Annotated in this window: 54 protein-coding genes, 1 rRNA gene and 1 other RNA gene (1 of these 56 running past the window's edge); 33 read left to right on the top strand and 23 right to left on the bottom strand. The window is 52.8% G+C overall.

Annotated features, from left to right (window positions below):
* The 6 genes from lepB to rpoE all read right to left on the bottom strand — a co-directional run.
* A protein-coding gene (lepB, locus tag ACPUC7_RS17985; RefSeq protein ID WP_494923930.1) for a signal peptidase I crosses the window boundary here: on the bottom strand, positions 1-461 show its start. It extends 511 nt beyond the left edge of the window; only the first 461 of its 972 coding nucleotides appear in the window; it begins with the start codon at positions 459-461; its stop codon lies beyond the left edge, outside the window.
* A 9-nt stretch (positions 462-470) separates the two neighbouring features.
* Entirely contained in the window at positions 471-2,270 is a 1,800-nt protein-coding gene (lepA, locus tag ACPUC7_RS17980; RefSeq protein WP_007886170.1) for a translation elongation factor 4, read from the bottom strand.
* 217 nt (positions 2,271-2,487) lie between these two features.
* A complete protein-coding gene (gene rseC / locus ACPUC7_RS17975) occupies positions 2,488-2,952 on the bottom strand; it encodes a SoxR-reducing system protein RseC (protein WP_494923929.1) in 465 nt (154 codons plus the stop codon).
* Complete coding sequence (gene rseB / locus ACPUC7_RS17970) at positions 2,949-3,905, bottom strand: sigma-E factor regulatory protein RseB (protein ID WP_494923928.1); 957 nt, start codon at positions 3,903-3,905, stop codon at positions 2,949-2,951. The genes rseC and rseB overlap by 4 nt, the downstream gene beginning before the upstream one ends.
* The gene (gene rseA, locus ACPUC7_RS17965) at positions 3,905-4,561 is read right to left on the bottom strand and encodes an anti-sigma-E factor RseA (RefSeq protein WP_494923927.1); all 657 of its coding nucleotides are present in this window, start codon (positions 4,559-4,561) and stop codon (positions 3,905-3,907) included. Before rseA ends, rseB begins: the two co-directional genes overlap by 1 nt.
* 27 nt (positions 4,562-4,588) lie before the next feature.
* Complete coding sequence (rpoE, locus tag ACPUC7_RS17960) at positions 4,589-5,167, bottom strand: RNA polymerase sigma factor RpoE (protein ID WP_007886161.1); 579 nt, start codon at positions 5,165-5,167, stop codon at positions 4,589-4,591.
* A gap of 441 nt (positions 5,168-5,608) precedes the next feature.
* On the opposite strand from rpoE, the gene nadB reads away from it, so the two are divergent.
* The gene (gene nadB, locus ACPUC7_RS17955; protein WP_494923926.1) at positions 5,609-7,228 is read left to right on the top strand and encodes an L-aspartate oxidase; all 1,620 of its coding nucleotides are present in this window, start codon (positions 5,609-5,611) and stop codon (positions 7,226-7,228) included.
* On the opposite strand, the gene trmN is transcribed toward nadB, so the two are convergent.
* Positions 7,213-7,962 (bottom strand): tRNA(1)(Val) (adenine(37)-N(6))-methyltransferase TrmN, encoded by a 750-nt coding sequence (gene trmN / locus ACPUC7_RS17950; RefSeq protein ID WP_494923925.1) that lies wholly within the window; start codon positions 7,960-7,962, stop codon positions 7,213-7,215. The genes nadB and trmN overlap by 16 nt on opposite strands.
* Before the next feature lie 141 nt (positions 7,963-8,103).
* Here trmN and srmB point away from each other — a divergent pair, with 141 nt between their 5' ends.
* On the top strand, positions 8,104-9,432 hold the full coding sequence (gene srmB / locus ACPUC7_RS17945; protein ID WP_343554780.1) for an ATP-dependent RNA helicase SrmB: 1,329 nt from the start codon (positions 8,104-8,106) through the stop codon (positions 9,430-9,432).
* A gap of 198 nt (positions 9,433-9,630) precedes the next feature.
* Here srmB and grcA read toward each other — a convergent pair whose 3' ends face one another.
* Complete coding sequence (grcA, locus tag ACPUC7_RS17940) at positions 9,631-10,014, bottom strand: autonomous glycyl radical cofactor GrcA (protein ID WP_343554779.1); 384 nt, start codon at positions 10,012-10,014, stop codon at positions 9,631-9,633.
* Between the two features lie 264 nt (positions 10,015-10,278).
* On the opposite strand from grcA, the gene ung reads away from it, so the two are divergent.
* The gene (ung, locus tag ACPUC7_RS17935; RefSeq protein ID WP_494923924.1) at positions 10,279-10,956 is read left to right on the top strand and encodes a uracil-DNA glycosylase; all 678 of its coding nucleotides are present in this window, start codon (positions 10,279-10,281) and stop codon (positions 10,954-10,956) included.
* Positions 10,957-11,001: 45 nt separating this feature from the next.
* Here the strand turns inward: ung and grpE are convergent, their stop codons facing one another.
* Entirely contained in the window at positions 11,002-11,580 is a 579-nt protein-coding gene (gene grpE / locus ACPUC7_RS17930) for a nucleotide exchange factor GrpE (RefSeq protein ID WP_494923923.1), read from the bottom strand.
* A gap of 122 nt (positions 11,581-11,702) precedes the next feature.
* On the opposite strand from grpE, the gene nadK reads away from it, so the two are divergent.
* The 3 genes from nadK to bamE all read left to right on the top strand — a co-directional run bounded on the left by nadK (position 11,703) and on the right by bamE (position 14,863).
* Positions 11,703-12,581, top strand: coding sequence for an NAD(+) kinase (nadK, locus tag ACPUC7_RS17925; protein WP_343554776.1), 879 nt, complete (start codon positions 11,703-11,705; stop codon positions 12,579-12,581).
* An 85-nt stretch (positions 12,582-12,666) separates the two neighbouring features.
* The gene (gene recN, locus ACPUC7_RS17920; protein ID WP_494923922.1) at positions 12,667-14,328 is read left to right on the top strand and encodes a DNA repair protein RecN; all 1,662 of its coding nucleotides are present in this window, start codon (positions 12,667-12,669) and stop codon (positions 14,326-14,328) included.
* A 187-nt stretch (positions 14,329-14,515) separates the two neighbouring features.
* A complete protein-coding gene (gene bamE / locus ACPUC7_RS17915; protein WP_494923921.1) occupies positions 14,516-14,863 on the top strand; it encodes an outer membrane protein assembly factor BamE in 348 nt (115 codons plus the stop codon).
* A gap of 51 nt (positions 14,864-14,914) precedes the next feature.
* Here bamE and ACPUC7_RS17910 read toward each other — a convergent pair whose 3' ends face one another.
* Both ACPUC7_RS17910 and ACPUC7_RS17905 read right to left on the bottom strand, forming a co-directional pair.
* On the bottom strand, positions 14,915-15,205 hold the full coding sequence (locus ACPUC7_RS17910) for an RnfH family protein (RefSeq protein ID WP_494923920.1): 291 nt from the start codon (positions 15,203-15,205) through the stop codon (positions 14,915-14,917).
* Entirely contained in the window at positions 15,198-15,632 is a 435-nt protein-coding gene (locus ACPUC7_RS17905; RefSeq protein ID WP_494923919.1) for a type II toxin-antitoxin system RatA family toxin, read from the bottom strand. Before ACPUC7_RS17905 ends, ACPUC7_RS17910 begins: the two co-directional genes overlap by 8 nt.
* Positions 15,633-15,791: 159 nt before the next feature.
* Here ACPUC7_RS17905 and smpB point away from each other — a divergent pair, with 159 nt between their 5' ends.
* The 3 genes from smpB to ACPUC7_RS17890 all read left to right on the top strand — a co-directional run bounded on the left by smpB (position 15,792) and on the right by ACPUC7_RS17890 (position 17,703).
* Entirely contained in the window at positions 15,792-16,274 is a 483-nt protein-coding gene (gene smpB, locus ACPUC7_RS17900; RefSeq protein ID WP_494923918.1) for an SsrA-binding protein SmpB, read from the top strand.
* Positions 16,275-16,318: 44 nt separating this feature from the next.
* Positions 16,319-16,681, top strand: a transfer-messenger RNA (tmRNA) gene (ssrA, locus tag ACPUC7_RS17895).
* A 167-nt stretch (positions 16,682-16,848) separates the two neighbouring features.
* Positions 16,849-17,703 carry a PA4780 family RIO1-like protein kinase gene (locus tag ACPUC7_RS17890; protein WP_494923917.1) on the top strand — a complete coding sequence of 285 codons (855 nt, stop codon included), beginning with the start codon at positions 16,849-16,851 and terminating at the stop codon, positions 17,701-17,703.
* Here ACPUC7_RS17890 and ACPUC7_RS17885 read toward each other — a convergent pair.
* Positions 17,670-18,587 carry a LysR family transcriptional regulator gene (locus tag ACPUC7_RS17885; protein WP_494923916.1) on the bottom strand — a complete coding sequence of 306 codons (918 nt, stop codon included), beginning with the start codon at positions 18,585-18,587 and terminating at the stop codon, positions 17,670-17,672. The two genes, ACPUC7_RS17890 and ACPUC7_RS17885, sit on opposite strands and share 34 nt — an antisense overlap.
* A 108-nt stretch (positions 18,588-18,695) precedes the next feature.
* On the opposite strand from ACPUC7_RS17885, the gene ACPUC7_RS17880 reads away from it, so the two are divergent.
* On the top strand, positions 18,696-20,009 hold the full coding sequence (locus ACPUC7_RS17880; RefSeq protein ID WP_494923915.1) for a serine hydrolase domain-containing protein: 1,314 nt from the start codon (positions 18,696-18,698) through the stop codon (positions 20,007-20,009).
* A 180-nt stretch (positions 20,010-20,189) separates the two neighbouring features.
* Entirely contained in the window at positions 20,190-20,546 is a 357-nt protein-coding gene (locus tag ACPUC7_RS17875) for a KPN_00521 family repetitive protein (protein ID WP_494923914.1), read from the top strand.
* Between the two features lie 168 nt (positions 20,547-20,714).
* Here ACPUC7_RS17875 and mgtA read toward each other — a convergent pair whose 3' ends face one another.
* Positions 20,715-23,438 (bottom strand): magnesium-translocating P-type ATPase, encoded by a 2,724-nt coding sequence (gene mgtA / locus ACPUC7_RS17870; protein ID WP_494923913.1) that lies wholly within the window; start codon positions 23,436-23,438, stop codon positions 20,715-20,717.
* Positions 23,439-24,175: 737 nt separating this feature from the next.
* On the opposite strand from mgtA, the gene ACPUC7_RS17865 reads away from it, so the two are divergent.
* The 5 genes from ACPUC7_RS17865 to ACPUC7_RS17845 are packed head-to-tail and all read left to right on the top strand — an operon-like array spanning position 24,176 to position 29,131.
* Entirely contained in the window at positions 24,176-25,744 is a 1,569-nt protein-coding gene (locus ACPUC7_RS17865; protein ID WP_494923912.1) for an ABC transporter substrate-binding protein, read from the top strand.
* A complete protein-coding gene (locus tag ACPUC7_RS17860; RefSeq protein ID WP_494923911.1) occupies positions 25,744-26,796 on the top strand; it encodes an ABC transporter permease in 1,053 nt (350 codons plus the stop codon). Before ACPUC7_RS17865 ends, ACPUC7_RS17860 begins: the two co-directional genes overlap by 1 nt.
* Entirely contained in the window at positions 26,793-27,650 is an 858-nt protein-coding gene (locus ACPUC7_RS17855; protein WP_343553860.1) for an ABC transporter permease, read from the top strand. Before ACPUC7_RS17860 ends, ACPUC7_RS17855 begins: the two co-directional genes overlap by 4 nt.
* Positions 27,640-28,473 carry an ABC transporter ATP-binding protein gene (locus tag ACPUC7_RS17850; protein ID WP_494923910.1) on the top strand — a complete coding sequence of 278 codons (834 nt, stop codon included), beginning with the start codon at positions 27,640-27,642 and terminating at the stop codon, positions 28,471-28,473. The genes ACPUC7_RS17855 and ACPUC7_RS17850 overlap by 11 nt, the downstream gene beginning before the upstream one ends.
* On the top strand, positions 28,466-29,131 hold the full coding sequence (locus ACPUC7_RS17845) for an ABC transporter ATP-binding protein (protein WP_494923909.1): 666 nt from the start codon (positions 28,466-28,468) through the stop codon (positions 29,129-29,131). Before ACPUC7_RS17850 ends, ACPUC7_RS17845 begins: the two co-directional genes overlap by 8 nt.
* 55 nt (positions 29,132-29,186) lie before the next feature.
* Here the strand turns inward: ACPUC7_RS17845 and ACPUC7_RS17840 are convergent, their stop codons facing one another.
* The 3 genes from ACPUC7_RS17840 to ACPUC7_RS17830 are packed head-to-tail and all read right to left on the bottom strand — an operon-like array spanning position 29,187 to position 31,785.
* Entirely contained in the window at positions 29,187-29,972 is a 786-nt protein-coding gene (locus tag ACPUC7_RS17840) for an ABC transporter ATP-binding protein (protein ID WP_494923981.1), read from the bottom strand.
* Complete coding sequence (locus ACPUC7_RS17835) at positions 29,972-30,817, bottom strand: ABC transporter permease (protein ID WP_494923908.1); 846 nt, start codon at positions 30,815-30,817, stop codon at positions 29,972-29,974. Before ACPUC7_RS17835 ends, ACPUC7_RS17840 begins: the two co-directional genes overlap by 1 nt.
* Positions 30,818-30,837: 20 nt before the next feature.
* A complete protein-coding gene (locus ACPUC7_RS17830) occupies positions 30,838-31,785 on the bottom strand; it encodes an ABC transporter substrate-binding protein (protein WP_494923980.1) in 948 nt (315 codons plus the stop codon).
* A gap of 242 nt (positions 31,786-32,027) precedes the next feature.
* Here ACPUC7_RS17830 and speG point away from each other — a divergent pair, with 242 nt between their 5' ends.
* On the top strand, positions 32,028-32,573 hold the full coding sequence (gene speG, locus ACPUC7_RS17825) for a spermidine N1-acetyltransferase (protein WP_494923907.1): 546 nt from the start codon (positions 32,028-32,030) through the stop codon (positions 32,571-32,573).
* A 34-nt stretch (positions 32,574-32,607) separates the two neighbouring features.
* On the opposite strand, the gene ACPUC7_RS17820 is transcribed toward speG, so the two are convergent.
* The 4 genes from ACPUC7_RS17820 to ACPUC7_RS17805 all read right to left on the bottom strand — a co-directional run bounded on the left by ACPUC7_RS17820 (position 32,608) and on the right by ACPUC7_RS17805 (position 35,925).
* Positions 32,608-33,027 carry a hypothetical protein gene (locus ACPUC7_RS17820; protein WP_343553866.1) on the bottom strand — a complete coding sequence of 140 codons (420 nt, stop codon included), beginning with the start codon at positions 33,025-33,027 and terminating at the stop codon, positions 32,608-32,610.
* A gap of 85 nt (positions 33,028-33,112) precedes the next feature.
* Entirely contained in the window at positions 33,113-34,048 is a 936-nt protein-coding gene (mmuM, locus tag ACPUC7_RS17815; protein ID WP_494923979.1) for a homocysteine S-methyltransferase, read from the bottom strand.
* Entirely contained in the window at positions 34,038-35,453 is a 1,416-nt protein-coding gene (gene mmuP, locus ACPUC7_RS17810; protein ID WP_494923906.1) for an S-methylmethionine permease, read from the bottom strand. Before mmuP ends, mmuM begins: the two co-directional genes overlap by 11 nt.
* Positions 35,454-35,586: 133 nt before the next feature.
* Entirely contained in the window at positions 35,587-35,925 is a 339-nt protein-coding gene (locus ACPUC7_RS17805; RefSeq protein ID WP_343553869.1) for a DUF2002 family protein, read from the bottom strand.
* A 150-nt stretch (positions 35,926-36,075) separates the two neighbouring features.
* On the opposite strand from ACPUC7_RS17805, the gene ACPUC7_RS17800 reads away from it, so the two are divergent.
* The 11 genes from ACPUC7_RS17800 (at position 36,076) to emrB (ending at position 48,655) form a co-directional block, all read left to right on the top strand.
* Positions 36,076-36,396, top strand: a complete 321-nt coding sequence (locus ACPUC7_RS17800) for a DUF883 family protein (protein ID WP_343553870.1) — start codon at positions 36,076-36,078, stop codon at positions 36,394-36,396.
* Positions 36,397-36,856: 460 nt separating this feature from the next.
* Positions 36,857-37,099, top strand: coding sequence for a glutaredoxin-like protein NrdH (gene nrdH, locus ACPUC7_RS17795; protein WP_343553871.1), 243 nt, complete (start codon positions 36,857-36,859; stop codon positions 37,097-37,099).
* A gap of 4 nt (positions 37,100-37,103) precedes the next feature.
* Entirely contained in the window at positions 37,104-37,508 is a 405-nt protein-coding gene (gene nrdI, locus ACPUC7_RS17790; RefSeq protein ID WP_494923905.1) for a class Ib ribonucleoside-diphosphate reductase assembly flavoprotein NrdI, read from the top strand.
* Positions 37,487-39,625 (top strand): class 1b ribonucleoside-diphosphate reductase subunit alpha, encoded by a 2,139-nt coding sequence (gene nrdE, locus ACPUC7_RS17785; RefSeq protein WP_494923904.1) that lies wholly within the window; start codon positions 37,487-37,489, stop codon positions 39,623-39,625. Before nrdI ends, nrdE begins: the two co-directional genes overlap by 22 nt.
* A gap of 8 nt (positions 39,626-39,633) precedes the next feature.
* Entirely contained in the window at positions 39,634-40,593 is a 960-nt protein-coding gene (gene nrdF, locus ACPUC7_RS17780) for a class 1b ribonucleoside-diphosphate reductase subunit beta (protein WP_494923903.1), read from the top strand.
* Between the two features lie 493 nt (positions 40,594-41,086).
* The gene (gene proV / locus ACPUC7_RS17775; protein ID WP_343553875.1) at positions 41,087-42,277 is read left to right on the top strand and encodes a glycine betaine/L-proline ABC transporter ATP-binding protein ProV; all 1,191 of its coding nucleotides are present in this window, start codon (positions 41,087-41,089) and stop codon (positions 42,275-42,277) included.
* Between the two features lie 2 nt (positions 42,278-42,279).
* A complete protein-coding gene (proW, locus tag ACPUC7_RS17770) occupies positions 42,280-43,464 on the top strand; it encodes a glycine betaine/L-proline ABC transporter permease ProW (protein ID WP_494923902.1) in 1,185 nt (394 codons plus the stop codon).
* 56 nt (positions 43,465-43,520) lie between these two features.
* Entirely contained in the window at positions 43,521-44,522 is a 1,002-nt protein-coding gene (gene proX, locus ACPUC7_RS17765; protein WP_494923901.1) for a glycine betaine/L-proline ABC transporter substrate-binding protein ProX, read from the top strand.
* A gap of 727 nt (positions 44,523-45,249) precedes the next feature.
* Positions 45,250-45,780 (top strand): transcriptional repressor MprA, encoded by a 531-nt coding sequence (gene mprA, locus ACPUC7_RS17760; protein WP_343553878.1) that lies wholly within the window; start codon positions 45,250-45,252, stop codon positions 45,778-45,780.
* A 149-nt stretch (positions 45,781-45,929) separates the two neighbouring features.
* The gene (gene emrA, locus ACPUC7_RS17755) at positions 45,930-47,102 is read left to right on the top strand and encodes a multidrug efflux MFS transporter periplasmic adaptor subunit EmrA (protein WP_494923900.1); all 1,173 of its coding nucleotides are present in this window, start codon (positions 45,930-45,932) and stop codon (positions 47,100-47,102) included.
* 14 nt (positions 47,103-47,116) lie between these two features.
* A complete protein-coding gene (gene emrB, locus ACPUC7_RS17750; protein ID WP_343553880.1) occupies positions 47,117-48,655 on the top strand; it encodes a multidrug efflux MFS transporter permease subunit EmrB in 1,539 nt (512 codons plus the stop codon).
* Positions 48,656-48,692: 37 nt separating this feature from the next.
* Here the strand turns inward: emrB and ACPUC7_RS17745 are convergent, their stop codons facing one another.
* A complete protein-coding gene (locus tag ACPUC7_RS17745; protein ID WP_494923899.1) occupies positions 48,693-49,838 on the bottom strand; it encodes a tRNA/rRNA methyltransferase in 1,146 nt (381 codons plus the stop codon).
* A gap of 156 nt (positions 49,839-49,994) precedes the next feature.
* Between ACPUC7_RS17745 and trxC the strand changes: the two genes are divergently transcribed.
* The 5 genes from trxC to ACPUC7_RS17720 all read left to right on the top strand — a co-directional run bounded on the left by trxC (position 49,995) and on the right by ACPUC7_RS17720 (position 55,749).
* Positions 49,995-50,414 carry a thioredoxin TrxC gene (trxC, locus tag ACPUC7_RS17740; protein WP_343553882.1) on the top strand — a complete coding sequence of 140 codons (420 nt, stop codon included), beginning with the start codon at positions 49,995-49,997 and terminating at the stop codon, positions 50,412-50,414.
* A gap of 88 nt (positions 50,415-50,502) precedes the next feature.
* A complete protein-coding gene (locus tag ACPUC7_RS17735; RefSeq protein ID WP_494923898.1) occupies positions 50,503-51,207 on the top strand; it encodes a tRNA-uridine aminocarboxypropyltransferase in 705 nt (234 codons plus the stop codon).
* 87 nt (positions 51,208-51,294) lie between these two features.
* Positions 51,295-53,952: a bifunctional acetate--CoA ligase family protein/GNAT family N-acetyltransferase gene (locus tag ACPUC7_RS17730; protein WP_494923978.1), complete on the top strand. Its 2,658-nt coding sequence runs from the start codon at positions 51,295-51,297 to the stop codon at positions 53,950-53,952.
* 116 nt (positions 53,953-54,068) lie between these two features.
* Complete coding sequence (gene pssA, locus ACPUC7_RS17725; RefSeq protein ID WP_494923897.1) at positions 54,069-55,424, top strand: CDP-diacylglycerol--serine O-phosphatidyltransferase; 1,356 nt, start codon at positions 54,069-54,071, stop codon at positions 55,422-55,424.
* Between the two features lie 4 nt (positions 55,425-55,428).
* Entirely contained in the window at positions 55,429-55,749 is a 321-nt protein-coding gene (locus ACPUC7_RS17720) for a YfiM family lipoprotein (protein ID WP_494923896.1), read from the top strand.
* On the opposite strand, the gene ACPUC7_RS17715 is transcribed toward ACPUC7_RS17720, so the two are convergent.
* Complete coding sequence (locus ACPUC7_RS17715; RefSeq protein WP_494923895.1) at positions 55,750-57,054, bottom strand: MFS family transporter; 1,305 nt, start codon at positions 57,052-57,054, stop codon at positions 55,750-55,752.
* Positions 57,055-57,329: 275 nt separating this feature from the next.
* Positions 57,330-57,443 (bottom strand): 5S ribosomal RNA (gene rrf / locus ACPUC7_RS17710); the annotation flags it as partial.

Raw genomic sequence — 57,443 nt, 5'->3', positions numbered from 1 at the left:
TCACCCGGTAAGCCAATCACACGTTTGATGTAATCAACGCTCGGATCTTTCGGGTATTTGAATACCGCAACATCGCCGCGCTGCGGATGCCCAGTTGGGATCAGCGTGGTTTGGGTAATCGGATCTTTAATGCCATAGGCAAACTTCTCAACCAGGATGAAGTCACCGATCAGCAGCGTTGGCATCATTGAACCCGATGGAATCTGGAACGGTTCAAAGATGAATGAACGCACAATCAACACCACCGCCAGCACCGGGAATACCGATGCCGTGGTTTCTACCCAACCCGGTTGTGCAGCCACTTTCGCCAGCGTTTTGCTGTCGAGAGAATTACCTGCCTGCGCTTGTGCTGCTGCCTGCTTAGCACGGCGCGCCGGAGCCCATTTAAAGCGATCAATACACCAGATAACACCGGTTACCAGCGTTGCAATCACTAAAACCAGGGCGAACATGTTAGCCATTAAAATTCCTTATTTGCTGTCTTTACCGACATGCAGAATGGCAAGGAATGCTTCCTGCGGCAGCTCAACGTTGCCGACCTGCTTCATTCGCTTCTTACCGTCTTTCTGCTTCTGCAACAGTTTCTTCTTACGGCTAACGTCACCGCCATAGCATTTCGCCAGGACGTTTTTACGCAGCTGTTTTACCGTTGAGCGAGCGATAATGTGGTTGCCGATTGCCGCCTGAATCGCAATATCAAACTGCTGACGTGGGATCAGATCTTTCATCTTCTCCACTAAGTCGCGGCCACGATATTGCGAGTTGTCACGGTGAGTAATCAGCGCCAGCGCATCAACACGTTCTGAGTTAATCATCACGTCGACACGCACCATGTCAGAGGTTTGGAAACGCTTGAAGTTATAATCCAGCGAAGCATAACCGCGTGAAGTCGATTTCAAACGGTCAAAGAAGTCGAGTACCACTTCTGCCATCGGAATTTCATACGTCAGCGCAACCTGCTTGCCGTGGTAAACCATATTGGTCTGCACACCACGTTTTTCGATACACAGCGTGATCACGTTGCCGAGGAACTCTTGCGGCAGCAGCATGTGACACTCAGCGATCGGTTCGCGCAGTTCGGCAATGTTATTCAGCGGTGGCAGTTTCGACGGGCTATCGACATAAATCGTTTCGCCATCGGTGGTTTCCACTTCATACACTACGGTTGGCGCAGTGGTGATCAAATCGAGATCGTATTCACGCTCCAGACGTTCCTGGATGATTTCCATGTGCAGCAGACCAAGGAAGCCGATGCGGAAACCAAAGCCCAGCGCCGTCGAGCTCTCTGGCTCATAGAACAGCGAGGCATCGTTAAGGCTCAATTTGCCCAGCGCATCACGGAACGCTTCATAGTCGTCGGAGCTGATCGGGAACAGACCGGCGTAAACCTGTGGCTTCACTTTCTTAAAGCCCGGCAGCACTTTCTCTGCAGGATTACGCTGCAAGGTCAGCGTATCGCCCACTGGCGCGCCAAGGATGTCTTTGATTGCGCACACCAACCAGCCTACTTCACCGCAGTTCAATTCGTTGCGATCGACACGCTTCGGCGTGAAGATGCCCAGGCGGTCAGCGTTATAGCTTTGGCCGGAGCTCATGACTTTAACTTTGTCGCCTTTGCGCAGCGTGCCGTTCTTAATACGGATCAGTGACACGACGCCAAGGTAGTTATCGAACCATGAATCGATGATCAGCGCTTGCAGCGGGCCTTCTGGATCGCCTTCTGGCGGCGGGATATCACGCACCAGGCGCTCCAGCACGTCAGGCACGCCAACACCGGTTTTCGCCGAGCAACGCACTGCGTCAGTGGCGTCGATGCCCACGATATCTTCAATCTCTTCCGCCACGCGTTCCGGATCGGCCGCTGGCAAGTCGATTTTGTTCAGTACCGGTACCACTTCCAGATCCATTTCCATTGCGGTGTAGCAGTTAGCCAGCGTCTGTGCTTCTACGCCCTGACCTGCATCGACCACCAGCAATGCTCCTTCACACGCCGCTAAAGAGCGGGATACTTCATAGGAGAAGTCAACGTGACCGGGAGTATCGATAAAATTGAGCTGGTAAGTTTCACCGTCCAGCGCTTTGTAATCGAGCGTTACACTCTGCGCTTTGATGGTAATGCCGCGCTCACGTTCCAGATCCATTGAGTCCAGAACTTGCGCCGCCATCTCACGATCGCTCAGGCCACCACAAATTTGAATCAAACGGTCAGAGAGCGTTGATTTGCCGTGGTCAATGTGAGCGATGATGGAGAAATTTCGTATGTGCTTCATTTATATGAATATCTTCACGTAGAAAATCAGTGGGAAACTTGAGCACAGACACATTCAGGCAAGTGAGATTTACCCGGAACCTTGTCGGCCTCATTAATGACGACGCATATTACACTGTTAACGCCGCGCGTTAAAGAATGGAACTGTGGGGAATCGCAACAGATTTCAGCAGTTAAGCCGATTTGAAAAGGCCGCACTCAATGCGGCCCTGAGGGGATCAAACTTCGTTTTCCACACGCAGCGCATCGGGAGGTAACGCCACGCTGAGAATCACCGGCTGAAAAGCCTCGCGATCGCCGAATAAGTTAGACACACCTTTCGCCACAATAAAGCCACCAATGCCGCCCAACAGCGCGCCACATGCGGCTGCAAGGTCGCTGTTAAATAGCATCTGGAAAATACCCGCAACGAGGAATAGACCAAACAGTGGCGTCATATACACTAACAACGCGGAGCCAAGCAGGCTGCTTTCACGGATACCTAATTCAATACGCTGGCCCGGTTGCAACGGCTCCGGGCTGGCGATAGTCATCACGTGGGCGTTTTTCGGCCCAAGTTGATTGAGCGCGTGGCTGCCGCAGCCTTTACGCGCCGAACAACTGTTGCAGGAAGTTTTTGCTTCGGAGTGCAGCGTCGCTACGCCTTCCTTCCACGCCACCACGGTGGCCCATTCTCTCATCATTTGGCTGAACCTGAATCTATGCTGTCCGCGATACGTTTGGCAGTGGCTGGCGGCAATTCGCCCACCACGGTGATTTCTCTATTATCGCGCACTTCGGTCTGCACCGTACGACGTCCAGTGCGCAATGCTTGCACGCTGCTGCTTTTGTCGGCGGCCGTCATGTTGATGGCAAAGCTAAACAAGCCATCGCTGTAGAGACGAGATTCAACCGTTTTGTTCATTGAGGGAATGTCGCGGCGGCTCTGTGAAATCAGCTTCATTCCTGCCGGAAGCCAACCTGGCTGCCAGCTAAGCTCGACTTTATCACCGGCTGGCAATGACAGCGACGGTGGCAAATTCGCCTTTTCCAAACCTTGCATCAGATTGCGTACGCCTTCATCGACGGCAAAACTGATCACGCGGAATTGTTCCAACGTTTCGCCGTCACGATCGAGTAGATCAATGCGCAGCGGCAGTTTGGTATCGACATCCAGCCACACCACATAGCTGTAGCGCGTACCATCGCGTGACACGATGCGCACCACTTCGCACATTTGATCGGCCATGCGCGAACGCCCCACCGGGATGAAATCGTAAGCCTCACCCAAACGTGAGAAGTCAGCGAACATCAAGCCTGGCAGCGCATCGATAATGTGGTTGCCCGGCAGCGAGAACGGATCTAATCCCGGCTCAAAATAGCTGATGTCATTGCCGCGCTGAATCACTTCACGACGCGGCCCATCCATTTGCAACAGTTGGGCGAAGATACGATTGTCGATGACCGCGTGACGATAACGCAGAGATTCAATGCCAAGACGCGAGACATTGATGTAGGCAAATTCGTAGTTGAGATTCTGGCTTGCCTGCTCCATCTGTTGTAACAACGCCCCGGACGCAGATGTCTGCGCCGAGGCGGTAGATGACCAAAACAGGCTGCCTGCCAGCAGGCTAACGGCACACCAAAGTTGCTTCATTACTGCTGCTGAGTTCCTAACGACTGATTTCCCGGAACGTTAGCCTGAGCCTGTTGCGGATCGTTCTTTTCAAACTGAACCTGATCGGCATGCAGACGACGTTGCAGTTCATAATCTTGCAGCATGGCATTCACGCGACGACGCTGTTCCTGCACCTGCTGATTAGAGCTGTTGGTATCAAACGCTTCCGAAGGAACACCTAAGCTGACCGGCGACGCTTTGCCCATCATCGGCAACGTATTAAACGCTGGCGAATCGGAGGCTTCTGTCGCACTGCCGGTTGGTGAACTGTTGTAGTGCTGAACGCCAACAATTACCGCCAGCGATACACAAGCAGCGACACCCACCTGCGTCAATTGTGCAGCCCAGCTGCCACCGCGACGCCAGAATGGCATTTTCTGCCAGCGCGACGGTTCAGGCTGTGCTTCAGGAATCAGCGTAGAAACTTTGCGCGCCGGCTCGTTTTCGAGGGCTGCAGCCACACGTGCGGAGATATCAAAATGCAGCACTTCACCGACATCACCTCGTAAGGTGTCGCGGATGAGATGGTAGTTTTCCCAGCTTTGCTGAAGATCCGCATCCTTAGACAACGACGCCAACAGCTCGTTATCCAGTGTTTCACCATCCATTAAAGCGGAAAGTTTTTCTTTCTGCATGCGTTGGTACCCTTCCAGTAGCCGTTATCACTGACGTTGGATAAGCGGTTGAACTTTATTATCAATAGCCTCTCGTGCTCGGAAGATACGCGAACGTACGGTACCGACCGGGCAATCCATGATGACGGCAATCTCTTCGTAACTCAGTCCATCCAATTCCCTGAGGGTGATGGCCATACGAAGATCTTCGGGAAGCGCCTCAATGGTGCGAAAGACGATTTGTTTCAGTTCCTCAGACAACATTAAGTTCTCAGGGTTCGAAATTTCTTTCAGTGCACCTGCACTTTCGAAGTTTTCCGCATCAATCGCATCCACATCGCTGGATGGCGGACGACGCCCCTGAGCAACCAGATAATTTTTTGCTGTATTGACCGCAATGCGGTACAGCCATGTATAAAAGGCGCTGTCGCCACGGAATGACTCCAGTGCGCGATACGCTTTAATAAAGGATTCCTGAACCACATCAGGCACATCGCCTGAGGGAACATAGCGTGAAACCAGGCTCGCCACTTTATGCTGGTATCGAATCACCAGTAAATTAAAGGACTTTTGATCTCCCTTCTGAACCCGCTCAACGAGAACCTGATCCGTTAACTGCTCGCTCATCCGAGGTAATATCTCCCCAAAACTTTTTTATGCGTAAGTGAACTGCCAGCACATCTCATTGTTCTGAGCAAGCATGCGCTTAGAGTGATCTGTTGGCCTGAAGTTCACTACGACCAGAATTTTTCCGTATCGGAACCACGACATCATTGTTGTTGATTGTCTTTCAGTGTAGCGACTTGCCACGCTGGTGGTGTCTTTTGCGGCACCGATAATCGCTGGCAGAGTACCTTATGACGCGGTCATTTTCACCTTTATTACCTGAATTTTCAGAGTGTTTGATATAAAAAACACATTCTGCTTCTTTTAAGCGTTAACTGACTGATATCACGTCACAAACTGTTTGTGGTGCGCTTTTTTTCTGCACTCTTTGTTCAAAATACTTCACAGCATCCCCATCCGGGCTTATGCTCAAGTCACCTTTTGTTTAGTAAATTAAACATCATGACTTCTCTTCCTGACTATCAGTGTGATGTACTCATCGTCGGCAGCGGCGCGGCCGGTTTATCGTTAGCGCTGCGCTTAGCGCCGCATTATCAGGTTACCGTGCTGAGTAAAGCGCAGGTGAATGAAGGCTCAACGCTGTATGCGCAGGGCGGAATTGCGGCGGTGTTTGACGAAACTGACAGCATCGAATCACACGTAGAAGACACGCTGATTGCCGGTGCAGGCTTATGCGATCGTGAAACCGTGAACTTTATCGCCAGCAATGCGCGCCATTGTGTGCAATGGCTGATTGATAATGGCGTGGCATTTGATAAAGAAACTCACAGCGATGGTGAAGCGCGCTATCACCTCACGCGTGAAGGCGGCCACAGCCATCGCCGCATTCTGCACAGCGCTGATGCCACCGGGCGCGCGGTTGAAACGACCTTAGTCAGCCAGGCGCTGAGTCATCCTAATATCCGCATCATCGAACGCACCAACGCGGTGGATTTGATTCTCTCCGACAAACTCGGCTTGCCCGGTAAACGTCGCGTGGTCGGCGCGTGGATATGGAACCGCAACCGCGAGCAGGTTGAAACCTGCCGTGCACGCGCGGTGGTGCTGGCGACCGGCGGCGCGGCGAAAGTTTACCAATACACCACCAATCCTGACGTAGCCTCGGGCGATGGCATTGCCATGGCGTGGCGCGCGGGTTGTCGCGTGGCCAACCTGGAATTCAACCAATTTCATCCAACCTGCTTGTTCCATCCGCAGGCGCAAAACTTCCTGCTAACCGAAGCACTGCGCGGTGAAGGCGCGTGGCTGCTACGCCCCGATGGCACACGCTTTATGCCCGATTTCGATCCGCGTGCCGAACTTGCCCCGCGTGACATCGTGGCGCGCGCTATCGACCATGAGATGAAACGTTTGGGCGTCGATTGTATGTATCTCGACATCAGCCATCAGCCGGAAAGTTTTATCCGCAGCCACTTCCCGATGATTTACGAAAAGCTGCTGACCTTTGGCCTCGATCTCACCAAAGAACCGATTCCGATTGTGCCCGCCGCGCATTACACCTGCGGCGGCGTGATGGTGGATCAGCAAGGGCGTACCGACGTTGATGGGCTTTATGCCATCGGTGAAGTGAGTTATACCGGCCTGCACGGTGCCAACCGCATGGCATCCAACTCACTGCTGGAATGCCTGGTTTACGGTTGGTCTGCGGCAGAAGACATGATTGCACGCCTGCCGGAAGTGGCCGCAGTCGAACATCTTCCTGCCTGGGATGAAAGCCGCGTCGATGACGCCGATGAACGTGTGGTAATTCAGCATAACTGGCACGAGTTGCGCCTGTTTATGTGGGATTACGTAGGCATTGTGCGCACCACCAAACGGTTGGAACGTGCGCTGCGCCGCATCAATTTACTTCAGCAAGAAATCGATGAGTATTACGCGCATTTCCGCCTCTCTAATAATTTGCTGGAGCTGCGCAATCTGGTGCAGGTTGCGGAGTTGATGGTGCGCTGTGCACTGGAGCGTAAAGAGAGCCGCGGCTTGCACTTTACGCTCGACAATCCTGATCTGCTCGCCGAAGCCTTGCCAACCATCCTGCAACCAGAAGGTTATCTGAATAAGTAGAACTCTTTCACCAGACTGAGCCAGTCAGCCGAATAGCTTTTGTCTTCATCGCGAATGGCGAGACGTTCCTGCAACGTTTCGCCTGCTGTTGGTGAAAAGCCCAACACCAAACGATTTGGCGGACGTTGCGCATACGCGGCGACATCATAGCGATAACGCAAGTGCCAGCCATCTGCTTGCGCCAGTGAAATCAATGCTTCTCCCGCTTCTGCTGGCAGCACCACGCAAAAAATCCCCTCTTCTTCAATGAGCTGTGCGGCACAACGCAGTAAGGTTTGATGATCAAGCGTTGCGGTGCTGCGTGCGGTATCGCGTTCGGCGCTGCTGGAAGCCATGCCCGGCGCGAAGAAAGGGGGATTACTGACGATTAAAGAAAAGCGCTTGTCGCACTGCTCGCTCCAACTGACGATATCGTGATGATGCACCGTGATACGATTGGCCCAAGGCGAAGCGTGAATATTTTCCGCCGCCTGTTGCGCCGCGCTGGCTTCCAGTTCAACGGCATCAATGCTGACTTGCTCTGGCGTGCGTTGCGCCAACATCAACGCAATCAAGCCGCTCCCGCAGCCGATATCGAGGATGCGCCGCGTGTTGGCAACCGGCGCCCAAGCCCCTAGCAACACGCCATCAGTGCCGACTTTCATCGCACAGCGATCGTGCGCCACGAAAAATTGCTTAAAGGTAAAACCATCTTTTCTTAACATCGCCCGCGTTGGCGGTTGGTCCTGAGACATACTTCACTACCATTGAATTTTTTACTGCCGGAAGTGTAACGTGGTGCGGATGGGAATTCACCTGCGCCTGTAATACCTACACAAACAGATGAAGATTATATTCGTTCTGTCTATAATCAGCGCCCCAAACTGAGGTAGACCATGACCGTAACCACATTCTCCGAACTCGAACTTGACGAAAGCCTGCTACAAGCGCTGCAGGAAAAAGGCTTTACTCGCCCGACAGTTATTCAGGCCGAGACCATTCCTGCTGCATTAGAAGGCCGTGACGTTCTGGGTTCGGCACCAACCGGGACGGGGAAAACTGCAGCGTTTTTGCTGCCCGCTTTACAACATTTGCTCGATTTCCCGCGTAAAAAATCAGGTCCGCCGCGTATCCTGATTTTAACGCCAACCCGTGAATTGGCGATGCAGGTTGCCGATCATGCGCGTGAACTGGCAAAACACACCCATCTGGATATCGCCACCATCACCGGCGGCGTGGCGTATATGAACCATGCCGAAGTATTCAGTGAAAACCAAGACATCGTGGTTGCCACCACTGGTCGTCTGCTGCAATACATCAAAGAAGAGAACTTCGACTGTCGCGCGGTTGAAACGCTGATTCTGGATGAAGCCGATCGCATGCTGGACATGGGCTTTGCACAGGATATCGAAACCATCGCCGCCGAAACCCGCTGGCGTAAACAAACGCTGCTGTTCTCAGCAACGTTGGAAGGCGAAAATATTAAAGATTTCGCCGAGCGCCTGCTGAACGAACCGGTGGCCATTGAAGCCGATCCGAGCAAAAGCGAACGTAAAAAGATTCAGCAATGGTATTACCGCGCCGACAACCTTGAGCACAAAACCAAGTTGCTGATTCACTTGCTGAAGCAGCCAGAAGCAGAACGCGTCATCGTGTTTGTGCGTAAGCGTGAACGCTTGCATGAAGTGGTGACCTGGCTACATGAAGCCGGAATTCGCAGCAGCTATCTTGAAGGTGAGATGGTGCAGGTCAATCGTAATGAAGCGATCAAACGTATGAACGATGGTCGCGTCAAAGTGATGGTTGCCACCGATGTTGCCGCGCGTGGTATCGACATTGACGACATCTCGCATGTTATCAACTTCGACCTGCCACGTACCGCCGATATTTATATTCACCGCATTGGGCGTACTGCGCGTGCGGGACGCAAAGGCACGGCTATTTCGCTGGTTGAAGCACACGATCATCTGTTGCTGGGCAAAATTACCCGCTACACCAATGAACCGTTGAAGGCGCGCGTGATTGAAGAACTGCGTCCGGAAAGCCGTGCGCCAAGTGCGAAAGTGACAGGAAAACCGTCGAAAAAAGCCCTTGCGAAGCGTCAAGAGCGCAAAGAGAAAGAAGCTGAAAAGCCGCGCGTTAAAAAGCGTCATCGTGACACCAAAAACATCGGTAAACGCCGCAAGCCAAGCGCGAGCGATGTGCCGGAGTCAGGTGCGGAATAAAACAGCACGCATTGCAATTAATCGCCTCTTTTGGGGCGATTTTTTTGTTTTAAGCGTAGAGAAATCACGTTTTGACGACAAAATTGATTTCAATTCCCTTTCTTACGATTCGCTACTCGATTTTTAAACACAAAAAAGCCGCGCCAATCAATATTGGCGCGGCTTGCATTGCTGTGTGTCTTTTCGTCAGCGCTGCAATTACAGGCTTTCGGTGAATGTACGTGTAATCACGTCACGCTGTTGCTCTGGCGTCAGCGCGTTAAAGCGTACGGCATAGCCGGAAACGCGAATGGTTAACTGAGGATATTTTTCTGGATTGTTAACCGCATCTTCCAGCGTTTCACGACGCAGCACGTTAACGTTCAGGTGCTGACCACCTTCTACGCGTACCTGCGGTTTCTGTTCCAATGGAATTTCACGGTAAGCAATTTCACCCAGATCGCTGATCGCAACCACCTGATCTTCTGAGAAATCACCTTTAGCGCACAAGCAACGTGCTTCGGCTTTTTCATCGTCCAGCAGCCAGAATGAGTTCATGAGCTGAGGATTGTTAGTTTGAGTAATTTGAATGCCGGTAATCATAGTCGGTCTCCAGGGCTTTTACGCCGCCTACCGAGGCAGCGAGGTTCACAACATTTTGAATGCTCTGGTATATCATCGCCGCAAAACAGCCGTTTTGACCTGTATCAATTTTGCTCAACCACACTTCCCACTGCAAAATCTAACAAATTGATTCACAACAAATTTCACCATTAACTTTTTATGTAATTCTTCAAATTATTTTTACCCTTCTGCTCTTGAGCCCGACACGTTAAGCTAGGCGCACTATTTTGCAGGGAGTCAATGATGGCTGAGAAGCTAACCTGGCACGATGTGCTGGCTGAAGAGAAAGAGAAACCTTATTTCGTGGAAACACTGAAAGCCGTCGCTAACGAACGTGCTGCCGGTGTAACGGTTTATCCGCCGCAGAAAGACGTGTTCAATGCTTTCCGGCTAACCGAATTGGGTGACATTAAAGTGGTGATTTTGGGGCAAGATCCCTACCACGGCCCCAATCAGGCGCACGGTTTAGCCTTCTCTGTGCTGCCGGGCGTGGCAACACCGCCGTCATTGCTGAACATGTATAAAGAGCTGGAGCAGGATATTCCCGGCTTTGTGCGTCCACAGCACGGTTTTCTCGAAAGCTGGGCAACTCAGGGCGTGATGTTGCTGAACACGGTGTTAACGGTGGAAGCGAGTAAAGCGCATTCGCACGCGCGCTTCGGCTGGGAAACTTTTACGGACAACGTGATTAGCGCCATTAATCAGCATCGCGAAGGGGTTATTTTCTTGCTGTGGGGTTCACATGCGCAGAAGAAAGGCAGCATTATCGATACTCAACGCCATCATGTATTGAAAGCGCCGCATCCTTCCCCGCTCTCCGCACATCGCGGCTTTTTTGGCAGTAAACACTTCTCACAAGCGAACGCATTGCTCACTCAATCCGGTCAAACGCCGATTGATTGGCTGCCGGTTTTGCCATAAAAACAAACGGCCGCATTAAGCGGCCGTTGTCATCGCAGCAATCTATCAGCCTTTGGCTTTGGTCACTGCCACCATCGCAGGACGCAACAAGCGACCGTTGAGGGTATAACCGCGCTGCATCACCATCAATACATGGTTTGGCGCCATTTCGTCAGATTCCATCATCGACATCGCCTGATGAATTTCCGGATTGAACGGAACGTTGGTATCACCGACCACTTCCACGCCAAACTTGCGCACCGCGCCCAGCAGCGATTTCAACGTCAGCTCGATACCTTCGATCATAGAAGCCAGTTCAGCGTTCTCTTTATCGGCCACTTCCAGCGCGCGCTCCAGGCTATCGATCACTGGCAGCAGCTCGTTGGCGAATTTTTCCAGCGCAAATTTATGCGCTTTTTCCACATCCATTTCGGTGCGGCGACGGATGTTTTCAATCTCCGCCTGTGCACGCAGTTGAGCATCACGCACACCAGTCTGCGAAACCGTTAACTCAGCTTCCAGTTGTGCGATACGCTCGTCACGCGGATCCACCTCAGCGGTTGTCTCTGCGTCCACGTGCTGCTGTTCCTGTTGAATTTCGTCTGAGACTTGCTCGTTTGGGGTGTTCTGTTCTTTACTACTCATGAATTTCTCCGCGTTTTACACATTCATCTCGCTGGTTGGCTTATTATGGGGATCAGTTTGACGGTTTCAAGTAAACCCATCACATTGCCTGGCCGTTTTGGCTTATAAGGAACTCGCGCTAAATGAACAAACACTTTAACTGCATCGGGATTGTTGGCCATCCGCGCCATCCTACTGCGTTAACCACCCATGAAATGCTCTGGCGCTGGCTGACGGCAAAGGGTTATGAGGTGATTGTCGAACAACAGATCGCGCGCGAACTGAACCTAAAGAATGCACAAACGGGCAGCCTGGCTGAAATTGGTCAACGTGCTGATTTAGCGGTGGTCGTCGGCGGCGATGGCAACATGCTGGGAGCCGCACGCGTGCTGGCGCGTTATGACATCAAAGTGATTGGTATTAACCGTGGCAATCTCGGTTTTCTTACCGATCTCGATCCCGACAATGCGCAGCAGCAGCTGGATGACGTGCTACAAGGCGATTACTTCGTGGAAAGCCGTTTCTTGCTGGAAGCACAGGTGTGCAAAGAAGATTGCTCGCCACGCATTGGTAGCGCCATCAATGAAGTGGTGCTGCATCCGGGCAAAGTGGCACACATGATTGAATTCGAAGTCTATATTGACGAAGTTTTCGCGTTTTCACAGCGATCGGATGGCCTGATTATCTCAACGCCGACCGGCTCAACCGCTTATTCCCTTTCAGCAGGCGGCCCAATTTTAACGCCATCACTTGATGCCATTACGCTGGTGCCAATGTTCCCGCACACCCTTTCCGCCCGTCCGTTGGTAATCAACAGTAGCAGCACCATTCGCCTGCGTTTTTCGTCGCTGCGCAGCGATCTGGAAATCAGTTGCGACAGCCAAATTGCCTTGCCGATTCAGGAAGGTGAAGATGTGCTGATTCGCCGCAGCGCCAACCACCTCAACTTAATCCACCCAAAAAATTATAACTATTTTAATACCTTAAGCTCAAAACTCGGCTGGTCAAAAAAATTGTTCTAAAAAACAGCGCAGACATCTTTACTGTATAAAAAACCAGTTTATACTGTATGTAATTACATATCTGTTCTTACATACAGGTGATTCTATGTTGGCACAACTGACCATCAGTAACTTTGCTATCGTTCGTGAACTGGAGATCGACTTTCATCGTGGTATGACAGCGATTACAGGAGAAACCGGCGCAGGTAAATCCATCGCAATTGATGCGCTTGGTCTGTGTTTGGGCGGCCGCGCTGAAGCAGATATGGTGCGTCAGGGTGCTAATCGCGCTGATATTTGTGCGCGCTTCCAATTGAAAGCCTCTCCATCAGCGCAACGTTGGCTGATTGAAAATCAACTGGATGAAGGCCATGAATGCTTGTTACGTCGCGTGATCAGTGCGGATGGACGTTCACGTGGTTTCATTAATGGTACCTCTGTGCCGTTGTCTCAGCTCCGCGAATTGGGCCAACTGCTGATTCAAATCCACGGCCAGCATGCACACCAACTTTTGCTCAAATCCGATCACCAAAAACACCTGCTAGATGCTTACGCTGCGCACGATGATCTGCTCAGCGAGATGCGTCAGCACTATCAACGTTGGCATCAAAGCTGCCGGGCGTTAGCGCAACATCAGCAGCTGTCGCAAGAGCGCGAATCGCGCCGCGAGCTGCTGCAATATCAGTTGAAAGAACTCAATGAATTCGCGCCGCAACTGGGTGAGTTTGAGCAGATTGATGAAGAGTACAAGCGTTTGGCGAATAGCGGTCAATTGCTTTCAACCAGTCAACAAGCGCTGCACATCCTCGCCGATGGCGATGACACTAACTTGCAAAGCTTGCTGTACAGCGCTCGCAATATGCTGGGTGAACTGGTCACACTCGATAACAAAGTCAGTGGTGTGTTCAATTTGCTGGAAGAAGCGGCAATTCAGTTGAGTGAAGCCAGCGATGAATTACGCCACTATTGCGAGCGTTTGGATCTCGATCCTAATCGCCTGCATGAGCTGGAGCAGCGCTTGTCGCGCCAGATCGCTCTTTCGCGTAAACATCACGTTTCCCCTGAAACCTTGCCGGTGCTGTATCAGCAATTACTGGATGAAGCGGAATTGCTGTCGCAACAAGAGAGCGATCAGGAAATCCTGCAAACTGAAGTGGTGGCTCACCATCAGGCCGCGCTACTTACCGCTGAGAAGCTGCATCAATTACGTGAAACCTCTGCGCAAGAGTTAAGCCAGTTGATTACGCAAAGCATGCGTACGCTGTCGATGCCGCACGGCCAATTTGCGATTGTGCTAGAGTTCAATGCTGATCAACTCACCGCCGACGGTGCAACGCGCATCGATTTTCGTGTGACGACTAACCCAGGCCAGCCGCTTCAACCGCTTGGCAAAGTGGCCTCGGGCGGTGAACTGTCGCGTATCGCTTTAGCCATTCAGGTGATTACCGCGCAAAAAATGGAAACGCCGGCAATGATTTTCGACGAAGTGGATGTGGGCATCAGCGGTCCAACAGCCGCGGTTGTCGGCCAAATGCTACGTCAGTTGGGGGAATCAACTCAGGTGATGTGCGTAACGCATCTGCCACAAGTCGCCGGTTGCGGACATCAACACTTCTTCGTTAGCAAAGAAACAGACGGAGCTATGACAGAAACACATATGCAACCATTGGATAAACGTGCGCGCCTGCAAGAGTTGGCGCGTCTGCTGGGTGGCAGCGAAGTCACGCGCAACACGCTCGCGAACGCAAAAGAACTTTTAGCCGCCTGATACCGCACTTTTTTCCAGCCTGGTGGTCATATGCTTGCTCTGTAGAGGTTTCAAATAGCGAAAAGGTTTATTATCATCGGCTGCTAAGTCGCCTGGGTAATAAAGCCTGCCGCAGGCAGAGTTCAGAATTTGATGGCAAAAAAATAGCCTGCTGAAAGGCGTTTGGCCCCAGAAAAGGAATGTATAGATGCGCTGTAAAACGCTGACTGCCGCGGCAGTAGTAATGTTGATGACGACCGCCGGATGTTCCACCCTTGAGCGCGTTGTGTATCGTCCGGATATTAATCAGGGGAATTACCTGGTCGCCAACGATGTGTCGAAGATTCATAACGGCATGACGCAGCAGCAGGTTGCCTACACGCTTGGCACACCGATGATGCATGATCCCTTTGGCAGCAACGTGTGGTATTACGTGTTCCGCCAGGAACCAGGCCATGAAGGTGTTAAACAGCAGACGCTAACACTGACCTTTGACAGCAACGGAACGTTGACCAATATCGACAATAAACCGAAGCTCGCAGGCAAAGAAGGCTAAGTGAAGAACATTAAAAAAGGCGCTCTGGCGCCTTTTTTGTTTACTCGCAAACTACTTTTTGTCTGTTGTTCGTTCCGCTCGTTGACGTCGCAACTCTTTAGGATCGGCAATCAGCGGACGGTAAATCTCAACACGATCACCATCCTGAACCGCGTCAGCCAATTTCACCGGACGGCTGAAAATACCCACTTTATTGATACTCAGATCAATATCCTTGCGCAGTGATAACAAGCCAGATGCCTTTATCGCCTGCTCAACCGTCGCGCCTTCATCAAGTGTTACTGAGCGCAAATATTGCTTATCCGGTAGCGCGTAAACCACTTCCACGTGGAGTTCAGGCACGATAAACCTCTTTCGCGCGCTGGCTAAACGCTTGCACCATGCTATTGGCTAACTCTTTAAAGATGCGACCAAACGCCATCTCAACCAGCATGTTAGTGAATTCAAAATCGAGGCTTAACTCCACCTTACACGCATCATCACCTAATGAAGTGAAATGCCAGCCGCCCGTTAACTTACGGAACGGGCCATCAACCAACTGCATTAAAATGCTTTGGTTGTTGATCAAAGTATTGCGCGTCGTGAAGGTTTTACTGATACCGGCTTTCGAGACATCGACCGCCGCCGTCATTTGGTTTTCACTGTTATCCAGCACGCGACTGCCGGTGCAGCCCGGAAGAAACTCAGGATAAGCATCCACGTCATTCACAAGACGGTACATCTGCTCAGCGCTATAAGGGACCAGCGCTGAACGGCTAATCTGGGCCATAATGGTTCCTGTTCATCACAAAACCGTTGAATAATACCATTTTCGGTCACCAAACAAAAATTCACGGGTTTGCTTGCTGTGCTAAAATGGACTGTTTTTTACTGCCCTGCTGCGCAGGGGATGCGCCCATAAACTGAGTGATGTAGACTACGCCGCACTATGACAAAGAAAAAAGCTCACAAACCCGGTTCAGCCACTATTGCCCTCAACAAACGCGCACGCCATGAATACTTCATTGAAGAAGAGTTCGAAGCAGGTCTGTCGTTACAAGGATGGGAAGTCAAATCACTCCGAGCGGGTAAAGCCAACATTAGCGATAGCTACATTTTGCTGCGCGATGGCGAAGCTTACCTGTTTGGTTCCACTTTCCAGCCGCTGGCGGTTGCTTCAACGCATGTCGTGTGTGATCCGACGCGCAACCGTAAGTTATTGCTGAATCAACGCGAACTTGATTCGCTATACGGCCGTGTGAACCGCGAAGGTTTCACCGTGGTTGCGCTGTCGATGTACTGGAAAAATGCCTGGGCCAAACTGAAAATCGGCGTGGCGCGCGGTAAGAAAGAGCACGACAAGCGTGACGACGTTAAAGAACGCGAATGGAAGATGGATAAAGCGCGTATTATGAAGAATTCAAAGCGTTAAGCACTGGATTCGAACGTCATTTTTCTGTAGTATTGAAATTTCTTGGGGCTGATTCTGGACTCGACGGGATTGTGAAGCCTTAGGAGCATGCCGAGGGGCGGTTTGCCTCGTAAAAAGCCGCAAAAAAATAGTCGCAAACGACGAAAACTACGCTTTAGCAGCTTAATAACCTGCTTTGAAGCCCTCTCTCCCTAGCTTCCGCTCTTAAGACGGGGATCAAGAGAGGTCAAACTCAAAAGAGATCGTGTGGATGCCTTGTCTGGGGTTGAAGCACTAAATCTAATCAGACTAGTTTGTCCGTGGCGTGTCTGTCCGCAGCTGGCCGGCGAATGTAAAGACTGACTAAGCATGTAGTGCCGACGGTGTAGTAATTTCGGACGCGGGTTCAACTCCCGCCAGCTCCACCAAAATTCTTGACCGGTGATTACCAGAGTCATTATGTTAAGTCCTGAAAACCCGCACGGTGAAAGCCTTGCGGGTTTTTTTGTATATGTCACTCTTTGAGGCGAACCGCGTGAATCCAGCGATAGAAAAGTTTGGCGGCTCCTCTGGCTGAAATAAGGTATAAAGCCGCATGAAGATTCCAAACAGAATTCAACCGCTGGTCGATGATGGCCTGATCGACGAAGTGCTACAGCGCCTGAAAAGCGGCAAAGAAGCTGATGTTTACACCGTGTTAAGCGGTGGCAATGTGCAGTGCGCCAAGGTGTATAAAGAAGCTTCACAACGCAGCTTCAAACAGGCGGTGCAGTATCAGGAAGGCCGTAAGGTGCGTAATTCTCGTAACTCGCGCGCCATGCAAAAAGGCTCGAAATTCGGCCGTAAACAGCAAGAAGAATCGTGGCATACCGCCGAAGTGGATGCGTTATTCCGCCTGGCTAACGCAGGTGTTCGCGTTCCACAGCCCTATCTTTGCATTGATGGCGTGTTGTTGATGGAGTTGGTCACCGATGGCGCAGGCGCTGTTGCCCCGCGACTCAGTGATGTGACCTTGACTGAAGAGAATGCCGTTACCGATTTCCACACCATGATCCGCAACATCGTGCGCATGTTATGTGCCGGCATTGTGCATGGGGATTTATCGGAGTTTAACGTGCTGCTGGATGCGCAAGGTCCAGTGATTATCGACTTGCCACAAGCCGTTGATGCCGCGGCGAACAATCACGCCGAATCGATGTTTGAACGCGACGTGAATAACATCACCGAGTATTACGGCCAGTTCGCGCCGCAGTTGCTGCAAACACGGTACGCCAAAGAGATTTGGGCGCTTTACGAGAACGGGAAATTAACCCCAGAAACGCCGCTTACCGGTTTGTTTGTTGAAGAGTTGCACGACGTGGATATGGACTCGCTGCTGGATGAGATCATCACCGCTGAGGATGAGTATTACGAACGTCAACGCGCGGCAAAAGAACGCGATGACGAGTGAGTTCTGCGCCAAATTTCCGGCAAGCTGGCAATGAAAGCTTCAGCAAGCGCCTGTTTATTGCGGCCCGGATTCCACAACGTCACCAAAGTGATGTTTAATCCTTGATTGCCCACTTCCGTATCCAGCGCTTGCACATTACGCCAGCGCTGAGCCTGAAAATGGGTGGGGAGAAATCCCCAACCCGCACCACTTTCTAACTGATGTTGCAAAATGGCGCGATCGTTCACAAATAGCGATTTCCCCGATATTTGCAGACGCCGACTCACCTGCTCATCGTTAACGTGGTGCATCACCAGTTGCGGCACCAAAGACAGATTCAGCAACGTTACCGGCTGAGGGTGATCGCGAAACAGTGATTTGGCGGCATAAAAATTGAGTTCGACGTTACCCAGCGCCTGCCACTCCATCTCATTGCCTAATGTACGATGCTGCGCCTGACAAATCGCAATATCGGCCAATCCATTTTTTAAAGCGGCTACAGCTTGGTCACGCGTCGCGCTCCAGGCACTGAAACGAATGTTTTTCTGCGCCATTTCACTTATCACTGCCTGTAGAAAAGCGAGCGGTACAAACGGATCGTAAACCAGCACCAACTCCTCTTCGATAGCCACGGGCAATCCACGTGCGTACGATTCAAACGCCTGCGCCTGCCGCATGAAAAGATGCGCCTGACGATGCAATTGCTGGCCTTGTTGCGTGAGCAATAATTTGCGTCCTTCGCGTACGAACAGCGTATAACCGAGCGCATCTTCAAGGTAATCCAGCAGATCGCGAATCGTGGTGCGATCTTTCCCCAGTAGCACAGCGGCTTTGGCGATGCTGCCGGTTTCCGCGATGGCGGCAAAGGCTTCAATTTGCGAAAATGAGTAACGTAAAGCAGGCACAATCCACTCCAAAACAATCAGGGGATTTTCCCCCATTGAGTGATTTTATCAGGGGGAGTAACGTTCTTATACTGCTGCGCATTCACTCCTGAAGATGCAGAGACAATAATGAACCAACATCTGTTAAAACCACTGCTGATTGCCGCGACACTGAGCACCATCGCCTTCACCACATCAACTTTCGCGGCAGAACTGATCGATTGTGGCGGCGTTAAACTAGAATCTTGCCCGCAGCCTTTTGATAAAAAACTGCCGGATACACACCAAATGCTGAACTGGAATCAAGCCGATCGCGTGGTGGGATTCCGCAATGATTACCGTAACTATGCTGGCGATGTGTTCCACCATGGCAAAGCCGCACCGTTGCCTAAAGCCAGCAAAACACTCACCTCGGCCTCTTACACGTTCAATGGCAAAAGCTATTCATTGCCTGACTATCTTAAAAGAGAAAATGTCAGCGGTATGTTGGTGCTGAAAAACGGCAAAATCGCCTATAAATATTTAGCCGCAGGTAATACGGATAAGACGTTGTGGACGTCTCGCTCGGTAGGGAAATCCGTGGTCTCAACGCTGGTTGGCATCGCCATCAAACAAGGCAAGATTCAATCTCTCAACGACCTCGTCACCGATTACGAACCCGATCTCAAAGGCACAGCCTGGGATGGCGTAACCTTGAAGCAGTTGATCCAGCACACTTCCGGCGTGGCCTGGAATGAAGATTACGCCAATCCTGACTCTGACTTTGCGCATCTTACGCAGTGTGAAGCGCGTGCTGGCACCTACGATTGTGTGCGCGACATCATCAAGCACTTACATCGCGCACATCCGGCAGGCACAACTTGGTCATACTCATCAGGCGGCGCCTGGCTACTCGGCGATGTGTTAGAAAAAGCCACCGGTATGCCGCTTGCCGCTTACCTGGAAAAAACCATTTGGCAACCTTACGGCATGGCCAGTGATGGCGTCTGGCATGCCTATGAAAAAGGACAGCACGACGTTGGCGCGCACGGCTTTAACGCCACGCTGGAAGATTGGGGACGCTTTGGCCTATTCATTATGAACAGCGGCCGCTTAGCGAATGGTGAACAAACGTTGCCCGACCACTGGCTGGACGATGCCGCTAATTGGACGCAGGCGAAAAATTCAGTATCCGCCGCACATCCAGAAGGCACTTATGGTTATCAATGGTGGAACAACGCGGTTGCCGCTAATGCGCAACACGTTTCGCCTGCTGCCGATCAATCTCTGAAAAATTCACTGTGGGCGTTAGGTATTTATGGTCAGGTGATTATGGTGAATCGTGCAGAAAATCTGGTGATTGTGCAGTGGTCAACCTGGCCACAGGCTGAACCGAAGATGAATGCTCAGCCACTGGAAGCGGCACTGATGTATAGCGCAATTGCGCAGCAACTGGCTGATTAACCAACGAAAGCCGCCGCAGGGTGGCTTTTATTAAAGCAATTTCGGCTTAAAATGCTTTCTGCGAGTTAATTCCCCAGCAAAACTAGAGCTTTTTCATTCCTGGTTTATTCTTAAATCTTTCCATTCCGGCTTATGCCAGGATGATTACCTGAAACGACATATTTCATGAAAGAGGGAATTATGAAAAAGACCATTATTGCACTGTCAGCCATTCTGATGGCTTCTTCGGCTTTTGCTGCCACTACACATGCAACTGATGACACTGTCGCCAACGCGCAAGCTGGCGCGAACACCGCCAAGGAAAAACTGCATCAGGCGCAGAATCAAGGCAAAGAGCAGCAGCTCAAAGCCAAACATGCCGCTGAAGGTAAAAGCGATAGCATGACCAGCAAAGCCAGCGAAAGCACGCAAAAAGCCTGGAACAAAACCAAAGAAGGTTCTGAGAAAGGTTGGGATGCCACCAAAGAAGGCACCCAGAAAGGCTGGAATAAAACCAAAGAAGGTGCCAGCGATCTGAAAAAGAAAGTGACTGAATAACTTTCGCTGCAAAAATGAAAAGGCCGCCATTGCGGCCTTTTTTAATGCTTCAAAGCTTCCTTTAATTCAGCGAAACACCAGCGTTAGCACCACGATGATCACCATCATCAGTATCAGGTGAAACACCACCTTGTTGAGATTACGGTTCCGCATATCGCCTCCTTGTGTTTAAAACCACTGACCAAAGCGCTTGATGTAGAGTGTTTTCATGCCCTGCGCCACCACGCAGTAACCGAACAGCGTCGCCACCAGCCATGGGAAATAAGCCCAAGGCAGCGGCACCAAGCCCACCATGCTTCCCAGCGGTGAGAACGGCAACAAAATGCCCGCGATCATTACACCCGCGGTGGTGAGCAATACTGGCAGCGCCGCGCGACTCTGAATGAACGGAATCTTTTGCGTACGCAGCATATGCACCACCAACGTTTGTGACAGCAAACCTTCAACAAACCAGCCCGACTGGAACAGCGACTGCATTTCTGGCGTATTGGCCGCAAACACATACCACATCACGGCAAAAGTGGTGATGTCGAAAATTGATGACGTTGGCCCAATCCACAGCATGAAACGTTTAATATTCCGCGCGTCCCATTTGCGCGGTTTGCGTAGGAATTCGCGATCCATTTTGTCCCATGGCAACGCCAGCTGGGACAGATCGTACATCAGGTTCTGAATCAGCAGATGAATCGCCAGCATTGGCAGGAACGGAATAAAGGCGCTTGCCACCAACACCGAAAACACGTTGCCAAAGTTAGAACTGGCGGTCATGTTGAGGTACTTGATGATATTGCCGAAGGTTTCACGGCCCTTCATCACGCCCTCTTCCAGCACCATCAAATCTTTTTCTAGCAAGATGATATCGGACGACTCTTTGGCGATATCCGCCGCGCTATCCACTGAAATTCCCACATCCGCATCACGCAGCGCCGGTGCATCATTGATGCCGTCACCGAGGAAACCGACGGTGTGGCCTTGCTGCTGCAACGCACGCAAAATGCGCGATTTCTGCAACGGCGTCAGTTTGGCAAATACCGCACTGCGCGCCGCCGCCTCCGCCAACTGCTCGTCACTCATCACCGCGATCTGATCGCCGGTCAGAATGTCGCCGCTATCAATGCCAACCTGCTGGCAAATACGCGCCGTCACCACCGGATTGTCGCCAGTCAGCACTTTGACACTCACGCCATTGTCGCGCAGTGCGCTAATGGCTTTCGCGGCGCTCTCTTTTGGCGGATCGAGGAACGTCAGCAGTCCTTCAATGGTTAATCCCTGTTCATCTGCCACGCTCAACGCTTGTTGTAAACCCGGTTCCGCCAGTACGCGACTCGCCACCAGCAGCACACGGAATCCTTGCTGATTGTATTGATGTGCCAGTGCCAGCAGCTCCGCACGACGCGTTTCATTCAGTGGCTGGATCAGTTTGCCTTCACGCTCGGCGGTGGCGATGCTCAACATCTCTTCCACTGCACCTTTGCAAATCAGCATTTGTTGATTTAGGCGGCGATCACGTACCACCACAGAAACGCGGCGACGAATGAAATCAAACGGCAGCTCATCCACTTTGGCGTAGTAATCGCCCATATCGTGACTAACGCGATCTTTGCCGTAACGCAGAATCGCCCGATCCATCAGGTTCAGCGTGCCGCTCTGATAATGGCTGTTGAGCCAGCTCAGCATCAACACGCGTGAATTTTCCACGCCGGCGCAATCCAGATGGTGCTCAAGAATGATGTTGTCTTGCGTCAGCGTGCCGGTTTTGTCGGTGCACAGAATATCCATCGCACCAAGGTTTTGAATCGCATTCAGGCGTTTGACGATCACTTTACGCCGTGACATGGCAATCGCGCCTTTCGCCAGATTCGAGCTCACAATCATCGGCAGCATTTCCGGGGTTAAACCCACCGCCACTGCCAGCGCAAACAGTGTGGCATCCAGCCAATCACCTTTGGTTAAACCATTAATCAGCAGCACCACTGGCACCATGACCAGCATGAAGCGGATTAACAGCCAGCTGACGCTATTCACGCCGCGATCAAAAGCGGTTTGTGAGCGGTTACCCACAATCGATTTTGCCAGGCTACCAAAGTAGGTTTCGCCGCCCGTCGCCACCACCACCGCTTTGGCGCTGCCGCTGGAAACGTTGGTGCCCATCAGGCACACGCTGCCTAATTCGAGCAGCGATGTGCCCTGCTCGCTGGCGCCGCTGCTTTTGCTGGTGACATTGCCAGTGACGTCATATTTCTCCACCGGCAAAGATTCACCGGTCAAAATCGCCTGACTGATAAACAGATCGCGTGAGTCCAGCAGGCGTACATCCGCTGGCACCAAATCTCCCGCAGAAAGGTAAATGATGTCGCCCGGCACCAGCGTGGCGATATCCACTTCCATTTTCATCGGTGCAGATTGCGCTGACTCCCGGCGCAGCACCGTCGCGGTGGTGCGCACCATTGATTTCAGCGCCTGCGCCGCTTTGTTAGTACGGAACTCCTGCCAGAAGCGCAGCAAACCGCTGAGCGTTACCATCGTCACAATGATGATGACACCGGTCAGATCGGTCTCCTCGCCATGACGCAGCGGCAGCCAAAAATCGGTGAAAAAGCTCACCAACGCCAACGCCATCAACACATAGATGAAAGGATTGTTGAAGGCTTGCAGCAATTGCAGCAGCGCCGGTGGCGCTTTGTCGTGCTCTACCTGATTGCGGCCATACACCGCTAAACGCGCTTCCGCTTCGCGTTCGTGCAAACCCAGCGCATCGCTGCGCAGACGCACTAAGGTTTCGTCAGCAGTAAAACCGGCTTCATCTTCAATCAGATAGCGCGGCGTTTTTTGGCGTGGCTGGCGAGTGGTATTCCAGGCTTTTTTGTCCTGGTTGAGTTTCATGTCAGTCATGATGACATTCCTCTATTTTACGGCAATAAAAATCCCTGCATGCTGAGCACACAAATTAAATAAACGGCATTACGTTATTAAATTAAAAATAACCTGTCGGGAATTTCCATATCACCTCCCGGAAATTAAAGACGAAAGAAGTCGCTCGTAAAATAACGAGAAATAAATAATGACGATGGAAAACACCGCGCCGTCAGAAGGCGGAAAGCGATCTAACGCGCAGAGCAAATCAGCACGCTGAAGTTCAGCGCGCGCATCGAGGCGGAGGGAAAAGTGCGTTTAAAATCATGTGCATGATGAAATCCCCACGAGCATCAGCCCGTTACAATAAGTTTGTGAGGGAACAATCATCAGAAAAGAGGAGGATTGCTGCCCGCCGTGTTTGGCAAGCAGCGACAAAAAAGTTCGCGCGTCAGCTTGCCTTGTGTTGCCAACTAAAAGGGTGACTGTCCAACTGAACTCTCCTGCTTTGAAATTGCCGCCATTATATTCCTGGCAAAAGCGAAGTAAAGTTAATTATCCGTTACTAACTGCTTATTTAATTTTCGTTGGGATTGAGTTTAATTAACCGTCCAATCCAGCAACAAGGTCACCATAAATGGCGACCCTACAGCGTGACGCCTTATAACCTAAGCACACCATTTAGATCATTAATGCATATGCATAGCCTGAAATTGACTATTCTTCACCGCAGCGCTCTCGTAAACTCGCGTAACTTTTTAAGGCAAGGGAACACCATGAAAAAAATTATTCCAACTATGCTGGCGCTTTCGCTGGCCGCCGCCTTCTCTGTTCAGGCCGCAACGCCGAAAGACACGCTGGTCATTGCTCAATCAACGGATGATGCGGATAGCTTCGATCCCGCGCAGGGCTTTGAACTGACCACGGTGCAAGCGTTCACTAACATTTACCAGCGTCTGGTGCAGTCCGATCCCACCAATCCGATTGACCTCAAACCAACGCTGGCGACTTCATGGCAAGCTGGCAGCGATAATCGCAGCCTGACGTTTGAACTGCGCAAAGGGGCGCAATTCGCCAGCGGCAATCCGCTGCGTCCGGAAGATGTGATCTTCTCGCTGGGTCGCGTGGTGAAGCTAAACCTCGATCCTTCCTTTATTTTGACGCAGCTTGGCTGGAATAAAGACAACGTCGATAGCTTCCTGAAGAAAGTCGATGACAATCACGTGCAGATTAGCTGGAGCGCCAACGTTAGCCCGGCGTATGTGCTGAGCCTGCTGTCTGCGCCGGTCTCGTCGATTATTGATGAGAAAACCGCGCAGGCGAATGCCAAAAACAACGATTTCGGCCACACGTGGCTGGCCACTAACTCGGCGGGCAGCGGCCCGTATCAGATTCGCAAAGTGGTACTGCATGAAGCCGTGCTGCTGACGGCCAACCCAACGTCGCCTGCCGGTGCGCCGAAGCTGAAAAATATCCTGATCAAAAACGTTCCGGAACCGGCGGCGCGTCGTCTGTTGCTGGAACAGGGCGATGTGGATATCGCGCGTAACCTTGGTGCGGATCAGATTGCCTCACTGAAAGGCAAAGCGGGCGTGAAGACGGAAGCGATTCCGATGGCTTCGCTCTATTACATCCAGTTCAACATTGGTGAAAATCCAGTGCTGAAAAATCCGGCCTTGTGGGAAGCCGCACGCTACCTGTTCGACTACAAAGGCATCGCCAACGATCTGCTGAAAGGTCAGTTCGATGTGCATCAAACCTTCCTGCCGAAAGGTTTCCTCGGCGCGATCAACGACACGCCATACAGTTACGATCCCGAGAAAGCCAAAGCGATTCTGAAGAAAGCCGGTTTGACTAACGTCAGCTTCAAACTCTCCACCAGCAATCAGCCGCCTTATCTCGATATCGCCCAAGCATTGCAAGGCAGCTTCGCCAAAGGTGGCGTGAAAGTGGAAGTGCAACCGGGCTTGAGTTCAGAAGTCTCTACCCGCGTGAAAGCCCACAAGTACGAAGCGACGCTCAACGCCTGGGGCGCGGACTATTTCGATCCCAACACCAACGCCGCTTCGTTCGCTTACAACCCGGAAGATGGCAGCAAAACCGTGGCGTACCGTTCTGACTGGCATATTCCTGAGTTAAACAAACAAACGCTGGCCGCCACTGCAGAAAGCGATCCTAAAAAACGCGTTGAGCTGTATCAGGCGATGCAACAAGAAGTGTTAAAGAACTCGCCGTATGTAATTGGTTTGCAGGCGAAAAATCTGATTGCGTTGCGCGACAATCTGCAAGGCTATGTGCAGGGTATCAACCCGGACATGGTGTATTACTCGCAGGTTTCTAAGTAATGGCAGCATCAGATTCATCGGCCGGGTTCGCCCGGCCATTCTGGCAACGTTTTAGCCATCTCGTCACCAGCCTTTTATCGCTGCTGGTGACGCTGGTCGGTTTGTTAGCGTTTACTTTCATGTTGTCGCACCTATCGCCAGTCGATCCGGTGCAACAAATTGCGGGCGATCACGCCAGCGAAGCCACCTACGCGCAGGTGCGTCACGACCTTGGCCTTGATCAGCCGGTGCTGGTGCAGTTTTGGCGCTACATCAGCCATTTGGCGCGCGGCGATCTCGGTTTATCACATCTTACTAACCAACCGGTGAGCGCTGATCTGATGCGCACGTTCCCCGCCACCATTGAACTCGCCACCTGCGCGATGATTTTTGCCGCCGTATTTGGCATTGCCTTAGCGCTGCTGGCCGCATGGAAACCCGGCAGCCTCATTGATAACGTGGCACGTTTTGTCTCGCTGCTTGGCTATTCGGTGCCAGTATTCTGGCTCGGATTGCTGGGTTTATTGCTGTTTTATGCCGTGCTGCACTGGTCAGCAGGACCGGGCCAGCTCGATGACATCTGGGTGTATACGCTGGAGCCGAAAACCGGCTTTGTGCTGATTGATAGCTGGTTGTCTGGCGATGCGGAGATGTTCCGCAATGCCATCGCCCACTTGTGGCTGCCGGTGGTGATTCTTGGCTTGCTGGCGATGGCTGGGATTACACGCCTGCTGCGTGCGGCATTGCTGGAAGAGAGCAATAAAGAGTATGTGGTGCTGGCGCGCGCCAAAGGGGCCAGCCGTGGCCGTATTCTGCTGCGTCATATTTTCCCCAACGTGCTCGGCACGCTGATTACCGTCATCGCCCTCTCCTACGCCACGTTGCTGGAAGGTTCGGTATTGACCGAAACGGTATTTGCCTGGCCGGGCGTCGGTCGTTACATGACCAACGCGCTGTTTTCCTCTGATGTACCGGCGATTCTTGGCTCAACCTTGCTGATTGGCAGCTGCTTCATTCTGCTCAACGCGCTGGCTGATGCTTTGACCTGGTTAACCGATCCGAGAACCCGATGACTCAACAACTCTCTGAACTGGAAACGCTGCGCCCACGTCGCCGTCGCGCACGCGTGACCTCGCTCACCATCGGCCTGACGTTGGTGTGTATTGTGGTGGCGATGGCGTTATTTGCGCCATTGCTGGCCCCGTTTGATCCCAATGCGCAGGTGATTGCCCAGCGTTTGCAGGCTCCTTCGGCCTTGCATTGGTTTGGTACCGATGGCTTTGGTCGCGATTTGCTGTCGCGCGTGATTTACGGCGCGCGTCCAACGCTGCTGCTGGTCGCGCTGATTTTGATTTTGACCATTCCGGTGGGATTGCTGATTGGCATTACCGCGGGCTACGTCGGCGGCTGGACTGAGCGTGTGCTGATGCGCATTACCGATATCTTCCTGTCACTGCCGAATCTGGTGATCGCGCTGGCGCTGGTCGCCATGCTGGGTCCGGGTTTGATGAATGGTGCGCTGGCATTGGCGCTCACCAGTTGGCCGCCGTTTGCCCGCCAGGCGCGCGCGGAAACCCTGGCGCTGCGCCGCAGTGATTACCTCGCCGCCGCGCGCATGCAAGGCATCACCGGATTACGTTTGATGTTCGGCCACATTCTGCCGCTGTGTATGCCAACTGCGGTGGTGCGCGCTGCGCTCAGCCTCGGAGGCATCATTTTGTCGGCCGCTGGTCTGGGCTTCCTCGGCATGGGCGTGCAACCGCCAACCGCTGAATGGGGTTCGATGGTGGCAGAAGGCAGTAAAGTGATCTTCGACCAATGGTGGGTCGCTGCGGCACCCGGCGGCGCCATTCTGTTCGCCAGCCTGGCGTTTAACCTGACAGGCGATGGCCTGCGTGACCGACTGGATACTCGCCATGCCAAATGATCTGTTAGTCGATGTGCAAGGCCTGACCATTCGCAGCGATGATGCGTTGCTGGTCGATAATATTGGCTTCCAAATTGGTCGCGAGCGCGTGGCGTTGGTCGGTGAATCGGGATCGGGCAAATCGCTCACCGCCCGCACGCTGATGGGCTTGCTGTCACCTTCGTTGCAGGTGCAGGCGGATCGTTTACAGGTGATCGGCAACGATGCGCTGCATCTGCGTGAACGTGACTGGATTAAACTGCGCGGCAGCAAAGTGGCGATGGTGATGCAGGATCCGAAATACGCCCTCAATCCCACGCGCACCATTGGCTGGCAGGTGGAAGAACCGCTGGTGCTACATCACAAATTGAGCCGTACCGAGCGCAAAGAAAAAGTGTGCGAGATGCTGGATGCGGTTGGTTTGCCCGATCCGCGTCAGCTGATGAAACGCTATCCGCATCAGCTTTCCGGCGGCATGGGTCAACGCGTGATGCTGGCGATCGCCCTGATTACCGATCCAGAACTGCTGATCGCCGATGAACCGACGTCAGCACTCGATCACGCGATGCGCGATCAGGTACTGGCGCTGATTCGTCATTTGGTCGAGCAACGTAACATGGGCTTGCTGCTGATCAGCCACGATCTGCAACAGGTTTCTGAACACTGCGAACGTGTAATGGTGATGTATCAAGGCCGCGTGCTGGATACGCTGCCCGCTGCTGAATTGTCCAACGCCAGCCATCCTTACACCCGCACGCTGTGGTCTTGCCGTCCGAGCAAAGCCACGCACGGCGAACGCTTGCCGGTGCTGGATCGTGCCGCGCTGGAGAAAAGTCATGATTGAGTTAACCAACTTGAGCGTGTCGCACAAGCAAGGATACGAGCTGCGCACGGTGGTGCATGACGTCTCGCTACAGGTCAACGCCGGTGAGTGTTTTGGCCTGGTTGGCCCATCCGGCTGCGGCAAATCGTCGCTGCTGTGGGTGCTGGCGGGATTGAATGCGCATTGGAGTGGCAAGATGGCGTTGGCGGGCACCTCGGTTCAGCCTGGCAAAGCGTTTACCGGACCGTTGCGCCAGGACGTGCAAATGGTGTTTCAGGATCCTTATGCATCGCTGCATCCGCGTCATCGGCTGCGTCGCACGCTGGCAGAACCATTGAAAATGCTGAAACGCGATAATATCGACGATCGCATTGATGCCGGGTTCCGCCATGTTGGACTTGATCCGGCCTTAGCGGATCGCTATCCGCACCAGCTTTCCGGTGGTCAACGTCAGCGCGTAGCGATTGTGCGGGCGTTGCTGCTGCAACCCAAGATCCTGCTGCTGGATGAGCCGACTTCCGCGCTGGATATGTCGGTGCAGGCTGAGATCCTTAATCTACTCAACGATCTGAAGCAGAATGATGGGTTAACCATGGTGCTGGTTAGTCACGATCCCGATGTGATCGATCACATGTGCGATCGCGCGGCGCGCATGGCACAGGGTCGGATTGTCAGCTAAATTCGTAGGGTCGTCATTTATGACGACCTCTCCTTTTACCGCACCATCTTGTTTATCAATGTGCCATCGCCTGCATCGTTTCGCTGCGAATCGATTCGGTGACTTCGGCTTTCAGAGTCATAAATTCTGGCGATGTTTTGATGGTGTAATCGCGTCCGGCATTAAAATTCACCGCCACTTCCTGTTTGATGCGTCCTGGTCGGGCGCTGAAAATCGCCAACTTATTCGCCATGAAAATCGCTTCATCGATATCGTGCGTCACGAACAATACAGTTTTGCGCGATTGCTCCCACACCGACAGCAACAGCTCCTGCATCATCACTCGCGTCTGGTTATCCAGCGCGCCAAAAGGTTCGTCCATCAGCAACACTTTGGGATCATTGGCTAACGCGCGGGCAATTGCGGTGCGCTGCTGCATGCCGCCGGAAAGCTGGCGCGGATAGTGCTGAGCAAAACCGCGCAAGCCGACCTGATGAATATAGTAGTCGCTGCGCTCTTTCTGCTGTGCCGCACTCAAGCCGCGCTCCCTTAAACCAAAGCGGATGTTCTCTTCCACCGTCAACCACGGAAACAGCGTGTAACTCTGAAACACCATGCCACGATCGGCGCCCGGCCCTTCCACGCTTTTGCCATCCAACCAGATCTCGCCGCGCGTCGGCGTGTCCAGCCCAGCGATAATGCGTAACAACGTAGATTTGCCGCAGCCTGAAGGCCCCAGAATCGTAATGAAATCGTTCTCTTCCACCTGATAATCAATCGGCTGCAACGCCTGAGTTTGCTCGCCTTTCGGCCCGGTGAAGATGCGCTCGACGCCGCGCACGTTGAGTTTGCTGTGTTTCATCACAAGGTACTCCATGCAAACAAGCGCCGATTGAGCACTTTGAATAAGTAATCCGAGATCAGCCCAATGCAGCCGATAACGATGATGCCGAAAATGATCTGCCCGGTATTCAGCAACGCCTGACTATCAACGATCATATGACCAATGCCGCTTTCCGAGCCGATCAACTCAGCGACGATCACGTAGGTCCACGCCCAACCCAGCACCAAACGCAGCAACTCGGCAATGCCCGGCGCGGATCCGGGAATCAGCACGCGCCGCACGATCGAACGATTGCTACAACCCAGCGTGTAAGCTGCTTCAACCAGATCGCGTCGCGCGCCGCTCACGGTCACCGCCACCATCAACACGATCTGGAAGAAGGAACCAATGAAGATCACCAGGATCTTTTGGGTTTCGCCAATGCCCGCCCACAGAATCAGCAGCGGGACAAACGCCGAAGCCGGTAAGTAACGACAGAAGGAGACAAAGGGTTCGAGAAACGCTTCCCAGGTTTTATACGCGCCCATCATGATGCCGAGCGGCACGCCAATGATTGCCGCTAACACGAAGCCCGACAGCACGCGCATCACCGTCATGCCGATGTCCAGCGAGAAGTTGTACTCGGTGAACAGCAGCACGCCCTGTTGCAACATGGTGAGCGGATCGGCGAGGAAGGTCGGCGACACCATGCCGCTCAGCGTCACCAGCGTCCACACCGCGATAAACAGCACGAAGAACGCCACGCCGAGCCCAACACGCAGACGCAGCGAAATGGCTTTCAGTGGCACCATCAGCGGATTGTGCCAACGCTGTGGCGCATCCGGCAGTGCCGCTGGCGGTGAAACCGGTTGGCTTTTACTCATCTCCATCTCCTTTCTCCCGCTTACTGCACGAAGCTGGCGTCGTACAGGCTCTTCACGTCAGGCATTTTCTTGATCACGCCCGCGCGCAGCAGCAATTTGCCGGCTTCATCACTGAAGGTTTCAATCTCGCCGCTGAAGAACTTTTTGTTCTCTTCCGGTCCCGCCCAGCGCAGATAACTGGCCGATTCGGCAAACTCTTTGCCGGTGGATTTCACCGCTGCGCCCATGATTTCGTTAGATTTATCCGGCTGCTGTTTGATCATCTCCAGCGCATCGTAATAGCTAGCCACCAGCGCTTTCGCCGCCTCAGGATGATCTTTCAGGAAGGTTGGCGTGCAACCTAAGGTGTCCATCACAGTGGGATAATCCAGCGTGGTGGCGAGGATTTTGCCGGCCTTCGGCTGATTACGGATCACCGAAAGATAAGGTTCGTAGGTCACCGCCGCATCGTTTTGACCGGCAGCAAAAGATTGTGCCGCCGCTTGTGGCGCCATGGTTGCCAGACGCACGTCTTTCATTGTCATGCCGTTTTTGTCCAGCATCCATGCCAACAGGAAGTAAGGTGAAGTGCCCGGCGCATCCACTGCCACGGTTTTGCCTTTCAGATCTTTGATGCTGGTGATGTCGCTGCGCGTTGCCAGGCCATCTGCACCATACGATTTATCCAACTGGACAATCTGCTTGATCGGCACACCGGCGGCGTTCCATGAAATATAGGTTTCCACGGTAGTCGCAGCGCATTGAATGGTGCCGGAAGCCACCGCCAAATGACGACTGCTTTGCGGAATCATCTTCACATCGACATCCAAACCGTGCTTTTTGAAGATGCCCGCTTTGTCCGCCAGCGTCAGCGGGGCGAAACCGGTCCAGCCGGAAATACCGATGGCAACTTTGGTGTCTGCGGCCTGCGCCTGCAATGCGCTGGCAATCAGCGCGGCAGCGGTTACAACTTTAATGACCTGTTTCATTGGCTTGCCCATGTTCCACTCCTGTCAAAAGGTGATGAAAAACAACGGTTGTATAGTCTTATCTATACAAGCCAAGCAATGCGTGTGCCAGAACAGCAAAGCCTGATGTAGCCAGCGAATCCTTCGCCACTGCGCACCAGCAAGGTGCAGCGCGGCGACTTGCTCATCCACACTGGTGCGTAAAACAGGTTTAATTGAATGGCGCTATACTCGCGCCATCATCTCAACGGAAGGAGCAGCTTATGACAGTTAAATTACGGCCACTGGAGCGCGAAGATCTGCATTTTGTTCATCAACTGGATAACAACGCCAGCGTGATGCGTTACTGGTTTGAGGAGCCATACGAAGCGTTTGTCGAGCTGTCCGATCTCTACGACAAGCATATTCACGATCAAACCGAACGCCGTTTTGTGGTGGAACATGAAGGTCAGAAAGCCGGTTTGGTCGAGTTGGTGGAGATCAACCATGTGCATCGCCGCGCCGAATTCCAGATCATCATCGCGCCGTCGCATCAGGGCAAAGGTTTAGCCACCCAAGCGGCGAAGTTAGCCATGGATTACGGTTTTTCGGTGCTCAATCTCTACAAGTTGTATTTGATCGTCGATGAGGAGAATGCGAAAGCGGTGCATATCTACACCAAGTTAGGCTTTGAGGTGGAAGGTGTGCTGAAGCACGAATTTTTCATTAACGGGGAATATCGCAACACCGTGCGCATGTGTATTTTCCAGCAGCAATATCTGGCGCAGCATAAAAGCGCCAATGCGATGGTGAAACCCACCGCGCAGTAAGAGTCAGGTCGCCATCATTGGCGACCTGATTGCATTAACCGCGCGCACCCACCACGTTTAACTTCGGCTGCGGATGTTCAGGTTTGAGATCGTACATGCCACCGTAGAACGGATCGACCAACAACCAGCCGGGGAAGCCCAACAGCGGAATGTTACCGAGCAGATACCACAAGTTGGCATTGGCCTCGATCGGCAATGTCACCGGTACATAGCCCGGCGCTTCCAGCATCACCTGATAGTGTTTTTTGCCAAAATAGTTACCGGTCGATTTGGCTAACTCAACGGTTTGCGGCGTGTAGCCCTGCGCTACCGCGCGGCCAGTTTCATCCTGCACGGTGAAACGCGCACCTTGCGGCAACGAGTCGATTTTTACCGGTTGAGTTTGCGTGCCGACGATAGAGGCGCAGCCGCTTAATAGCAGCGCACAGGCAGGAAAAAGGTGTCGCAGGTTCATAGCAGGTCCGCGTTAGCATCAGATTAAGGCAGTCTAAACTGCCTTTGCGTGATTAATCGCGCTAGTACTGATGTTTTTCTGCGCTTTATTGCGGTTTACAACATGACGCAATGGCTGCGATATCCTGCGGAGTGGTGCGACAGCAGCCACCAATCAAGCGCGCGCCCGCCTGCTGCCATTCGGCGAATTTATCATGCAGCGTGCAACCCGATGGCGCCGAATGCCAGGTTTTGCTGCTGGCATCGTACTGTTCACCGGAATTGGGATAGACCAGCAGCGGCTTGTCGCACAACGCCTGTAAGGTGCGTAACGCGGGCGTCACGCTTTCCAGTGCCACACAATTGAGGCCGATCGCCACCACTTGCGGTGCGGCATTGACCAACTCCGCTACTTTGCTCAACGGCGTGCCATCGCTGATGTGCTGTGCATCGCGCAAGGTGAAAGAGAACCACGCGCTACTGGCAGGAAACTCCGCCAACAAACTCACTAACGCCTGCGCCTCGGCAAACGAAGGCAGCGTTTCGCACGCCAGCACATCAACGCCGGCTTCGACTAAAGCCTGCACGCGCGGGCGATGGAAGGCTTTCATCTCATCTTCCGGCAACGCGTAATCGCCACGATATTCCGCGCCGTTCGCCAGATACGCGCCATAAGGTCCCACGGAACCGGCCACCAGCAACGGCGCTACGCGGGATGATGCCGCACGATAATCGTCACGCGCACGCTGTGCCAGCTTCACGCTTTGTTTGATCAGTTCCAACGCCTGCGCGCCATCCAAACCGCGTGCGGCAAAGCCCTGCGGCGTGGCTTGATAGCTGGCGGTGATCGCCACATGCGCGCCTGCGGCAAAATAATCGTGATGCACCTGATAGATCAGCTCAGGGTTTTCCATCAGCACTTTGGCGGACCACAGCGCATCGGCCAGATTGCAGCCGCGTGCTTCCAGTTCGGTGGCCAATGCGCCATCAATAATCAAAGTGTCAGTTTGGGTCAGTGCCTGGGCGATGGGATTACGCGACATCATTGGCCTCCTCAGCCTTTTGCGATGACTTTCCTCGTTGCGAAACATGGTATGCGGCATAGCAGAACAGCACAAATGGAATGCCGCACCACAACGCGATGCGCTGCGAGGCATCGAATGCCAGGCCCACACAGGCCAATAAGCACAAGAGGAAGCCGAGAATCGGCGTCAGCGGATAAAGCGGTGCGCGATAGGCAAGCTGCTTAACGTTGCCGCCAGCCTGAACAAAGCGGCGTCGAAACACGTAGTGCGAAGCGCAAATACTCAGCCACACCGCCACCACCGCAAATCCGGAGATGGCCGACAGCGCCACAAACACCGTGTCCGGCGCAATCACGCTCGAGAACAGCGCCAGCAGGCCGCCAATCATGCTCACAGTCAGGGCCAGCGTCGGAATACCGCGACGATTCACCTGCGCAAAGCAGCGCGGCAAGGTGTTCTCATTCGCCAGAGACCACAGCATGCGGCCTGATGCATACAAACCAGAGTTGGCAGCGGAAAGGATCGCGGTGAGGATTACAAAGTTGAAGATATCCGCCGCATACGGGATACCAATCTTCTCAAACACCAGTACAAACGGACTTTTCACGATGCCCGCTTGATCCATCGGGATCAGCGCCGCCAGCACAAAAACCGTGCCGATAAAGAAGATGATCAAACGTGCCACCGTGGTACGAATCGCCAGCGGCAGCGCTTTTTGCGGCTGTTCGGTTTCCCCGGCGGCAATGCCGATCAATTCCGTTCCCGAAAAAGCAAAGTTGACTGCCACCATGGTCATCAGAATCGGCAAAGTGCCGTGCGGCAACCAGCCAGAAGCGGTGAGATTGTGCAATCCTGGCGCGGTGCTGCCATCTTTCATCGGGATAAAACCAAACATCGCCGCAGCGCCAAGAATGATAAAGGCGATGATGGTGATCACTTTGATAATCGAAAACCAGAATTCACCTTCAGCAAAGAAGCGCGTCGAGACAATGTTGAGCAAATAGATGGCAATGCAGAAGACTAAGCACCACGTCCAGACCGGCACGTTGGGGAACCAATACTGCATGCAGAATCCTGCGGCGGTCAGGCTCGATCCCAGCGCGACCGTCCAGGTAAGCCAATACAGCCAGGCGACGGTATAACCGGTAGCGGGACTTAAATAACGCGCGGCATACACATGAAAAGCGCCGGTTTCTGGCATCGCCACAGCCAACTCGCCGAGACACACCATCACCAGCCACACCACCAGCGCACCGATCAGATACGCCAGTAAGGTGCCGGCTGCGCCCGTGGTGGAGATGATGTAGCCGGTGTTGAAGAACAGGCCGGTGCCGATCACCCCACCCAGCGATAGCATCACCAAATGGCGAACTTTCATGGTGCGCTGAAAATTTTGTTGCGGGGACGAATCCTGAGTTTGCATATCTTTGTATCCGTATGGACGTCTGAACATCTATATGGACACAGGGTTATACGCGTCAGCGTGGGGATTTGCAACGTGGTAGAAAGTAAGGATTAACGAAAGGTTTGCGGCCCCGCAGACACGGGGCGCAGCATCAGCCGCCGAAGACGCCTTGCAGATAGCGCTCAAGCGCTACACGTGAGCTAAAGCCGTGCGGAATACCGTAATGCTCTTGTGAATCGCCCATTAGATAGAGCGGAAACTGCGTGTAGTGATCGCAGGTTTTCATTTCTGACGCTGGCTCAGCAAAGTGATGACTCTTCTCTTTCAGCGTCGGATGGATGATCAATGCGGTACGTCCCATGCGTGCTTCGCGATTGACGTAAACGTAGTTGTCGCCGCGGCGATAACCATAAGTTTTTGGCGTTTGGGTATCCATTTCGAAGCCCACTTTCTCAAGTACGCGCGCTACCTCATCTGGTCGTAAATACATGCTTGCTCCTCTCTTCTCACAGCCCCGCAACCTTACAACAGCAAGACAGCGCGGAGCATTCGGAATTTTCCCTAAAGCCTGGCACATCCCTGCGTTTAATCACGCTTCGTCTACACTGAGTATTACGTTTTAAATCAAAGGGAGCTAAAAATGTTTAATCGAAGCGCTAAAAACGATGACATTGATATCAATCAGGATGTAAACGAACTGGCAGATTCGCTAGAAGCGTTACTTAAATCTTATGGCAGCGAAGCCAAAGATGAGGTTGATAGTGCACGCAGCCAGGCGCAGGCGCTGCTGAAGCAGACGCGGGCGAAACTGAGCGGCGGTCAGAGTCGCGTATCGCAAGCGGCACGTGATGCAGGTACCCATGTTGATGCGTATGTGCATGACAAGCCGTGGCACGGCGTCGGTGTCGGTGCAGCCGTTGGTTTAGTACTGGGCGCGCTGCTGGTGTCTTCACGCCGCTAATCCTCGTTGTGCATGCAATAAGCCTCGCCTGGTGCGGGGCTTTTTTGTGGGCGCAGAATAGTGCGCGCTGTCCCTCACCCTAACCCTCTCCAGCAAGCGGGCGAGGGAATGTTTAGGTGGCGTTCAACTGTGACACCCATGCTGGATCGGCCCCTTCTCCTGCTTGCGGGAGAAGGCTGGGATGAGGGCCAGATCGCACAAAACTCAACCACCTCCCTCCCTTCTCATCCTTTACAAAAAAATTTTTCGGCCTGGAGAGCGCATGATCTCTGGCGTTAGCGATTATCTGAAGATCAAAATAACAAAACCCTATATCTGGTGGGCTTGACCGCTTTAATCACTACATCTAGTATTCAACCCATCAACACGCTACCAGATGTCGTCAAGGACGAAGCTCGATGCAAACAGGAATTTGCTTCGTATCTCGCAATCTGACCGCAATCAAAGGGGAATACGAATCATGCGCATTATTATTTACACCAAAGACAACTGTGTCCAGTGCAACGCAACAAAAAATGCAATGGATCGCAAAGGCATCGATTACGATTTAATCAATCTTGATAGCCAACCCGAAGCTATCGACAGCCTCAAATCCCTCGGCTATCGCCAGGTGCCCGTGGTGATGACGCACGACGATCACTGGAGCGGCTTCCGTCCCGATAAAATCGCCGGCCTGCGCCAACTCGCTGCCGTCGGGGGATAAGACGATGTTTCCACTGGTCTATTTCTCTAGCCAGTCGGAAAACACGCACCGATTCATCACGCGTTTGGGGCTGCCTGCCCGCCGCATTCCGGTTGATGACACGCAGCGCCTGCAAATCGAACAGCCCTATATTTTGGTGGTGCCGAGCTACGGCGGCGGCAGTTCGCGCGGTGCAGTGCCCAAACAAGTGATTCAATTCCTCAATGATGATGCCAACCGACGCGGAATTCGCGGGGTGATCGCTGCCGGTAACCGTAACTTCGGTGAAGGCTTTTGCCTGGCGGGCGACATCATTGCGCAGAAATGTCAGGTTCCCTATCTCTACCGCTTTGAGCTGATGGGAACCCCCGACGATATCGCTAATGTAAAAGCGGGAGTGACCCAATTTTGGCAACGACAGACACCCTAAACAGCACGGCGCTGGATTATCACGCGCTCAACGCAATGCTGAACCTGTATGACGCCGATGGCCGCATCCAGTTCGGCAAAGATCACGAAGCCACGCGCCAGTTCTTCCTGCAACACGTGCAACCCAACACGGTGCAATTTGCTGATGCGGGCGCGCGCCTGCGCTATCTGGTGGCCGAAGGCTATTACGAAGCGGAGGTGCTGAATCAGTACGATTTCGAATTCCTGTGCCAGCTGCACGATGAAGCGGCAGCGGCGGGTTTCCGTTTTCACACCTTCCTCGGTGCGTGGAAGTTTTACACCAGCTACACGTTGAAAACCTTCGACGGCAAACGCTATCTGGAAACCTTTGAACAGCGCGCCTGCATGGTGGCGCTGACATTGGCACGCGGCAATGAAACCTTGGCGCGCGAGCTGCTGGCAGAAATGCTCAGCGGCCGCTTCCAGCCCGCAACGCCAACTTTCCTCAACTGCGGCAAACAGCAGCGCGGCGAGTTAGTTTCCTGCTTCCTGCTGCGCATCGAAGACAATATGGAATCGATTGGTCGTGCAGTGAATTCGGCGCTGCAACTGTCGAAACGCGGCGGCGGCGTGGCGTTCCTGCTCTCCAACCTGCGTGAATCCGGCGCGCCGATTAAGCGCATTGAGAACCAATCTTCGGGCGTGATTCCGGTGATGAAAATGCTGGAAGACGCGTTTTCTTACGCCAATCAGTTGGGCGCACGCCAAGGCGCGGGCGCGGTGTGGCTCAATGCCCATCATCCGGATATTTTCCGTTTCCTGGATACCAAACGCGAAAACGCTGACGAGAAAATTCGTATCAAAACGCTGTCGCTCGGCGTGGTGATCCCGGATATCACCTTTCAGTTAGCGAAAGAGAACCGCGATATGGCGCTGTTCTCACCGTACGATGTGGAACGTATTTACGGCAAGGCGTTTGGTGACATCAGCATTAGCGAGCATTACGACGAAATGCTCGCCGACGATCGCATCAGCAAAACCTACATTAAGCCGCGCGATTTCTTCCAGACGCTGGCCGAGATTCAATTCGAGTCGGGTTATCCCTACATCATGTTTGAAGACAGCGTGAACCGCAGCAATCCGATTGCCGGTCGCATCAACATGAGCAATTTGTGTTCTGAGATTTTGCAGGTCAACAGCGCTAGCGAGTTCCATGACGATCTCAGCTATCGCCGCGTGGGCAAAGATATCTCCTGCAATCTCGGTTCGCTTAACATCGCGCATGCGATGGATTCACGTAATCTGGCGCAAACGGTGGAAACCGCGGTGCGCGCCCTGACCGCAGTTTCCGAAATGAGCGAGATTAATTCGGTGCCGTCTGTGGCCGAAGGTAACCGCCGCTCACACGCCATTGGCCTGGGACAGATGAACCTGCACGGTTATCTGGCGCGCGAAGGCATGGCGTACGGTTCGGCAGAAGCGTTGGATTTCACCAATCTCTACTTCTATTGCGTCACCTATTACGCGGTGCGCACCTCGAATCTGCTGGCGCAGGAACATCAGCAAAGCTTTGATGGTTTCGCCCAATCGAAATACGCCAGCGGCCAATACTTTGATAAGTATGTTGATCAAGCCTGGCAACCGCGTACCGCGCGCGTGGCGCAACTGTTTGCCGATGCCGGTATTGCCTTGCCGACGCAGGCCGATTGGCAAGCATTGCGTGAATCGGTGATGCAGCACGGTTTATACAACCAAAACCTGCAAGCGATTCCGCCAACCGGTTCGATTTCCTACATCAACCACGCCACTTCGAGCATTCACCCGATTGTGTCGCGCATTGAGATTCGCAAAGAGGGCAAAACGGGCCGCGTCTATTATCCGGCGCCGTTTATGACCAACGACAATCTCGATCTCTATCAGGATGCTTACTCGATTGGTCCGGAAGCGATTATTGATACCTACGCCGAAGCCACGCAGCACGTCGATCAAGGCTTGTCGCTGACGCTGTTCTTCCGCGATGACGTCACCACGCGCGATATCAACAAAGCGCAGATTTACGCGTGGAAGAAAGGCATCAAAACGCTCTATTACATCCGTCTGCGTCAAATGGCGCTTCAAGGTACCGAGGTGCAAGGCTGCGTCTCGTGCGCACTGTGATGAAAACTATGCAACTAAAACAAATTCAAGCGATTAACTGGAACCGCATCCAGGACGATAAAGATCTCGAAGTGTGGAACCGCCTAACCAGCAACTTTTGGCTGCCGGAAAAAGTGCCGCTCTCCAACGATCTGCCTGCCTGGCAATCGCTGGAACACCAGCAACAGCAGCTGACGATTCGCGTGTTCACCGGTTTGACGCTGCTCGATACCATTCAGAATGTGATTGGCGCGCCGGGACTGATGGAAGATGCGATTACGCCGCATGAAGAAGCGGTGCTGTCGAACATCTCCTTTATGGAAGCGGTGCATGCGCGTTCATACAGTTCGATTTTTTCCACGCTCTGCAACACCGCCGATGTTGATGCGGCGTATCGCTGGAGCGAAGAGAATGAAGCGCTGCAAAACAAAGCGAAGATTGTGCTGGAGCACTATCGCGCTGAGGATCCGTTGAAGAAAAAAATCGCCAGCGTGTTCCTTGAATCATTCCTGTTCTATTCCGGTTTCTGGCTGCCGATGTATTGGTCGAGTCGCGGCAAATTAACCAATACCGCCGATCTGATTCGCCTGATCATTCGCGACGAAGCGGTGCACGGCTATTACATCGGTTATAAGTACCAGAAAGCGCTGGAAACCGTTGATGACGCACGTCGCGAAGAGTTGCAGCAATTTGCGATTGATTTGCTGCTGGCGCTGTACGAGAACGAAGTGATCTATACCGAAGCGCTATATGGCGAGGTTGGCTGGGCGGACGAAGTGAAAACCTTCCTGCATTACAACGCCAATAAAGCGCTGATGAATTTGGGTTATGAAGCGCTGTTCCCGGCAGAGTTGACCAGCGTAAATCCGGCCATTTTGTCGGCATTATCGCCCAACGCCGATGAAAACCATGACTTCTTCTCAGGTTCTGGCTCATCCTACGTGATGGGGAAGGCCGTAGAGACCGAAGACGAAGACTGGAATTTCTAATCCCCGTCATATTTCGCGCTGCAACTGCGTTGACTGCGCCCGCTCTTCCCAGTCACATAGTTTACTATGCTCCTGGGTCGAGCGGGCTGGTCGCCTTGTTGCAACACGAACTATTTAGGGGATTAATTTGGTGATATTTGCTTTAAAACCAAATTTTATTTCCCCTTAGAACATCACTTTTCAATCACGCTATTTATCCTCATCACATCGCTTTATTTCACTTATATTTCGTTTGATCAGGGTGCTTTTTCGGCAATTCTGCGTCGTAAATTTCCTGAAGCAGCTATAAATTCACTTCTTTGAGACAAAAAATTCATCCGCGCGCACCCCTTGTGAGCACTGGAATTATTGCCAATCGTTACCTCTCTGCCTCCGCCAATATTCCCATTCAGGGTTGTCAGATATTCTCACTATGCTACGGTATAGGGCGCTTAAATTTGACCAGGACCACAACAAGAAATAGTTAAACATTAACCGGGAAATTAATTACTGCATGGCAATTAAACTCGAAGTAAAGAATTTATATAAAGTATTTGGGGACAACCCCGAAAAGGCATTTAAGCTGATTGAAAAAGGGGAAAGCAAAGAGAGTATTCTGGCAAAAACCGGTCTCTCAGTCGGCGTCAAAAATGCCAGTCTGGCCATTGAAGAAGGCGAGATATTCGTCATCATGGGGCTTTCAGGTTCAGGTAAGTCCACCATGGTTCGCCTTCTCAATCGTCTGATCGAGCCCACTCGCGGCCAGGTAATCATCGACGGTGTCGATATCGCTAAAATATCGGAATCCGAACTGCGTGAAGTGCGCAGAAATAAGATCAGCATGGTATTCCAATCCTTCGCGCTAATGCCACATATGACGGTACTAAATAATGCCGCCTTCGGCATGGAATTAGCCGGTGTGCCCTTGCAGGAACGTCAGGAAAAAGCGCTGGAAGCCCTACGTCAGGTTGGGCTGGATAATTACGCCCATTCGTATCCTGATGAACTTTCTGGTGGCATGCGTCAACGTGTTGGATTAGCGCGCGCATTGGCAATTAATCCCGATATTTTATTGATGGATGAAGCCTTTTCCGCGCTCGATCCTCTGATTCGTACTGAAATGCAGGATGAATTAGTCAAATTACAGGCGAAACATCAGCGCACCATCGTATTTATTTCTCACGATCTCGATGAAGCCATGCGTATTGGCGATCGCATTGCCATTATGCAAGGCGGCGAAGTGGTACAGGTCGGTACGCCGGATGAAATTCTCAATAATCCTGCCAACGATTATGTGCGCACCTTCTTCCGTGGCGTCGATATCAGCCACGTATTCAGCGCCAAAGATATTGCCCGTCGAAGCGCTGGCGCGCTGATTCGTAAAGCCGCCGGTTTTGGTCCGCGATCCGCCATCAAGTTGTTGCAGGATGAAGACCGCGAATTTGGTTATGTACTGGAAAAACAGAAGTTTGTTGGCGTGGTGTCAACCGATTCTCTGAAAGCTGCATTGGCAGCCGGAGAAGGTCTCGACAGCGCGCTACTTGAGGTTCCTGCGGCGGTGACTGCCGATACCTCGCTGAACGATCTGCTGTCGCATGTGGCGCAAGCCCCGTGCGCCGTGCCGGTGGTCGGCGAAGAGAATCAGTACGTCGGTATCATTTCGAAAAGCATGCTATTGCGCGCTTTAGATCGTGAAGGAGCCTAATTATGAGTGAACAAACAGCCAATCCGTGGGAAAGCGCCAGCCAAACCACACCCGCCGCCGACACCAACGCCGCCGCCAGCAGTAGCGATCCGTGGTCGAGTGGCGACAGTGCCAGCAGCGCAGCACCAACCGACAGCGGTTCCGGCGGTGCTGATGCGTGGGGTGATCCAACAGCCGCTAGCAGCGGCGGTCACGATGCCGCCAGCAGTGCGGCGAGCAGTGGCAGCGACTGGTTAAGCAGTGCACCCGCTCCTGCACCGGAACATTTCAACATCATGGATCCGTTCCATAAAACCTGGATTCCGCTGGACAGCTGGGTCACCGAAGGCATCGATTGGGTGGTCAGCCATTTCCGCCCGCTGTTCCAGGGCATTCGCGTGCCGGTGGATTATATCCTCAGCGCCTTCCAGCAGTTGTTACTGGGCATGCCTGCGCCGGTGGCGATTGTGGTGTTTGCGCTGATCGCCTGGCAGATTGCCAGCCCGGCAATGGGTCTCGCCACCTTGATCTCGTTAATTGCCATTGGCGCGATTGGTGCGTGGTCGCAGGCGATGGTGACGCTGGCGCTGGTGCTGACCGCCCTGCTGTTCTGTATCGTCATTGGCTTGCCGCTGGGAATCTGGCTGGCGCGCAGTGAACGTGCCGCACGCATTATCCGTCCGTTATTGGATGCGATGCAGACCACGCCAGCGTTCGTCTATTTAGTGCCGATCGTCATGCTGTTTGGTATTGGCAATGTGCCAGGCGTGGTGGTGACTATCATCTTTGCGCTGCCGCCGATTGTACGCCTGACGATTCTCGGCATTAAGCAAGTGCCCGCTGACCTGATCGAAGCCAGTGAATCCTTTGGTGCCAGCCCAAGGCAGATGCTGTTCAAAGTGCAATTGCCACTGGCAATGCCAACCATTATGGCGGGTGTCAACCAGACACTGATGCTGGCGCTATCGATGGTGGTGATCGCCTCGATGATCGCCGTCGGTGGTCTGGGTCAGATGGTGCTGCGCGGCATTGGTCGTCTTGATATGGGCCTCGCCACCGTTGGCGGCGTGGGCATCGTGATCCTCGCCATCATCCTTGATCGTCTGACGCAATCCATGGGCCGCGATAGCCGCAGCCGTGGTAGCCGCCATTGGTACAGCACCGGTCCACTTGGCCTGCTGCTGCGCCCTTTCAGTAAAAAAGCCTGATTTATTGGGCGGTCCGTTGTGGCCGCCCGTCTCCGACGTAACACGTAAAATAAGGAATGACTATGCGCAAGACAGCTCTATTCGCCGCCGTCCTGACGACGTTCGCCGCGACGCACGTGTCCGCCGCCGACCTGCCCGGTAAAGGCATCACCGTTAAACCTGCTCAAAGCACCATTTCTGAAGAGACGTTTCAGACGCTGCTGGTCAGCCGCGCGTTAGAGAAGCTCGGCTATACCGTTGAGAAGCCAAGCGAAGTGGATTACAACGTGGCTTACACCACCATTGCTGCGGGTGATGCGACCTTTATCGCCACCAACTGGAAGCCGCTGCACGATGATATGTATGCCGCTGCCGGTGGCGATGCGAAATTCTATCGCCAGGGCACCTACGTGACCGGTGCTGCGCAAGGTTATTTGATCGATAAGAAAACCGCCGAGCAATACCACATCACCAATATCGAGCAGATGAAAGATCCGAAGATTGCCAAATTGTTTGATACCAATGGCGATGGCAAAGCCGATCTGACCGGTTGTACGCCAGGTTGGGGCTGTGAAGCGGTGATTAATCACCAGATTGACGCCTTTAAACTCAGCAACAGCGTGGAGCACAACCAAGGCAACTATTCGGCGATGATTGCCGATACCATCACCCGCTTTAAGCAAGGCAAACCGATTTTCTATTACACCTGGACGCCATATTGGGTCAGCGATGTACTGAAACCGGGCAAAGATGTGGTGTGGTTGCAGGTACCGTTCTCATCAATGCCTGGCGCGCAGAGCAAGGTCGACACCAAATTGCCTAATGGCAAAAACTACGGTTTCCCAGTCAATACCATGCACATTGTGGCGAACAAAGCCTGGGCAGAGAAAAACCCAGCAGCAGCGAAACTGTTTGCTGAGATGAAGCTGCCACTGGCGGATATCAATGCCGAAAACGCGGCGATGCATGAAGGTCATGCTTCTGAAGCGGATATCAATAGTCACGTGGATGGCTGGATTAAAGGTCACCAGGCAGAATTTGATAAGTGGGTGCAAGATGCCCAAGCCGCAGCGAAATAGTTAAGTAATACACGCCACTCTTTCAGGTCGGCATGCTTGCCGGCCTGCTTTCGAAACACATTAATCCGTCCCGTTTTATCAACCATCCCAGTTAATTTAAACGCAGCGTACGCTATAGCGCACTGGTACGTCCTGTTAATTAACACATCAATGTAATAATTTTTTGGGTTACTATTACCCACATATGATTATTTCCCCCATTCTCACGCCATGAATGCTGTCAACCTGGGCGACGTGTTTAGCCCAACTCAGCTGATGCCCGCAGCGGCAGATTTGATGACCTTCCAATCTTGCGATCGAATTCCATCATTTTCCTGGTACGGGGCATTGGGCGTTGTTGTTAAGAGGATGTTAATCAACACATTGATTTTAGTGCGTATCCTGCATTGCAAAAGTGTTTAGAAATCGTAAAGATGAGACCAATTTGTTGAGCAATACTGTTCATTGATGATTGGGTTTGTTATGGTTAGCAGCGCAGTTATTCACCACAGTTATTTTTTCTCGCGAAATTATTTATCGCTAAAAAGGTTTCGCTGAGCGCATTGATGATAGCGTCCATTTTCACCTGCTGGCGCGCTATCAGGGCAAACCGCCCAAGGTTAAGGAACAACCTGGATGTCATATGTTGACAATGTGATCGTGCGAACAATCACTGGCGGAAAATATGACTACGCTTAATCTGTCACCATCATTACTATACCAGTTGCAACTAAGAGGTTTTTTTAAAATGGAAAGTTCGTTTTCCCCGATTGAACAGATGCTAAACATCCGTGCTAACCGCCATAAAGATTTTCCGTTGCAGGAGATCATTCTGACCCGCCTGTGCATGCACATGCAGGGAAAACTGCTGGATAATCGCAACAAAATGTTGAAGGCGCAGGGAATTAACGAGACCTTATTCATGGCGTTGATCACGCTGGATGCGCAGGAAAATCAAAGCATTCAGCCATCAGAATTAAGCTCAGCGCTGGGTTCCTCACGTACCAATGCCACGCGCATCGCCGATGAGCTAGAGAAGCGCGGTTGGATTGAGCGTCGTGAAAGCGAAAACGATCGCCGTTGCCTGCATCTGCACTTGACCGAAAAAGGTAACGAATTCTTACGTCAGCTGCTGCCACCACAGCATCAGAGCCTGCAATATTTGTGGTCTTCGCTTTCAACTAACGAACAAGATCAGCTTGAAGCGATTACCCGTAAGTTGCTTAACCGCCTTGATAAAATGGACGAAGATCAGGTTATCGCTTCCCTGTCGCGCTAATAGCAAGAAGTGCGACACAATCACCTTCCGAAATCGCTATTTTAATCCCCTTTTGTCCGGCCAGCGCTCTAAGTGCTGGCTTTTTCGACTCGGGCAACCGTGTTGAAGGATCAGCACATCCCGACTAAATGGAAAACGTGGAGAACAACATGAGTGCGACAGCGGAAGCTCAAAGCCCGCAACAGCCAGCAAATAAAAAGAAGAAGCGCAAAGGTGTGCTTATCCTGCTGGCTATCGTGTTTGTATTAATTGGCGTGGCGTACCTGGCTTACTGGTATTTGGTGCTGCGTCACTTCCAGGAAACCGATGATGCGTACGTTGCAGGCAACCAGGTGCAGGTGATGGCACAGGTTTCCGGTAGCGTGAATAAAGTGTGGTTTGATAACACCGATGTGGTGAAAAAAGGCGATGTACTGGTTTCGCTGGATAAAACTGATGCGGAGCAAGCGTTTGAAAAAGCGCAGACCTCATTGGCCACCAGCGTGCGTCAAACCCATCAATTAATGATTAATGGCAAGCAGTATCAAGCCACCATCAAACTTCAGCAAACTGCGCTGGATCAGGCCGAATCAGACCTGAAACGCCGCGAGCCGCTGGGTGCATCCAATCTGATTGGTCGAGAAGAGCTGCAACACTCGCGTGATGCGGTGGCGACAGCGAAAGCGCAGTTGGATGTCGCGGTGCAACAATACAATGCTAATCAGGCAATGATTCTGAATACCTCGCTGGAAAATCAGCCTGCGGTACAACAGAGTGCTGCTGAATTGCGTGATGCTTGGTTGGCCTTGCAGCGTACTGAAATTCGTAGCCCGATTGATGGCTTCATTTCGCGTCGTAGCGTGCAGGTTGGTTCGCAAATCACCACCAGCACCCCGCTGCTGGCCGTGGTTCCCGCCAACAATTTGTGGGTGGATGCCAACTTTAAAGAGACGCAGCTTGCTGGCGTGCGTATTGGACAATCAGCCACGGTGATCAGCGATATTTACGGCAATGACGTTGAATATCACGGCAAAGTGGTTGGTCTGGATATGGGCACCGGTAGCGCCTTCTCGCTGCTGCCTGCACAGAACGCCACCGGCAACTGGATCAAAGTGGTTCAGCGTCTCCCAGTACGTATCGAGTTGGATCCGCAGCAAGTCGCGCAACATCCGCTGCGCATTGGTCTCTCTACCTTGGTGAAAATCGACACGCAGAATAAAGATGGCGCAACGCTGGCAAGCGTGGTGCGTTCGCAAGCTGCGTATGAAAGTAACGCCTTGGCAATCGACCTCGCGCCGGTTAACCAGCTGATTACTGACATCGTTCGTGCCAACGCTGAATAACGCCGCGGGAGGCTGTGATGGCACAAAAACCGCTTGAAGGTGCGCCGTTAGTCCTGATGACCATCGCCCTGTCGTTGGCGACGTTTATGCAGGTCCTCGATTCCACCATCGCTAACGTGGCGATTCCGACCATCGCCGGTAACCTTGGCGCCTCGAACTCGCAGGGCACATGGGTGATTACCTCGTTCGGGGTGGCGAATGCCATCTCGATTCCGATCACCGGTTGGTTGGCGAAACGCATTGGCGAAGTGAAGCTGTTTACGTGGTCCACCATTCTGTTTGTGCTCGCGTCCTGGGCTTGTGGCATGTCCGAAAGCCTGGAAATGCTGATCTTCTTCCGTGTGATTCAGGGTGTGGTTGCCGGTCCGCTGATTCCGCTGTCGCAAAGTTTGCTGCTGAATAACTATCCACCCGCAAAACGCAGCGTAGCGCTGTCACTGTGGGCGATGACGGTGATCGTCGCACCGATCTGCGGCCCGATTCTCGGCGGCTGGATCAGCGATAACTATCACTGGGGCTGGATCTTCTTCATCAACGTGCCGATCGGTTTAGTGGTGGTGCTGTTAACGTTGCAAACGCTGCGTGGACGTGAAACCAAAACCGAAATCCGCCCGATCGATATGGTTGGCTTGGTGCTATTGGTGGTCGGTATCGGATCGTTGCAGGTGATGCTCGACCGCGGCAAAGAACTCGACTGGTTCAGCTCAACCGAGATTGTGGTGCTGATGGTGGTCGCGGTGGTGGCGCTGCTGGTGTTGTTGGTGTGGGAACTCACCGACGATCACCCGATAGTCGATCTATCGCTGTTTAAGATGCGCAACTTCACCATTGGCTGTTTGTCGATAAGTCTGGCGTACATGCTCTACTTCGGCTCGATAGTGTTACTACCGCAGCTGTTGCAGGAGGTATATGGCTACACCGCCACCTGGGCCGGATTGGCGTCGGCGCCGGTAGGCATTCTGCCAGTCATCCTGTCGCCGATCATTGGCCGCTTCGCGCACAAGCTGGATATGCGCAAGCTGGTAACCTTCAGCTTTATCATGTACGCCGTGTGTTTCTATTGGCGCGCTTATACTTTTGAACCGGGCATGGACTTTGGTGCGTCGGCGTGGCCGCAATTTATTCAGGGCTTCGCGGTGGCATGCTTCTTCATGCCATTGACCACCATTACGCTGTCGGGATTACCACCGGAACGTATGGCGGCGGCATCAAGCTTGTCGAACTTCGTGCGTACCCTGGCGGGTTCGATTGGTACGTCGATCACCACCACCATGTGGACCGATCGCGAATCCATGCATCACAGCTATTTGTCGGAGTCGGTGAACCCGTTCAACGTCAATTCACAGCAGATGTACGACCAACTGCAAAGCCTGGGCATGACGCAACAACAGGCGTCGGCGTATATCGCGCAGCAAATTACTAATCAGGGCCTGATTATCTCAGCGAATGAGATCTTCTGGGCATCGGCGGGAGTGTTCTTGCTGTTGCTGGTGCTGGTGTGGTTTGCGCGTCCGCCATTTGGTGCGGGCAGTGGCGGGGGTGGCGCTCACTAAGCGGTGAAAATAAAAACGGGCCTTGCGGCCCGTTTTTTTATGCGTTCTGACGCCACCATTCGGCAAGCAGAATGCCGGTTGCCACCGATACGTTGAGGCTTTCAACGTTGCCGGTGCCACCAATCGACAGGCTGATATCACCTTGCTGGAACGCGCTGTCTGACAGACCTTCGCTCTCCTGGCCCAGCACCAGCACCATTTTGGCTGGCAGCTCGGCTTTCGCCAGTGGCGTGCCTTCGTGGCTTGACGTAGTCACAATGGTGTAACCCGCTTTACGGAACGCTTCGAGGCCATCGGCAAAACTCTCGCCGCTGATCGCTTGCACGTGCTCAGCACCCCCTTCAGCGGTACGCACAGCGGCGCCCGATTCCAGCAGTGAAGCATCGTTTACCAGCAAACCTTTCACGCCGAAGTGCGCGCAGCTACGCATGATGCCGCCGAGGTTATGCGGGTTGCTGACATCTTCCAGCGCCAGCACGCAATCTTTGGTTGGTGCTTTGCTCAGCCACTCGGTAACAGGCATGCCCATACGTTTTTTGATGATGAAACACACGCCGCCATGGTGTTCGGTGCCAGACGCTTTGGTCAGCTCGGCATCATCCACGACGTGATAGGCTTTGCGGTTAGCCGCTAACCAACGCAGGGTTTCACGGAAACGCGGCGTGACGCTCTGGATAAACCACGCACGCACGATGCTTTCTGGGCGGCTCAGGAACAGCGCTTTACAGGCGTTTTCACCGTAAACGCGCGTCTCTTCCTGGCGCTGACGGCGAATCTGCTCAGGATCGATCACCGGCTTGTTGCTTGCCGCATCATCCAGTTGGCTCTCATCCGTTACCGGCGGACGAGAAACGGTACGCCATGGCGAATCGCCGAAGCTACGGTTGTCATCAGCACGATCGTCACGGCGACCAAAGCTGCGACCACGTTCGGTATTGCTCGCACCGCGTGGTGCAGAGCTGCGGCCACCCGCTTCACTACGCGCGCCACGTGGAGCACCGCTACGGCCACTGCCTTCTTCATTATTACGTGCAGTGCGAGGACCAGAGCGACGATTATCTTCCTGGCGTGCAGCAGGACGGCCGCCTTTACCGGTACGAGGATTAGGCTTCTGACCGGCATCCTCATCACGTACGTACATCACTTTTACCTTGCCGCTTTTGCCTTTAAATTCGTCGTTCATCTGTTCCTCCTGCATTGAGAGCGCGAAGATTACCTGATGTGTCGGAGCTTAGCTATCATCTATTGAACCTATTGGGTAATCCAGATTGAGCATAGCACTCAACCTTTTAATAATGTCCGGCAATCATGAGATTTACAGGTCCGGATTGAGGTAAATATGAATACAGTTTGTGCCTCGTGTCAGGCAACCAACCGCGTGCCCGAAGCGCGTATTGCCGATGGCGCGAAATGTGGACGCTGCGGCGGCGAGCTTTTCAATGGCGAAGTGGCTAACGCAACAGCCGCTACGCTGGATAAGTTTTTGCAGGACGACTTGCCGGTGGTGATCGATTTCTGGGCGCCGTGGTGCGGCCCGTGCGTTAACTTCGCGCCGGTGTTTAAAGACGTTGCCGACGAACGCCGTGGCAAAGTGCGTTTTGTGAAAGTGAACACCGAAGCCGAACCGGCACTGAGTTCGCGTTTCCGCATTCGCAGCATTCCAACCATTATGCTGTTTAAGAATGGCGAAATGGTCGACATGCTGAACGGTGCGATGCCAAAAGCGCCTTTCAACGAATGGCTCGACGAATCCCTGTAAGCCGTTAGGCCAGCCACGTGTTGGCCCTCCTTATTACCTTTCCCGGCTAATTCCATTACACTGGCGTTTTTTCCCTGCCTACGAATCTATGTCTGAAAATGCCGTTCTGCGCTTACGTGCGCAACGTTTAGCGCGCGCCACGCGCCCGTTTCTTGCGCGCGGTAATCGCGTGTTGCGCTGCCAACGCTGCTTGCTGCCGCAGAAGAACTGTCTGTGCGCCACCATGCAACCGCAAGATGCGCGCAGCCGTTTTTGTTTGGTGATGTTTGATACCGAACCGATGAAACCGAGCAATACCGGCAGATTGATCGCCGATGTGTTGCCAGACACGCTGGCGTTTGGCTGGTCGCGTACGGAACCGGATGAAGCGTTGCTCGCAGCAGTAAAAAACAGTGATTACCAACCACTGGTGGTGTTCCCAGGTTCGTATGCGGATGCCGATCGTCAGGTGCTCACTACCCCGCCACTCAGCGGCAAACCGCCACTGTTTATCATGCTGGATGGCACCTGGACCGAAGCGCGCAAAATGTTTCGCAAAAGTCCGTGGCTCGATGCATTTCCGGTGATGTCACTGGATGTCTCGACGCCTTCGCGCTACACGCTGCGTGAAGCTCACGGCATAGGCCAGCACTGCACCGCTGAAGTCGCTGCCGCGCTGCTGGAGCAAGCCGGCGATGTCGTCGCCGCCGCTGAACTGCAACGCTACTTTGAACGCTTCCGCCATGCTTATTTGGCAGGGAAACCGCATCATCCCATTCACGCGAAAGAGGCCGCCTTGAGCGACGGTTTCTGAAGCTGGCTCTCAGCCTGCGATCGGCGAATCGGCACGCGCAGTAAAAAGCGTTTACAATCATGCCAATCTTGATAGCAGGAGCGGATGATGAGCCAACGCGGACTGGAAGCGCTGTTACGACCTAAATCAATTGCGGTGATTGGTGCGTCAATTACGCCCGGACGCGCCGGTTACTTTATGATGCGTAACCTGCTGGCAGGCGGATTTAGCGGCCCAGTTTTGCCGGTGACGCCAAAGTATAAAGCCGTGAGTGGCGTGCTTGCCTGGCCGAATATCGCCAGCCTGCCCTTCGCACCCGATCTCGCCATCATTTGCACCCACGCCAAACGCAATCTCGAACTGTTACAGCAACTGGGTGAAAAAGGCTGTAAGGCGTGCATTATCCTGTCTGCGCCCGCCAGCCAATTGGAAGAGTTGAAAGCCTGCGCCAGCCAATGGCAAATTCGCCTGCTCGGCCCGAATAGCTTAGGCTTGCTGGCACCGTGGCAAGGACTGAATGCCAGCTTTTCACCCGTGCCGATTGCCAAAGGACGCATTGCCTTTATTTCGCAATCAGCGGCAGTTTCTAACACCATTCTTGATTGGGCGCAGCAGCGTAATCTCGGTTTTTCGTGGTTTATCGCGCTGGGTGACAGCCTCGATATCGACGTTGATGATTTGCTGGATTTTCTTGCACGTGACGGAAAAACCAGCGCCATTCTGCTGTATCTCGAACATCTCAGTGATGCCCGCCGCTTTGTCTCAGCCTCGCGAAGCGCATCACGTAATAAACCGATCCTGGTGATTAAAAGCGGACGCAGCCATCAAGCACAAGCGATGATCGGCAGCCATAGCGGGCTGGATGCCGCCTGGGATGCGGCAATCCAGCGTGCAGGTTTATTGCGTGTGCAGGATACGCATGAGTTGTTTTCCGCAGTGGAATCACTGAGTCATATGCGCCCGCTGCGCGGTGATCGCTTGATGATCATTAGCAATGGCGCAGCACCCGCGGCTCTGGCGCTTGATGAGCTGTATGCGCGTAACGGAAAACTGGCCACGCTGAGTGATGAAACCTTGCAGGCGCTAGAAAGATGGCTGCCGGAAGGCGTGGGCCGCGGCAATCCGCTCGATTTGAAAGATGACGCGACGCCAGCACGTTATGTCGCCTGCATCGAACAGTTGCTCGATAGCCATGAACTTGATGCCTTGATGATCATCCACGCGCCAAGTGCCGTTTCACCAGCCAGTGAAACCGCCGAGCAGATTATTGCGGCGGTGGCTAAACATCCTCGTGGCAAACAAATCACCTTGCTCACCAACTGGTGCGGCGAATACTCATCGCAGGCAGCAAGGCGCGCATTTACTCAGGCCGGAATTCCTACGTGGCGCACGCCAGAAGGTACCGTGACCGCGTTTATGCATCAGGTGGAATATCGTCGCAATCAGAAGCAGTTACGTGAAACGCCCGCGCTACCGCTCGGTTTAACCCAGAACAGCGCGCAGGCACATCAGTTGATTCAGCAAGCACTGGATAGAGGCATCACTACCTTAGATACCCACGAAGTGCAGCCGGTGTTGCAAGCTTACGGATTAGCGACCTTACCAACGTGGATCGCCAACGACAGTGCAGCAGCGACCAGCATCGCCGATCAAATTGGCTATCCGGTTGCGCTGAAATTGCGCTCACCGGATATTCCACATAAATCCGAAGTTCAAGGCGTGATGTTGTATCTGCGCAGTGCCGCTGAAGTGGAACAGGCGGCTGAGGCCATTTTTGATCGTGTACGTGAAACCCATCCGCTGGCACACATTGATGGCCTGCTGGTGCAAAGCATGGCGAATCGGGCCGGTGCGCAGGAATTACGCGTGGTGGTTGAGCAAGATCCGCTGTTTGGCCCGATTATTCTGTTGGGTGAAGGCGGTGTGGAGTGGCAGCCAGACAAGCAAGCCGCTGTGGCTTTGCCGCCGCTGAACATGACGCTGGCACGCTATCTGGTGATTCAGGCGATGAAAAGTGGCAAGGTGCGCAGTCGTAGCGCGTTACGACCGCTGGATATTACCGGGCTGAGCCAGTTGTTGGTGCAGGTTTCGAATTTGGTAGTGGATTGCCCTGAAATCCAGCGTTTGGATATCCATCCACTGCTGGCTTCAGCCAATGAATTTACCCTGTTGGACGTCACATTGCAGCTAGCGCCTTTCCATGGCGATAACGAAACTCGCCTCGCGATTCGCCCTTATCCGCATCATCTGGAAGAACAAGTAGAGTTGAAAGATGGTCAACATTGCCTGTTCCGCCCGATTCTGCCGGAAGATGAACCGCAGTTACGCGCCTTTATCGCCCAAGTCACCAAAGAAGATCTCTATTATCGCTATTTCAGTGAAATCAATGAGTTTACTCATGAAGATTTGGCCAACATGACGCAAATTGATTACGACCGCGAAATGGCGATTGTGGCGGTACGTCAACACAACGGCGCAGACGAGATTATTGGCGTGACACGCGCCATTTCGGATGCCGATAACATTGATGCTGAATTCTCGGTACTGGTGCGTTCGGACCTGAAAGGTTTGGGGATGGGCAGACGCTTGCTGGAAAAGATGATCCGTTATACGCGCGATCATGGCCTGCAACAATTGAACGGTATCACCATGCCGCACAATACCGGCATGATCACGTTGGCGAGAAAACTCAATTTTCGTGTGAATATTCAATTAGATGATGGCATTGTAAGCCTGAACTTACCGCTGGGAGAGGCAATCAGCTAACCTGTACAGAAAGGTAAAAATCCTCCTCTGCGGGCCGGTTGATGGTATTATTTACCGTTAGGATCATGATTTGATGGCAAAAGGCCATGCAATGAACAGAGAAGAAGTGCACTGTGATGTTGTCTAAATTTAAACGCAATAAACACCAACAACACCTCGCACAGCTGCCTAAACTGTCACAATCCGTGTCGGATTTGACGACGCTTTACTCGCCTGCCGAGTTTCGCGAAACCCTGCTGACGAAGATAGCGGCGGCAGAGAAGCGCATCTGCATTACGGCACTGTATCTGGAAAATGATGACGGCGGCCGGGGAATTATGCAGGCGCTGTACGCTGCGCGTCAGGCACGTCCGGAGCTGGATGTTTGCATCCTGGTTGACTGGCATCGTGCGCAGCGTGGTCGTATCGGCGCAGCGCGCAGCGTGACCAATGCCGATTGGTATTGTGAAATGGCGGCTCAACATCCTGACATCGCCATTCCGGTTTACGGCATTCCGGTTAATACCCGTGAAGCGCTTGGCGTGCTGCATCTGAAAGGTTTTATCATTGATGACACGCTGCTTTACAGCGGTGCTAGCCTGAATGATGTTTATCTCCATCAGCATGATAAATATCGATACGATCGCTATCAGTTGATCCGTAATCCACAACTGACCGATACCATGTATGCGTGGATTTGCGAAAACCTCAAAGAATCGGATGCGGTTAACAGACTCGATCAATCTGAGCGTCCTTCTAGCCCGGAAATTAAGAACGAAACGCGCCAGTTCCGCCAGGATCTGCGCAGCTTTAACTATCAATTTACCGGCAATGCAGATAATGAATCACTGGCTGTTACGCCATTGGTTGGCTTAGGCAAACGTAGCCTGCTGAACAAAACCATCTTTCATTTGATGCCCTGCGCCGAGCGTAAACTGACGCTTTGCACGCCTTACTTTAACTTGCCAGCGATTCTGGTACGCAACCTGATTCATTTGCTGCGTCAAGGTAAAGAAGTCGAGATCATCATTGGTGATAAAACGGCGAACGACTTTTATATTCCGCCTGATCAACCCTTTAAAATCATCGGTGCGCTGCCCTATCTTTATGAGATCAACCTGCGCCGCTTCCTTAGCCGACTTCAGTATTACGTCAACAACGGTCAGCTCACCGTGCGTTTATGGAAAGATGGCGAAAACAGTTATCACCTCAAAGGCATTTGGGTCGATGACGAATGGATGATGATTACCGGCAACAACCTCAATCCACGCGCATGGCGACTTGATCTTGAAAATGCGGTGCTGATCCATGATCCACTTAATCAACTGGCCGAACAGCGCGAGAAAGAGTTGGCCTTGATTCGCCAGCACACCACTGTCGTTCAGCATTTCCGCGAGCTGGAAAGCATCTCTGATTATCCAGCCAAGGTGCGTAAGTTGATTCGTCGCCTGCGCCGCATTCGTATTGACCGTTTGATTAGCCGTCTGCTGTAAGCCAATGCGTGCGCTCATCCTCTGCGTGATTTTATTGTGTAGCGGGTGTGCGCATGTGGCGCAAGATAGCTGGACCGGCAAAGATAAAGCGGAACACTTTTTCTCCTCTGCTGTGTTGGCGGCTGCCGGTAGTGAGATTTCACAACATCAGCATCAAAGCCGCGGGCAAAATCTGCGTTTTGGCTTCCTGTTCTCACTGAGTTTTGGTGTTGGGAAGGAGTTGTATGACAGCCGCTCTGCTGGGAGCGGCTGGAGTTGGAAAGATCTCAGTTGGGATATTGCTGGTGCTGCTAGCGGTATTGCGCTCTGGAATCTAAGCCAGTAATTACAATGCGATACCTTTGCCTTTACGGTGCAGCATTAATGAAACCAGAAACGCTAAAGCGCCCATCGCCGAAACGTACCAAAAGAAGCTGGTTTCAATCCCTTCCTTTTTGAGCAGCAACGCCACGTACTCCGCTGAACCACCAAAAATCGCATTCGCCACTGCGTACGACAATCCGACGCCTAGAGCGCGGACTTCCGGTGGAAACATCTCGGCTTTCAAAATGCCACTTATCGCGGTGTAGAAACTGGTAATCAGCAGCGCCAGCATGATCAGCGCAAACGCCAGCCAACTGCTCTGAACGTTTTGTAGCAGCATGAGAATTGGCACTGTACAAATTGCCGCGCCAGCACCGAAAATCATCATTGATGCACGACGGCCAATTTTGTCAGATAACGCGCCTATAACTGGCTGGATCAACATGAATACCAGCAAAGCCCCGGTCATCAATCCACTGGCGCTACGTGCATCCATGCCTGCAGTGTTAACCAGATATTTCTGCATGTAGGTGGTGAAGGTGTAGAAACTGAGCGAACCGCCGGCGGTGAAACCTAGCACCATCAGAAAAGCACGTGAATGGTTGCGCAAAAGCCCAATAATGCTGCCGGCATCGCGGTGTTCACGATGCTTTTTATCAGAGGTTTCATTGAGCGAGCGACGCAGCCACAATGCGACGACAGCCAATACAGCTCCGAGGAAAAATGGGATGCGCCAGCCCCAACTGCGAAGTTCTTCATCGCTAAGGATTTGCTGCAACACAACCACAGTCAGCACCGCTAACAATTGCCCTCCAATCAGCGTTACATACTGGAATGATGCATAGAAACCTTTCCGCCCTTCTAATGCCACCTCACTCATATAAGTGGCACTGGTGCCGTATTCACCGCCAACCGATAATCCCTGGAACATGCGAGCCAGCAACAGAATAACGGGTGCAGCTAAACCTATTTCCCCATAGCCGGGCAAGCAAGCGATCACTAATGATCCCAGGCACATCATGCAGACGGAGATTAACATCGACGTTTTGCGCCCATGACGATCGGCGATGTAACCAAATAGCCAGCCGCCAATTGGTCGCATTAAAAATCCCGCAGCAAACACGCCAGCAGTTTGCAGCAATTGTGTGGTGGTATCGCCACTCGGGAAGAAGATATGAGCAAAATAGAGTGAGAAGAAGGAGTAGACGTAGAAATCGAACCATTCAACCAGGTTGCCAGACGATGCACCAACGATCGCCCAGATGCGTTGTTTAGTGTCAGCGGTGGGCTCTGGCTGTGTTGCTTTTTGTTGTAGTGAATTTGTCATGCTTACCTCTTTTCCATGCTAATAATTAGCGCCAAAGGATTGAGTAAAGCATCAATTTGCTACTTGCGGGAATTCTGGCTAATCCTGACTGACAAATTGTGACTGAAGAGGAATTTTTCGTTGGGATTGTTGCTGTTTTTCGCAAAAGCCCAGTGTTTTAGTTGTTGAAGGCAGAGGAAATTAGCTGATTGTTGCTGTGTTTCTCTGAAATTCATCTGAAATTCAGACGTAAAAAAGCCCTGAACTACTGTTCAGGGCTTCTTCACTTATTTGATGCCTGGCAGTTCCCTACTCTCGCATGGGGAGGCCCCACACTACCATCGGCGCTACGGCGTTTCACTTCTGAGTTCGGCATGGGGTCAGGTGGGACCACCGCGCTAAAGCCGCCA

It is taken from the genome of Pantoea sp. CFCC18179 (assembly GCF_059412405.1).
This window is presented reverse-complemented; position numbering and strand designations above follow the sequence as displayed.

Excerpts from the sequence above, each read along its gene's own strand:
- ACPUC7_RS17890 (WP_494923917.1), top strand. The coding sequence starts at position 16,849 with ATGAAGATTCCAAACAGAATTCAACCGCTGGTCGATGATGGCCTGATC.
- rseA (WP_494923927.1), bottom strand. The coding sequence starts at position 4,561 with ATGCAGAAAGAAAAACTTTCCGCTTTAATGGATGGTGAAACACTGGAT.
- lepA (WP_007886170.1), bottom strand. The coding sequence starts at position 2,270 with ATGAAGCACATACGAAATTTCTCCATCATCGCTCACATTGACCACGGC.
- ACPUC7_RS17745 (WP_494923899.1), bottom strand. The coding sequence starts at position 49,838 with ATGAACGACGAATTTAAAGGCAAAAGCGGCAAGGTAAAAGTGATGTAC.
- speG (WP_494923907.1), top strand. The coding sequence starts at position 32,028 with ATGACAGTTAAATTACGGCCACTGGAGCGCGAAGATCTGCATTTTGTT.
- ACPUC7_RS17820 (WP_343553866.1), bottom strand. The coding sequence starts at position 33,027 with ATGAACCTGCGACACCTTTTTCCTGCCTGTGCGCTGCTATTAAGCGGC.
- ACPUC7_RS17875 (WP_494923914.1), top strand. The coding sequence starts at position 20,190 with ATGAAAAAGACCATTATTGCACTGTCAGCCATTCTGATGGCTTCTTCG.
- rpoE (WP_007886161.1), bottom strand. The coding sequence starts at position 5,167 with ATGAGCGAGCAGTTAACGGATCAGGTTCTCGTTGAGCGGGTTCAGAAG.
- proV (WP_343553875.1), top strand. The coding sequence starts at position 41,087 with ATGGCAATTAAACTCGAAGTAAAGAATTTATATAAAGTATTTGGGGAC.
- rseC (WP_494923929.1), bottom strand. The coding sequence starts at position 2,952 with ATGATGAGAGAATGGGCCACCGTGGTGGCGTGGAAGGAAGGCGTAGCG.
- proW (WP_494923902.1), top strand. The coding sequence starts at position 42,280 with ATGAGTGAACAAACAGCCAATCCGTGGGAAAGCGCCAGCCAAACCACA.
- ACPUC7_RS17840 (WP_494923981.1), bottom strand. The coding sequence starts at position 29,972 with ATGAAACACAGCAAACTCAACGTGCGCGGCGTCGAGCGCATCTTCACC.
- ACPUC7_RS17905 (WP_494923919.1), bottom strand. The coding sequence starts at position 15,632 with ATGGCCCAGATTAGCCGTTCAGCGCTGGTCCCTTATAGCGCTGAGCAG.
- ACPUC7_RS17855 (WP_343553860.1), top strand. The coding sequence starts at position 26,793 with ATGACTCAACAACTCTCTGAACTGGAAACGCTGCGCCCACGTCGCCGT.
- ACPUC7_RS17860 (WP_494923911.1), top strand. The coding sequence starts at position 25,744 with ATGGCAGCATCAGATTCATCGGCCGGGTTCGCCCGGCCATTCTGGCAA.
- nadB (WP_494923926.1), top strand. The coding sequence starts at position 5,609 with ATGACTTCTCTTCCTGACTATCAGTGTGATGTACTCATCGTCGGCAGC.
- srmB (WP_343554780.1), top strand. The coding sequence starts at position 8,104 with ATGACCGTAACCACATTCTCCGAACTCGAACTTGACGAAAGCCTGCTA.
- recN (WP_494923922.1), top strand. The coding sequence starts at position 12,667 with ATGTTGGCACAACTGACCATCAGTAACTTTGCTATCGTTCGTGAACTG.
- ACPUC7_RS17845 (WP_494923909.1), top strand. The coding sequence starts at position 28,466 with ATGATTGAGTTAACCAACTTGAGCGTGTCGCACAAGCAAGGATACGAG.
- ACPUC7_RS17800 (WP_343553870.1), top strand. The coding sequence starts at position 36,076 with ATGTTTAATCGAAGCGCTAAAAACGATGACATTGATATCAATCAGGAT.
- smpB (WP_494923918.1), top strand. The coding sequence starts at position 15,792 with ATGACAAAGAAAAAAGCTCACAAACCCGGTTCAGCCACTATTGCCCTC.
- ACPUC7_RS17720 (WP_494923896.1), top strand. The coding sequence starts at position 55,429 with ATGCGTGCGCTCATCCTCTGCGTGATTTTATTGTGTAGCGGGTGTGCG.
- mmuM (WP_494923979.1), bottom strand. The coding sequence starts at position 34,048 with ATGTCGCGTAATCCCATCGCCCAGGCACTGACCCAAACTGACACTTTG.
- nrdI (WP_494923905.1), top strand. The coding sequence starts at position 37,104 with ATGTTTCCACTGGTCTATTTCTCTAGCCAGTCGGAAAACACGCACCGA.
- mprA (WP_343553878.1), top strand. The coding sequence starts at position 45,250 with ATGGAAAGTTCGTTTTCCCCGATTGAACAGATGCTAAACATCCGTGCT.
- grcA (WP_343554779.1), bottom strand. The coding sequence starts at position 10,014 with ATGATTACCGGCATTCAAATTACTCAAACTAACAATCCTCAGCTCATG.
- ACPUC7_RS17830 (WP_494923980.1), bottom strand. The coding sequence starts at position 31,785 with ATGAAACAGGTCATTAAAGTTGTAACCGCTGCCGCGCTGATTGCCAGC.
- nadK (WP_343554776.1), top strand. The coding sequence starts at position 11,703 with ATGAACAAACACTTTAACTGCATCGGGATTGTTGGCCATCCGCGCCAT.
- nrdH (WP_343553871.1), top strand. The coding sequence starts at position 36,857 with ATGCGCATTATTATTTACACCAAAGACAACTGTGTCCAGTGCAACGCA.
- pssA (WP_494923897.1), top strand. The coding sequence starts at position 54,069 with ATGTTGTCTAAATTTAAACGCAATAAACACCAACAACACCTCGCACAG.
- bamE (WP_494923921.1), top strand. The coding sequence starts at position 14,516 with ATGCGCTGTAAAACGCTGACTGCCGCGGCAGTAGTAATGTTGATGACG.
- grpE (WP_494923923.1), bottom strand. The coding sequence starts at position 11,580 with ATGAGTAGTAAAGAACAGAACACCCCAAACGAGCAAGTCTCAGACGAA.
- ACPUC7_RS17865 (WP_494923912.1), top strand. The coding sequence starts at position 24,176 with ATGAAAAAAATTATTCCAACTATGCTGGCGCTTTCGCTGGCCGCCGCC.
- ACPUC7_RS17805 (WP_343553869.1), bottom strand. The coding sequence starts at position 35,925 with ATGTATTTACGACCAGATGAGGTAGCGCGCGTACTTGAGAAAGTGGGC.
- trxC (WP_343553882.1), top strand. The coding sequence starts at position 49,995 with ATGAATACAGTTTGTGCCTCGTGTCAGGCAACCAACCGCGTGCCCGAA.
- ACPUC7_RS17735 (WP_494923898.1), top strand. The coding sequence starts at position 50,503 with ATGTCTGAAAATGCCGTTCTGCGCTTACGTGCGCAACGTTTAGCGCGC.
- trmN (WP_494923925.1), bottom strand. The coding sequence starts at position 7,962 with ATGTCTCAGGACCAACCGCCAACGCGGGCGATGTTAAGAAAAGATGGT.
- ACPUC7_RS17715 (WP_494923895.1), bottom strand. The coding sequence starts at position 57,054 with ATGACAAATTCACTACAACAAAAAGCAACACAGCCAGAGCCCACCGCT.
- proX (WP_494923901.1), top strand. The coding sequence starts at position 43,521 with ATGACTATGCGCAAGACAGCTCTATTCGCCGCCGTCCTGACGACGTTC.
- mmuP (WP_494923906.1), bottom strand. The coding sequence starts at position 35,453 with ATGCAAACTCAGGATTCGTCCCCGCAACAAAATTTTCAGCGCACCATG.
- ACPUC7_RS17730 (WP_494923978.1), top strand. The coding sequence starts at position 51,295 with ATGAGCCAACGCGGACTGGAAGCGCTGTTACGACCTAAATCAATTGCG.
- ACPUC7_RS17880 (WP_494923915.1), top strand. The coding sequence starts at position 18,696 with ATGAACCAACATCTGTTAAAACCACTGCTGATTGCCGCGACACTGAGC.
- emrA (WP_494923900.1), top strand. The coding sequence starts at position 45,930 with ATGAGTGCGACAGCGGAAGCTCAAAGCCCGCAACAGCCAGCAAATAAA.
- mgtA (WP_494923913.1), bottom strand. The coding sequence starts at position 23,438 with ATGACTGACATGAAACTCAACCAGGACAAAAAAGCCTGGAATACCACT.
- rseB (WP_494923928.1), bottom strand. The coding sequence starts at position 3,905 with ATGAAGCAACTTTGGTGTGCCGTTAGCCTGCTGGCAGGCAGCCTGTTT.
- nrdF (WP_494923903.1), top strand. The coding sequence starts at position 39,634 with ATGCAACTAAAACAAATTCAAGCGATTAACTGGAACCGCATCCAGGAC.
- ACPUC7_RS17835 (WP_494923908.1), bottom strand. The coding sequence starts at position 30,817 with ATGAGTAAAAGCCAACCGGTTTCACCGCCAGCGGCACTGCCGGATGCG.
- ung (WP_494923924.1), top strand. The coding sequence starts at position 10,279 with ATGGCTGAGAAGCTAACCTGGCACGATGTGCTGGCTGAAGAGAAAGAG.
- ACPUC7_RS17850 (WP_494923910.1), top strand. The coding sequence starts at position 27,640 with ATGCCAAATGATCTGTTAGTCGATGTGCAAGGCCTGACCATTCGCAGC.